The sequence below is a fragment of the Bacillus sp. K2I17 genome, from assembly GCF_002209985.1.
GTDB classification, from domain to species: domain Bacteria; phylum Bacillota; class Bacilli; order Bacillales; family Bacillaceae_G; genus Bacillus_A; species Bacillus_A wiedmannii.
Genome location: NZ_NJGF01000003.1, coordinates 230,687 through 277,602 on the forward strand (window position 1 = coordinate 230,687; position 46,916 = coordinate 277,602).

General features: G+C 35.6%; 44 protein-coding genes and 3 pseudogenes (1 of these 47 cut by a window edge). 11 read left to right on the forward strand and 36 right to left on the reverse strand.

What is annotated here, in order from left to right:
- The 7 genes and pseudogenes from CER22_RS34260 to CER22_RS06410 all read right to left on the reverse strand — a co-directional run.
- On the reverse strand, positions 1 to 773 hold the 5' portion of the coding sequence (locus tag CER22_RS34260) for a methyl-accepting chemotaxis protein (protein ID WP_412678003.1). It extends 181 nt beyond the left edge of the window; only the first 773 of its 954 coding nucleotides appear in the window; the start codon lies at positions 771 to 773; its stop codon lies off the left edge, out of view.
- Positions 768 to 1,547, reverse strand: a pseudogene (locus CER22_RS34265) (MCP four helix bundle domain-containing protein); the annotation flags it as partial. The pseudogene CER22_RS34265 and the gene CER22_RS34260, both read right to left, overlap by 6 nt.
- Positions 1,548 to 1,680: 133 nt before the next feature.
- Positions 1,681 to 2,949, reverse strand: a complete 1,269-nt coding sequence (locus CER22_RS06390; RefSeq protein WP_137011507.1) for a M48 family metallopeptidase — start codon at positions 2,947 to 2,949, stop codon at positions 1,681 to 1,683.
- A gap of 134 nt (positions 2,950 to 3,083) precedes the next feature.
- A complete protein-coding gene (locus tag CER22_RS06395) occupies positions 3,084 to 3,272 on the reverse strand; it encodes a hypothetical protein (protein WP_088062422.1) in 189 nt (62 codons plus the stop codon).
- 11 nt (positions 3,273 to 3,283) lie between these two features.
- Complete coding sequence (locus tag CER22_RS06400; protein WP_088062420.1) at positions 3,284 to 3,583, reverse strand: hypothetical protein; 300 nt, start codon at positions 3,581 to 3,583, stop codon at positions 3,284 to 3,286.
- 31 nt (positions 3,584 to 3,614) lie between these two features.
- A pseudogene (locus CER22_RS06405) lies at positions 3,615 to 3,971 on the reverse strand (hypothetical protein).
- Position 3,972: 1 nt separating this feature from the next.
- Positions 3,973 to 4,827, reverse strand: coding sequence for a CPBP family intramembrane glutamic endopeptidase (locus CER22_RS06410; RefSeq protein WP_088062419.1), 855 nt, complete (start codon positions 4,825 to 4,827; stop codon positions 3,973 to 3,975).
- 134 nt (positions 4,828 to 4,961) lie between these two features.
- Here CER22_RS06410 and CER22_RS06415 point away from each other — a divergent pair, with 134 nt between their 5' ends.
- Together CER22_RS06415 and CER22_RS06420 are read left to right on the forward strand one after the other, a co-directional pair.
- Entirely contained in the window at positions 4,962 to 5,666 is a 705-nt protein-coding gene (locus CER22_RS06415; RefSeq protein ID WP_088062417.1) for a response regulator transcription factor, read from the forward strand.
- A 9-nt stretch (positions 5,667 to 5,675) separates the two neighbouring features.
- On the forward strand, positions 5,676 to 7,418 hold the full coding sequence (locus tag CER22_RS06420) for a sensor histidine kinase (RefSeq protein ID WP_088062415.1): 1,743 nt from the start codon (positions 5,676 to 5,678) through the stop codon (positions 7,416 to 7,418).
- Positions 7,419 to 7,807: 389 nt separating this feature from the next.
- Here CER22_RS06420 and CER22_RS32965 read toward each other — a convergent pair whose 3' ends face one another.
- Both CER22_RS32965 and CER22_RS06430 read right to left on the reverse strand, forming a co-directional pair.
- A complete protein-coding gene (locus tag CER22_RS32965) occupies positions 7,808 to 7,960 on the reverse strand; it encodes a hypothetical protein (protein ID WP_046956985.1) in 153 nt (50 codons plus the stop codon).
- A gap of 284 nt (positions 7,961 to 8,244) precedes the next feature.
- The gene (locus tag CER22_RS06430; RefSeq protein ID WP_088608390.1) at positions 8,245 to 9,147 is read right to left on the reverse strand and encodes an AraC family transcriptional regulator; all 903 of its coding nucleotides are present in this window, start codon (positions 9,145 to 9,147) and stop codon (positions 8,245 to 8,247) included.
- Positions 9,148 to 9,284: 137 nt separating this feature from the next.
- On the opposite strand from CER22_RS06430, the pseudogene CER22_RS06435 reads away from it, so the two are divergent.
- Both CER22_RS06435 and CER22_RS06440 read left to right on the forward strand, forming a co-directional pair.
- A pseudogene (locus CER22_RS06435) lies at positions 9,285 to 9,775 on the forward strand (RNA polymerase sigma factor).
- A gap of 5 nt (positions 9,776 to 9,780) precedes the next feature.
- Positions 9,781 to 10,905, forward strand: a complete 1,125-nt coding sequence (locus CER22_RS06440; RefSeq protein WP_088062413.1) for an anti-sigma factor — start codon at positions 9,781 to 9,783, stop codon at positions 10,903 to 10,905.
- 39 nt (positions 10,906 to 10,944) lie between these two features.
- Here CER22_RS06440 and CER22_RS06445 read toward each other — a convergent pair whose 3' ends face one another.
- The gene (locus CER22_RS06445; RefSeq protein ID WP_088062411.1) at positions 10,945 to 11,922 is read right to left on the reverse strand and encodes an HD domain-containing protein; all 978 of its coding nucleotides are present in this window, start codon (positions 11,920 to 11,922) and stop codon (positions 10,945 to 10,947) included.
- A gap of 226 nt (positions 11,923 to 12,148) precedes the next feature.
- On the reverse strand, positions 12,149 to 13,255 hold the full coding sequence (locus CER22_RS06450) for a metallophosphoesterase (RefSeq protein WP_088608391.1): 1,107 nt from the start codon (positions 13,253 to 13,255) through the stop codon (positions 12,149 to 12,151).
- Positions 13,256 to 13,640: 385 nt separating this feature from the next.
- On the opposite strand from CER22_RS06450, the gene CER22_RS06455 reads away from it, so the two are divergent.
- Positions 13,641 to 14,186: a TetR/AcrR family transcriptional regulator gene (locus CER22_RS06455; RefSeq protein WP_088062407.1), complete on the forward strand. Its 546-nt coding sequence runs from the start codon at positions 13,641 to 13,643 to the stop codon at positions 14,184 to 14,186.
- Positions 14,187 to 14,258: 72 nt separating this feature from the next.
- Here the strand turns inward: CER22_RS06455 and CER22_RS06460 are convergent, their stop codons facing one another.
- The 6 genes from CER22_RS06460 to CER22_RS06485 form a co-directional block, all read right to left on the reverse strand.
- On the reverse strand, positions 14,259 to 15,284 hold the full coding sequence (locus tag CER22_RS06460) for an S-layer homology domain-containing protein (RefSeq protein ID WP_088608392.1): 1,026 nt from the start codon (positions 15,282 to 15,284) through the stop codon (positions 14,259 to 14,261).
- A gap of 89 nt (positions 15,285 to 15,373) precedes the next feature.
- Positions 15,374 to 15,625: a hypothetical protein gene (locus CER22_RS06465; RefSeq protein WP_000435468.1), complete on the reverse strand. Its 252-nt coding sequence runs from the start codon at positions 15,623 to 15,625 to the stop codon at positions 15,374 to 15,376.
- Between the two features lie 113 nt (positions 15,626 to 15,738).
- A complete protein-coding gene (locus CER22_RS06470; protein WP_088608393.1) occupies positions 15,739 to 17,271 on the reverse strand; it encodes a fatty acid--CoA ligase family protein in 1,533 nt (510 codons plus the stop codon).
- Between the two features lie 161 nt (positions 17,272 to 17,432).
- Positions 17,433 to 17,861: a hypothetical protein gene (locus tag CER22_RS06475; protein ID WP_088062401.1), complete on the reverse strand. Its 429-nt coding sequence runs from the start codon at positions 17,859 to 17,861 to the stop codon at positions 17,433 to 17,435.
- A 173-nt stretch (positions 17,862 to 18,034) separates the two neighbouring features.
- On the reverse strand, positions 18,035 to 19,024 hold the full coding sequence (locus CER22_RS06480) for a lipoate--protein ligase (RefSeq protein WP_088608394.1): 990 nt from the start codon (positions 19,022 to 19,024) through the stop codon (positions 18,035 to 18,037).
- 9 nt (positions 19,025 to 19,033) lie between these two features.
- Entirely contained in the window at positions 19,034 to 19,768 is a 735-nt protein-coding gene (locus tag CER22_RS06485) for an MBL fold metallo-hydrolase (RefSeq protein WP_088608395.1), read from the reverse strand.
- 180 nt (positions 19,769 to 19,948) lie between these two features.
- On the opposite strand from CER22_RS06485, the gene yhfH reads away from it, so the two are divergent.
- A complete protein-coding gene (gene yhfH / locus CER22_RS06490) occupies positions 19,949 to 20,077 on the forward strand; it encodes a protein YhfH (RefSeq protein ID WP_000567010.1) in 129 nt (42 codons plus the stop codon).
- Between the two features lie 39 nt (positions 20,078 to 20,116).
- Here the strand turns inward: yhfH and CER22_RS06495 are convergent, their stop codons facing one another.
- Positions 20,117 to 21,133, reverse strand: a complete 1,017-nt coding sequence (locus tag CER22_RS06495; RefSeq protein ID WP_088062396.1) for a LacI family DNA-binding transcriptional regulator — start codon at positions 21,131 to 21,133, stop codon at positions 20,117 to 20,119.
- Between the two features lie 196 nt (positions 21,134 to 21,329).
- Between CER22_RS06495 and CER22_RS06500 the strand changes: the two genes are divergently transcribed.
- Complete coding sequence (locus CER22_RS06500; RefSeq protein WP_088608396.1) at positions 21,330 to 22,271, forward strand: helix-turn-helix transcriptional regulator; 942 nt, start codon at positions 21,330 to 21,332, stop codon at positions 22,269 to 22,271.
- Positions 22,272 to 22,363: 92 nt separating this feature from the next.
- Positions 22,364 to 22,867, forward strand: coding sequence for a DinB family protein (locus tag CER22_RS06505; protein WP_088062392.1), 504 nt, complete (start codon positions 22,364 to 22,366; stop codon positions 22,865 to 22,867).
- A 65-nt stretch (positions 22,868 to 22,932) separates the two neighbouring features.
- On the opposite strand, the gene CER22_RS06510 is transcribed toward CER22_RS06505, so the two are convergent.
- The 7 genes from CER22_RS06510 to CER22_RS06540 all read right to left on the reverse strand — a co-directional run bounded on the left by CER22_RS06510 (position 22,933) and on the right by CER22_RS06540 (position 30,281).
- Entirely contained in the window at positions 22,933 to 23,610 is a 678-nt protein-coding gene (locus CER22_RS06510) for a Yip1 family protein (protein WP_088062390.1), read from the reverse strand.
- Between the two features lie 24 nt (positions 23,611 to 23,634).
- Positions 23,635 to 23,937 carry a DUF2087 domain-containing protein gene (locus CER22_RS06515; protein WP_131933741.1) on the reverse strand — a complete coding sequence of 101 codons (303 nt, stop codon included), beginning with the start codon at positions 23,935 to 23,937 and terminating at the stop codon, positions 23,635 to 23,637.
- Positions 23,938 to 23,972: 35 nt separating this feature from the next.
- Entirely contained in the window at positions 23,973 to 24,185 is a 213-nt protein-coding gene (locus CER22_RS06520; RefSeq protein WP_141542787.1) for a hypothetical protein, read from the reverse strand.
- Between the two features lie 146 nt (positions 24,186 to 24,331).
- Positions 24,332 to 26,977: a YhgE/Pip domain-containing protein gene (locus CER22_RS06525; protein WP_088608397.1), complete on the reverse strand. Its 2,646-nt coding sequence runs from the start codon at positions 26,975 to 26,977 to the stop codon at positions 24,332 to 24,334.
- Between the two features lie 214 nt (positions 26,978 to 27,191).
- Positions 27,192 to 27,764: a TetR/AcrR family transcriptional regulator gene (locus CER22_RS06530; protein WP_000963378.1), complete on the reverse strand. Its 573-nt coding sequence runs from the start codon at positions 27,762 to 27,764 to the stop codon at positions 27,192 to 27,194.
- A gap of 214 nt (positions 27,765 to 27,978) precedes the next feature.
- On the reverse strand, positions 27,979 to 29,877 hold the full coding sequence (locus CER22_RS06535) for a M56 family metallopeptidase (protein ID WP_142293431.1): 1,899 nt from the start codon (positions 29,875 to 29,877) through the stop codon (positions 27,979 to 27,981).
- A gap of 2 nt (positions 29,878 to 29,879) precedes the next feature.
- Entirely contained in the window at positions 29,880 to 30,281 is a 402-nt protein-coding gene (locus tag CER22_RS06540) for a BlaI/MecI/CopY family transcriptional regulator (RefSeq protein ID WP_000184503.1), read from the reverse strand.
- A gap of 228 nt (positions 30,282 to 30,509) precedes the next feature.
- Between CER22_RS06540 and CER22_RS06545 the strand changes: the two genes are divergently transcribed.
- Positions 30,510 to 31,364 (forward strand): hypothetical protein, encoded by an 855-nt coding sequence (locus CER22_RS06545; protein ID WP_088062383.1) that lies wholly within the window; start codon positions 30,510 to 30,512, stop codon positions 31,362 to 31,364.
- A 113-nt stretch (positions 31,365 to 31,477) separates the two neighbouring features.
- Here CER22_RS06545 and CER22_RS06550 read toward each other — a convergent pair whose 3' ends face one another.
- Both CER22_RS06550 and CER22_RS06555 read right to left on the reverse strand, forming a co-directional pair.
- Positions 31,478 to 31,777: a hypothetical protein gene (locus tag CER22_RS06550; RefSeq protein ID WP_088062381.1), complete on the reverse strand. Its 300-nt coding sequence runs from the start codon at positions 31,775 to 31,777 to the stop codon at positions 31,478 to 31,480.
- A gap of 137 nt (positions 31,778 to 31,914) precedes the next feature.
- Positions 31,915 to 34,281: a DUF6359 domain-containing protein gene (locus tag CER22_RS06555; protein ID WP_088062380.1), complete on the reverse strand. Its 2,367-nt coding sequence runs from the start codon at positions 34,279 to 34,281 to the stop codon at positions 31,915 to 31,917.
- 241 nt (positions 34,282 to 34,522) lie between these two features.
- Here CER22_RS06555 and CER22_RS06560 point away from each other — a divergent pair, with 241 nt between their 5' ends.
- Positions 34,523 to 35,875: a DUF4026 domain-containing protein gene (locus CER22_RS06560; RefSeq protein WP_060489232.1), complete on the forward strand. Its 1,353-nt coding sequence runs from the start codon at positions 34,523 to 34,525 to the stop codon at positions 35,873 to 35,875.
- 43 nt (positions 35,876 to 35,918) lie between these two features.
- Here CER22_RS06560 and hemY read toward each other — a convergent pair whose 3' ends face one another.
- The 4 genes from hemY to CER22_RS06580 form a co-directional block, all read right to left on the reverse strand.
- Positions 35,919 to 37,340 carry a protoporphyrinogen oxidase gene (hemY, locus tag CER22_RS06565; protein WP_088062378.1) on the reverse strand — a complete coding sequence of 474 codons (1,422 nt, stop codon included), beginning with the start codon at positions 37,338 to 37,340 and terminating at the stop codon, positions 35,919 to 35,921.
- A gap of 19 nt (positions 37,341 to 37,359) precedes the next feature.
- Positions 37,360 to 38,295 carry a ferrochelatase gene (gene hemH, locus CER22_RS06570; protein WP_088608398.1) on the reverse strand — a complete coding sequence of 312 codons (936 nt, stop codon included), beginning with the start codon at positions 38,293 to 38,295 and terminating at the stop codon, positions 37,360 to 37,362.
- Positions 38,296 to 38,309: 14 nt separating this feature from the next.
- On the reverse strand, positions 38,310 to 39,356 hold the full coding sequence (hemE, locus tag CER22_RS06575) for a uroporphyrinogen decarboxylase (protein ID WP_088608399.1): 1,047 nt from the start codon (positions 39,354 to 39,356) through the stop codon (positions 38,310 to 38,312).
- Positions 39,357 to 39,545: 189 nt separating this feature from the next.
- Positions 39,546 to 41,663 (reverse strand): transglycosylase domain-containing protein, encoded by a 2,118-nt coding sequence (locus CER22_RS06580; protein ID WP_088608400.1) that lies wholly within the window; start codon positions 41,661 to 41,663, stop codon positions 39,546 to 39,548.
- Between the two features lie 127 nt (positions 41,664 to 41,790).
- Between CER22_RS06580 and hmoB the strand changes: the two genes are divergently transcribed.
- On the forward strand, positions 41,791 to 42,294 hold the full coding sequence (hmoB, locus tag CER22_RS06585) for a heme-degrading monooxygenase HmoB (RefSeq protein ID WP_000644084.1): 504 nt from the start codon (positions 41,791 to 41,793) through the stop codon (positions 42,292 to 42,294).
- Positions 42,295 to 42,403: 109 nt separating this feature from the next.
- Here hmoB and CER22_RS06590 read toward each other — a convergent pair whose 3' ends face one another.
- From CER22_RS06590 to CER22_RS06610, 5 genes are all read right to left on the reverse strand, one after another.
- Entirely contained in the window at positions 42,404 to 43,822 is a 1,419-nt protein-coding gene (locus tag CER22_RS06590) for a PH domain-containing protein (protein ID WP_088062369.1), read from the reverse strand.
- Positions 43,815 to 44,291 carry a PH domain-containing protein gene (locus CER22_RS06595; RefSeq protein WP_001182715.1) on the reverse strand — a complete coding sequence of 159 codons (477 nt, stop codon included), beginning with the start codon at positions 44,289 to 44,291 and terminating at the stop codon, positions 43,815 to 43,817. Before CER22_RS06595 ends, CER22_RS06590 begins: the two co-directional genes overlap by 8 nt.
- A 219-nt stretch (positions 44,292 to 44,510) precedes the next feature.
- On the reverse strand, positions 44,511 to 44,807 hold the full coding sequence (locus CER22_RS06600; RefSeq protein ID WP_088062367.1) for a protoporphyrinogen oxidase: 297 nt from the start codon (positions 44,805 to 44,807) through the stop codon (positions 44,511 to 44,513).
- A gap of 249 nt (positions 44,808 to 45,056) precedes the next feature.
- The gene (locus CER22_RS06605; RefSeq protein WP_088062365.1) at positions 45,057 to 45,905 is read right to left on the reverse strand and encodes a hypothetical protein; all 849 of its coding nucleotides are present in this window, start codon (positions 45,903 to 45,905) and stop codon (positions 45,057 to 45,059) included.
- 764 nt (positions 45,906 to 46,669) lie between these two features.
- Positions 46,670 to 46,916 (reverse strand): LPXTG cell wall anchor domain-containing protein (locus CER22_RS06610; protein WP_142293432.1); only part of this gene is annotated, 247 nt, incomplete at its 5' end.

Here is a 46,916-nt window from a genome sequence, read left to right on the forward strand (position 1 = left end):
GAAATCTCTTCACTACTCGCTGCAATTTCATCTGTAGACATAGATACCGTTTGAATTTGCTCAGATACTTGCTGTACTTTTTCTGTAATTTTTCCAAATACTTTTTCTGTATGCATTACTACTTGTGTACCTGCCTGTACCTCATTATCTACTTTCCCCATCATATGTACCGTATGGTTCGTTGTTCCCATAACTTGAGTAATAAGCTTCTCAATTTGTTTTGCAGAATCACTAGATTGTTCTGCTAATTTTCTTACTTCATCTGCCACAATTGCAAACCCTCTACCACTTTCCCCAGCACGGGCAGCCTCAATTGCGGCGTTTAATGCTAATAAGTTAATTTGAGAGGTAATACCTTGCATAACATCAATGATTTTAACAATTTCTTCTGATTGTTCTTTCATAGTCTCTACTTGTTTCACACCGTTATGTACTGAATTTTGGATTGTATCCATCTGTTGAATCATTTGTTTCATTAATTTGTTACCACTCTCTGCATCTAATGCTGATTGAGCAGACAATTCATTTACAGAGGATGATGTATTCACTATACTCTGCATTCCTTGTGTCAACTCTTCCATCGCACCCGCAGTTTGCTCCATTGCCTGCATTTGGCCCTCTGCGCCATTTGCAACTTCTTCAATATCTATAGTGATTTTCTTCGCTGCACCACTAGATACTTCCGATGCAGATACTACTCCGTCTGCATGTTGGAATAAAAGCTGAATATTATTCTCTACTTCTTGCATATTTGTTCTTAGCCCTGCAATCATTTCGTTAAAATCACTTACTAATACACCTAATTCATCCTTAGCATTATACTCACCATGTACAGTTAAATCTCCTTCTTTTGCTCTTTCCATCATACGACTAACCGTTTGTAAAGGTGCAACTATAAGCTTGCTAATAATATAACTTACTATACATATAATGACTGTAGTAACTATTACAAGAATGATAAAAGTAATAACGGACCGATCTATCATTTTTTGAGAATCTTTAAATACTTGGTCAGCTAAATTTGAAACATACGCTTCTAGATCTACAGCATAACTAGCTAACTCTACTCCCTTCGGTTTTAATTCCTTATGAAATTCGTTTACTATTTGAGATTCATTTGTTACCTTCGCTTTATCAAACAACTTCTTATATGTCTCCATATAACTTGGCAAAGATTCCTTCATCTTCTGAAACAGCTCATCCTCTTGCTTACTTAAATTGAAGCCATCATCATATTCTTTTAATAAAGAATCATATTTTTCAAGATCCTTTTCAATATTACCAATAATCCCCTCTTTATTTGTCCCCTCATTTGGTGACGCTGTAATTAATTCTAGTAAGTTATACTCTAGTGAATTTTGTGTACGAAGCATTCCTTCTAATAAAACTACAGAATGTTGATAATCATCTACTACAACCTCTGTATCATGCTTAATCTTATTAATAGAATTAATTGCTACGCAGCTCATAATTACCATGCTCAATACTGCTAATGAAATAAGCGATAATAATTTATATTTCACTTTTAAATTTTTTAAAAAATACATTTTTTCACCTTTATTCCTTTATATATAGATTTTTAGAATTTTATAGCTTATTATTCACAAAATCGCAATAAAAAGCAATGATAAATATTCCCAATATAAAACTTATATCTCTAAAAAAGAAGTAGCATAATCGCTACTTCTTTTTGCTTTGTTTCTCATATTGTTCAAACGTATGAATTCTTTCGAAAATTGGTGGATGTGTGTATAAGAAAAACTTCACTAACGCAGGCGGATTCACTTGGCTTAAACTCGTCTTTGATAAATATTGAAACGTTTTTACACCAGATTTCCCGTCTTTCGTCATATCTAAAGCGTATTGATCTGCTGCTCGTTCTTCTATACGAGAAACATAGTTTGTTGCTGGCTGTGATGCAAAAGAGAGTACAGAAGAAATTAAGAAAAATAAAGGTAAAATTGAAAAACATGCTACTTTTGAAATTTGCAGCGTATCTCCCCATTTTCGAATACACATATTTATAATACGACTAATGAGATACATCCCTATAAACGATAGCAACACATAACTCGCAACGCCCCAATATATATGTTTCATAACATAATGCCCTATTTCATGGGCCATTATAAATAAAATCTCTTTATCTTTTAATTGCTTAAGTGTTGTATCCCACATTACAATACGAGCGTTAGGGCCAATTCCTGTTACATATGCATTTAATGCATTCGTTTTTTCCGACATATTTACTTCATATACATGTTTAGCTGGAATATCAGCTTTTTCTGCTATCGCTAAAATTTTCGTTTCTAATTCTTTATTTTTCAGCGTCGAGAAGTCATTATAAAGCGGATCAATAACGACCGGCTGTATAAATGTTAAAAAGATTGTAAATGGAACAGAGAGTGCCCATCCCGCTAGCCACCATCTCTTCGGGAATTTACGGATAAGCCATAACAGAACAGTAACTACGATTAACATAGTCGCATAACTTTCCCAAAAACCGATAACATGATCTTTTATCCAGCTTTGTGTACTTTGCGTTGAAATGCCGTAATCAACGGATACTTTTCGGCTAATCCATTGCATCGGCAGGGCTAGAACTGTTGTGAGTAGTGATAAATAAAAGAAATAAATCGCAACTTGCAGGACACTTATTTTCGTCGTTTCCTTCGACCATTTCTCAAACTTTCTTGAAACACCGAGCACAAGTACAAATAATAAAATAATCCATTCCAGAGGCGTCGCTAAAAAATACAGTAAATTTTTCACGCGCGAATAATCTTGGCTTAGCGTAAGCTCTCTCGCATTCATAAACGTTTCTGGATCTGCACTCGTTCCTTTATACATGTCCGGAATCAGTTCATGATTCCATCCAAATAAATACCAATATATAAGCAACGCAAACCCAACGTACAAAAAAAGCGACCACCCAATAACCTTCCTCACGCTATTCCCTCCTCTATGCTGCCTGTCTATTATTATTGTAAGTTCGTACATGCTAAATTAGAACAAGCTTATTATGCGAATTGCTCGCGAGCCTTTTATTCACATAAAAAAACTCTTCTACAAATAGAAGAGTTTTACCTACCTTTAGACACTTTCTTCGGTTCATACTCTGGGATAAGAAATATACTTACAACCCAACATATGAAACCAGCCCCTTTTATATAGCGTATATATTCATAGTCTTGAAAAAATAACGTCGTTACAATAAGCGTAAAAAAACCTACTAAAATTAGTACGTATCCTATTTGCTTCTTACATAACATAACGCGCCCCCTTAAGGAAGTATATCCATTAATAAACTAAAATCTTGTAAAGAAAAAGAACTATATTTCATAATACCTTGCACAGCTAATAGTAAAATGAGACCGGTCACACACATATAATTAATGCTTTCTTCACTCTTTTTTTCAGCAACTATTCCACCGCTTATACATAATATTCCTAGCAAATGGAGTGCTAAATACATAAAGAAATAAGCTTCCTCCCAGCGAAGAATAACATTGACTGTCGTGATCAGCACTATACTAAGCAAAATCAAATAAAAAAACTTATTTGATGATATTGTTTCATTCATATAATTTTATACATCCCTTTCAAATTTAGAATTAATGATGTTTCAAAGCTATAAAGTAAATGATAGTTTTCATACTATAAAACAAAAGGAAAGCCCCCATTACTTTCTCGAATACTTTATAAACCCACATATACTTCTCTTCATTTTTTCTGAAGATACACTTCATCATCGCTTCTACAATAAGACCAAATAGTATTAAAACCCCTAACACAATAAGAAGAGAAATAATATTTTCTTTTAAAAGAGTACTAGAAAATAAGTAATACTCTAGAAACACGATCGTATCTACTACAGGTTGCACCTAATGACACACGCTTTTATCACAAATATCTGTAAGAAACGTAGATTCTATCATGTCTTTCAATATTTTTTCAACCGTTTTCTTCATCTTACTTATCCCCCACTACGTTTGAAAAACTCTTTTCCTGCTCTACATATATAGCTGGCATTTCTTTATTCCAATATTTGCGGTTAACAAATAAAAAGATGAGTACTAAGTTTAATCCCGTTATAAAAATAAGAAGCCCTGGAAAGAACGTCGTATAATTTGAGAAATCTGCAAAACTCATTATCTCTTCTTTATTTATTAGAAAAGAAGCACCGATTACAAATGCATTGTTTAACATGTGAATAGCAATTGGCATGAGTAAGCTATTTGTACGAATATATACGATTGATAGTACAACGCTAAATACTACTGCGCCTAGGAAATCAACATGTAACAACGCAAACAACATCGCTACTACAATGATTGCTATACTCGTTCCCCATTTTGCTGCGAAACGTTGCAGTAAAAATCCGCGAAAAACAAATTCACCGATAATTGGTGCGATGAACACGACCATAATAATTTGATATACATATCCCCCTGTGCTATCAATAACCGGTTCACGTAATGCGTTCATAATAAATTCCGGTGTAATCCATGCAAAACTATACATGTACAAAATAAGATATCCATAACTAAACACGGCTAACATAAGTGCAATGTATAAAACTTGCACCAGGTTAAATGTTTCATTTTTATTAATAAATAATGAAAAGGAAACACGGTGTTTTCTATACTCAAAAAAAATCCATGTAATCGGAAAGATATAGAATATAAGAATATTTATAAAAGTAGAATTTTGCATATGAAATGTATTTTCTATCAATTCATTACTGACTCTTGCAACTAAAGTTAATAGTGCAAATACAATTAAAAAATACCTAACTCGCATCGTTTGAAACGGATTCACACTCATCTCCTCCCCTATGTTACTTTTATCATATCATTTGATTCTTAATTTTTTGAGAAAGAAAACCTTAAAATTTCCTTAAAAATTCCATAAGTTACCGAAAGATGATATGATATTCGAGGAAATTAGGAGGGATTTTTATGTATGAAGCAAATATTTTGCTCGTTGATGATGAAACAGCAATTTTACAATTACTAACTACCATTCTTGAAAAAGAAGGTTTTTCTCATATTACAACTGCAACATCGGCTGAAATAGCTTTATCTCTCACGCAGCAAAATGAATACGATTTAATTATTTTAGATGTCATGCTTCCTGGACAATCTGGTTTTGATATTTGTCCAATCATTCGCCAGAAAACAGATTGCCCGATCTTCTTCCTCACAGCTAAAACATCTGATTTAGATAAAATATCTGGATTTTCACACGGTGCAGATGATTATATTACGAAGCCATTTAATCCACTTGAAGTAGTAGCTCGTATGAAAGCACAACTCCGAAGACATATGAAACAAGCAGTACCACACGAACAAAAAGCACAATCCAGTTCCTTTGGTAGATTTGAAATTGATCGATATTCCGCAGAGCTTACAGTAAATGGACATGTTGTCGAATGTTCCGCCCAGCTATTTCAGCTATTACTCTTCTTTTGCGAGAATCCGAATTACGTATTTTCGAAAGAAGAAATATACGAGAAAGTTTGGGGAGCACCTGCCTATAATGGCGATGATAATACCGTTATGGTCCACATTCGAAAACTACGTGAAAAAATTGAACAAGACCCAAGTAAACCAGAATATATAAAAACCGTTCGCGGACTTGGCTATAAGTTCCTTACAAAGTAGGGTGACGATATGAACTTTAATAAACGACTTATTATTCAGTTTATCATGCAACACGTATTTGTTTTAGTTACATTACTGATTGCTGTAGTAGCGGCTTTCACGTATTTAATTTTTCTTGTTACGAGTACTTCATACGAACCGAATATTCCAGATGCTGATAATTTTATGATTTCAAGATATATCTCTTCAGAAGATGGCGATATTTCGTTAAAAGCTGAAGTAAAAGACTTAATTAAAGAAAAAAATGATTGGATTCAAGTTGTAGAGGAAAATGGAAAAGTTCTCTATCACTTTAATACGCCGAGTGACGTACCGACATCTTATACGAAAACATTTTTATTCTCGTATATACAGAATCATATAGAAAGCCCTTATACATTTACATATTGGGAAATTGAACTAGAAGAAAAGAACGTACTTGTTATATACGGCGGTATGTTAAAAAGCAATGTATTACTGAAAACAATCCAGAAAGAGCACCCGTCTGTATCTACGGATTCGTTCACATTAACAGAAGAAGAAAAACAGTTACTTTCTAAAGAAAAAGCAGCACTTCAAATCTTTAATAGTGATGGCGAAGAAGTATTCTCCTATCCAGATGGAAAGAAAAAAACGTTTTCTGTCATACAAGCTGCTCTTAGCGAAAAGGAACCGTGGAATCATAAAGAAAACACGTCTAGCTTTTACGACACAAATAGCAATCATCTTCTTGTTGTAACTGCCAAAAATGAGTACTACTATCCAGATGATGAAATAGACGATGTATTTACTAAAAAGTTTCTAATCGGATGCGGATTAATCCTTCTTATCGTATTTGTTTATTTAGTCATTCTTTCTATTTGGTACGGTAATAAATTTGGAAAACCGTTACTCCATGCGATGCGCTGGCTTAAAAACATCGCTGGTGGAAAGTACGAAGAACCTGTTAGTAAAAAAGGGAAACCTGTCAGGTTCCGGCAATCTGGTAAAGAAAAATGGTCATTCCGCTTATTTAGTGATGTGACAAATTCACTAGAGCACCTTTCTATTACACTCAAAAAAAATGATGCGATGAGGCAAGTACTGCAGCAAACACGTGAAGAATGGATTACCGGTCTAACGCACGATTTAAAAACGCCACTTAGCTCTATTTATGGCTACGCATTATTACTAGAATCAAAGCAGTACAACTGGACTGATCGTGACATTCAACAATTCGGCAGCGTTATGAAAGAGAAATCGCAATATATGACGACATTAATTGATGACTTAAGCTTAACGTATCAATTAAAAAATAACAGTCTTCCTGCGCAGCACGTAAACATTGAAATGAATCAATTCGTTCAAAAAGTATTATTACAATTTATTAATAACCCAACACTTCAAAATCAAAATATTGAATTCGTACCAAGCTCAAACAAAATTCAATATTTCATTGAAGAAAAATGGTTCCAGCGTATTATCGAAAACTTACTCGTAAACGCTGTAAAACATAATAATGAAACGACAAACGTCATCGTAAAACTTTCGCAAAACGCTACTTCATTTACACTATCTATTTCAGATAATGGAAAAGGAATGGATGATAAAACGAAAGAGCTTCTATTTGAGCGATATTACAGAGGAACAAATACAGAAGAAAGCAACATCGGAACTGGACTTGGCCTCGCTATTACAAAACAGCTCGTTCATGCTCATAACGGAACAATTTCTATTGACAGCGAACTCGGAAAAGGTACGACAATTATACTTGTGTTTCCATTTCATTCGTAGGAAAGGCGCTATCTGGCGTCTTTTCTTTTTTCTTTTCTAGGAGAATTCAACGGTAAATGAAATTATGTTACTCGCCTTTTATTCTTGCTTATTGCGATAGTTCAGCGGTACACGAAATTATATCAGCGATTTTTTGAATATATCGGCGTAACTCAAAATATATCAGCGATTTTCAAGATATATCGATTTGTCGACAAAAACCAACAATACCAGTCTACTCCTACTATACAAAGTAAAAATAAAACTATTAACAAATACATTTCTAAACTGTTATACTATAAATAGAAGTATAAACTAACTAAGTTTTGCATAAAATGAAGTAGACGAGGTGCTTCCAACACCCCGTCACTGCAACTAATTACCGCAAGGTGGAAGGTTGCAACTAAAGCTTATTTGCGCTTAGAAGACTTCCCACGCTTCGCAGGCAGACGGGTGGTCTTCTTTTTGCGCCTTTTTGTCGTTAATTTCTTAAATCCCATAACTATACCTTCTCTAGCTATAGTTTTTGTGATTTCCAACAAAATTTGCAAAAGAAATTCCATACGATTACACCTCCTTTCTCCACAAAATGAAGAAAGGGCATAACCTTCCACCCGCAATATTTAATTGCTACTTTATTTTATCATTTTTAAATGTATTACAGATGAGGCAATACAAATTTAACAATCCACTCGTAAAAATAACCTTTCACAACTCACTATGAAAGGTCATCTCCATATTTTAGCTATTTCCCTACAAACACAAACACATTCTAATTTTTGAACCCCTTTCCTTTTCCCTCTTTATAAAAAAGCGAACCATCTCCCAATGATTCGCTCTTATCCTATTATTTCTTCTTCACTGGTATCCAAAGTTCAATTTGAGCGAACTCACTTTTATCTGCATGGGAACGCTCATCGTATAGTTCAAATTCATTAACGCCACAATGTTCGTATCCTGAATGCGGGAACCATTCTGAGAATACTGTATTCCACGTTTGGTGAATAGACGATACCATTTCTTCATGAGGAACTTTCGGCGTTGTAAATACAGCATATGTCGCTGCTGGGAAAGTACGCTTCGCAACTTCATTTGGCACATTTTCAAACCCTGTAACTTCCATTCCAATTATATAAGTGAAGTCCCCTGTTTCTAAATTAAAATCAGTACATAATCCAAGCTCTACCCATTGGCTCGTATCTTTACGATTCGGAATCGTCGTTCCAAGGTCTTTTTGTAAATATTCTTGCCAAAATGCTGGGATGTCTTGATGGTTTTTCCCTTCTTTACTTGTCGTCTTCAGTTCATAACCCGCCATTAAAAATTCTGGTTTATTTACAATACGATATTCCATTTGTATGCCTCCTAAATACGGATTTAATTTTCTTTGTTTTACATTTACGCTGTAATACATCGGCGTTTCAATTTCTTGTTTTCGATATTCACTCGGTGTCATTTGAAATATTTTTTTAAAGGCTCTCGTGAACGTTTCGTGAGATTGAAAGCCATGCTCAAATGCGATATCAATAACTTTTTCATCCGTATGAGAAAGTTGATAAGCTGCCCGGGCTAACCTCCTCTTTCGAACATACTCCATTACTGTATCACCTACTAACGCCTGAAATACACGATGAAAATGCGACTCAGAAAAACCTGCAATGCGTGCTAAATTACGCAGCGTCTGTTTTTCCATTACATCTTCCTCAATATAATCAATTGACCTTTGAATTTGTGTTTCATAGCTTTCCATCTCTGTTCACCCGCCTTATATGTATTATGATAAAAGAGAATCCTATCCAATTCTTGACGTTTTTTACTATATTTTTAAAAACAAATGTAACTTTTTTATATGTATTTCGTTGTTATGTATGAAGGGAGGGAAATGTAGTGAAACGCAAACAATCATTAGAAGACATTTACTCCAAGCATATGCAAGATTCACTTTATTTCGCTATCTTCTCTCCCTAACCGGAGATTCCCACTATGCGGAAGATCTCATGCAAGAAACCTTTTACCGAATGCTCGTCTATATTGACTATTATAAAGGAGAAGAAATTAGACCGTGGTTATTTACAATTGCCTACAACGCCTTTATTGATTGGTATCGAAAAGAAAAAAGATATAAAACAACGACAGTTGAAGAATTCCATTTACCGAACATACCAAGTACAGAGCACTCTTATTTCGTAAAACATGAAATTGCTAGTTGGTTAGACAGTTTATCTTCTCTTCCCCTTGAAAGACGAAATGTGCTACTACTACGAGATTACTACGGATTCTCGTATAAGGAAATAGCAGAAATGACCGGTCTCTCACTAGCGAAAGTAAAAATCGAATTATACAGGGGACGAAAAGAAACGAAAAGCATAAAGGAGTGATCAGGATGGGTTGTACAGAGTTTAAAAAACTATGGGGGAAGTACGAAAACGGAACGCTCACGCATGATGAACAAGTGCAATTAGAAAGTCATATTGAAACATGTGAAAAGTGTGAAGCTTACTTAGATGAGTTACTTTCGAAGAGTGAACCGATAAAGAAAAGACTACCACCACAAAATTTTAAAATCCCGTTTTGGAAAATAAAATGGAAACAGCGTTGGCAAACCGTTAGTTTTGTCCTCGCTGTTTGTATAGCAATCTATTTTGTTGGTCATTTTGCATCTTCCTTTTACTTCTATTCGAATAATATGAAAAACTTTTCTGAAGTAAATGAGATTCCAGCACTCGCACTAGAAGCGACAATGCCAAATAGTCGTTCCACTGGAGGAAGTACGAAGGTTAAACCCTTTTTCCGTACAGAAAATGAAATGAATTTAGTTAAAACTGTCGGCAAAGAAGAATTTCCAATTGGTACAGTAACAATGAGTAGTTTCTTATCATCTGTAACTGCCACAAATCAATCTTGGGCAAACAGAGCCTATTCAAAAAAAGTTTCCTTTGTTCATCCCAAAATCAAGGAAGAAGCTTCTTTGAAAGAATCATCTAAAAAAGTTTGGGATACACTTGGAAAGATACATGAGGGGACTGTTGCAGAAGTAGCGATATCCTTCGATAAAGTTTACACTTTACAAGAAGTAGAATCCATTCTATATAGCGCATTTGAAGCACAAGAAATGCCGCCAATTCCTGTATGGTACGCTTTAGACACAGGACAAGAAAGAATAAATGAAGAAAATTTTCTCTTGCATAGCGGAGAAATTATCGGATTTCGAGAACATATAAATCTTCCTGAAGATGAAACAAAAAAACTACACACAAAAGAAGATGAAGTAATCGAAATGATGCGTATTCTTTCGATAAATAAAGAAACTGTAAGTAAAACGACTTGGATTCCTGAAAAAGTGCTGAATTTAGATAAGCGCTATCAGTATGTAAAAGATAACGGCGTCAAAGTATACGGCATGGTCATTACTGGCCCGTCGAAAGAGTTATTAAAATTACAAAACTCGCCGCACGTTCGTTATGCGACTCTTGGAGATATTGAGATTTGGAATTGGTTTGATTATTAATGAGAAAAAGGAGAGCATCTAGGAGTGATGCTCTCCTTTTTAATCCGAAATCACTTTCACATACATCCCTCTCACCGCTTTTTCATAAGCAATTTCGCTCATCTGTCTTATTTTTTCCGACACAGCAGACGATGGAACAACTTCACCTTCACGAAATAATGGAGGATCAATGAGACGGACTTTATTTTTCTGATACAAATCATAATCGTTTCTATCTTCTTTTACGTTTACATTCGGATGAACTTTGCTTAATAAAGCATGTACTTCTGGATCATTACATTGCTGCAATTTCGAAATAAGCTCATCATCTTCAAGAAGAAAGTCATCTGCATGAATAATCCTTTTATGAAGAGCTAACTTTAGCGTTTTCGCTAACATGTCGTTTCCGTAAATATTCATTGGCTTCATAAAGAAATCAATTACTTCTTTGTAATACGTTTCTGTAAACCATTCTGCCATTTCGACACTTTGAAGAACCATTTTCCCATCTACAGCAATGACATCCTCTAAAAAACTGTGAACTTCTTCTAAAGAAACATACCCATATGTATACATATCTCGTAACGTATAATCCACTCGGTCTGCACATAATTCTGGTGCTGACCTTTCGAGTAACGTCCATTTCGAATCATCTAATAAAATATCTTCATAGTTATAACCATACTTCGAAAGAATCGCTGGAATTTCTGAGTTTTTCACGACAGAACTAAATATCTCTTCATGATAACTTTTATTTCTATTATCAAAAACATAATCAATTACATGAGAAAAGGCAGTATGTGATACGTCATGCAGTAAACCTGCAATTTGTTCTTCAACTGAACCACCGAGTTTTTTCACTAATAACATAACACCAACTGAATGATCAAAGCGTGTTACATTCCAGTTCTCATTTAGTAAGTAGCTTGCGCCATTTTGATGAATACCTTTTAGTCTTTGCACAGGATTGCTTACAATTAATTCTTCTACTACTCGATCCACTTTAAACTCACCGTAAATAACATCTGATATAACCACTTATAATCCCCCTTTATTTCAGCAGCGTCTTCTAATCGTACCTTTTTTATAAAATCGATATCAATATAAATTATAAATCTAAATATATTGATACATAATTACAAATGTTATATATTATACATGTCTGTTATTTCTTTTAATTCATTTATTTTTATTGAGCGCTCCTTATGTGGAGCCCTTTTTTTATTGAAAAAATAGAGAGCAATTCGCTCTCTATTTTATACACCTATTCAAACGTAACTTCCACCTGCACAATCTCAGATCTACTTCCAAGTCGAAGCGGTGGTCCCCAGAATCCGAAACCAGAAGAAACAATCGCGTGGAATGCACCTTTTTGTACGTATCCCCAGTCTAATTCGTACATTCTTCTCGTTACAATATGATTCGGCGCCATTTGTCCGCGGTGCGTGTGGCCGGATAGTAGTAAATCGACGCCAGCCTCCGCTGCTTGTTTCAACTCGAATGGTTGGTGATCCATTGCAATAACAGGCATGGATTTATCTACCGTACTCGTTAGATTTTCAAAGCTTTGGCGATCTCGCTCTGTTTTATCTCTTCTTCCGACGAGGTAAAATTGATCTTCAATTGTAATCACTTCATCTAACAGAATACGAATATCAATCTTATCCATCTCTTGTAAAAATTCAGGAACCGCTCGTCCGTAATATTCGTGGTTTCCTAACACACCATATACGCCTAATGGAGCTTTCATTTGCTTCATAATTGGTCCCATATTTTTTTGAATGAACACACCTGGATGATCATCAATAATATCACCTGGCAGTAAAATAATATCAGGCTCCATCTCATTTACATGGCGGACAAGTCTTTTTAAATGCGAAACACCAGATAATTTACCGAAATGCATATCAGAAGCCATCGCGATGCGTAAGCTTTTACGTCCCTCTACTTTTTTTGGTATGTGCACCTCGTACTTTCTAACTACTGGGCTATATGCGTTGAATACTCCATATGCAAAAATAAAGATAAATGCAAGTAACACGGCCGTTCCTGTCCAAATAATTGCCGCTTCTTTCTCCACTGAAAACTGTAAAAGAAAGACCGTAATATTTGCTAACGGCAACAGCATAAGCGCATATTGTATGACCGCAAACCAAATTGAGCCTATCGTTCGTAGAAATGGCAAGAACTTAAACACTTGCACGAGAATGTACGCATATGAAATAAATCCGACTACGAAAGCGTAATATCCCCAAGATTCCCAGCCAAACACCGCATGAAGCCAAACCCAACCGTTCCAGCCGATGTAAAACATGAGTAGTGTGTATACAATTAACATAGTAAATATATTGAAATAACGAAGATTTTTCACAGTCAGCCTCCTTCTTGATTTCTTCTATTATATCTTGTTATGCACGTTTAACGTAAATATTAAGCACAGCAATCTTCACAATAAAAACCTCTAACCGCTAGATGCAAATCTAACAATTAGAGGTGCAATTCAAAACAAAATTACTTTTACAGATTTTCTTTATAGAAACTTGTAATCCTCTTGCATAAAAACGGACATTTCTCTTCGTAACTGATATATATAAAACCACCCTTACTTTATTATAAATTTACACTTGTGAGAGTTAATACTCACGTGTATATTTATAATAAAACGAGCAACCACTTGTTTCAATGACCATATTTACGCATTTGGGTGATAATACACACATAACGAAATATATGTATCAATAACGGAGGAACATCATATGGAGAAAATCGATAGAAGAATTATAAAATCACAAAACGCCATTCAATCCGCATTTATTGAAATGTTAATTGAAGATGGCTTTGACGAAATTACAGTAAAAAACATTACAGAAAAAGCGAACATCGGAAGAAAAACTTTTTACTTACACTATCTAGATAAGTACAATTTATTAGATAAAATTGTCGACGACCATTTAAATCAATTAAGAGAAATATGCGATATAAAACAAACAAAAGGCTATATAGAAGGAACTGTCATATGGTTTGAATACTTCAAAGAACATAAACCATTTTTCGCATCGTTATTTAGAAGCAACAGCACATTATCATTTCAGAAAAAAATCCTAACGTTCATCATGGGTGAACTAGAAAAAAAATTAAACACAAATACGTCAGTAAATAAAAACATTGATACACACATCGTTTTAAAATTTTTAGGAACAGCTGTCATGGGCATTTTGGAATCTTACGTGTTGGATGAAATTGATAATGATGTTGAGTACGTTGCGACGCAAGTTGGGGAATTGATGAGGAGGAATATATAACAATGCAAAAAGGAAAATTTGGAGTTCAAATTTTCCTTTTTTATTTATGCTAAATCTAGTATACGTTTTAATTTATTTCTTCAACTTATCTGCCTTCGCAATAAATTGCGCTGCTTCCGCACGGCTTACCGCTTTATCTGGAGCCCAGCCATTATCTGTTCCAACTGAAATGTTTTCTTGGATTAAAATATTGGCATACTTCGCACCCCAATGATTGTTTAAGTCAGCAAATTCTTTTGGTAGTTTCATATTTTCATTTCTTTCTAATTTATATGCATTTACTAGCATAGAAGCTATTGATGCACGGTTAATTAACCCGCTCGGATTAAAGTTACCCTTCTCATCACCTTTTACAATACCTGCTTTTTCAACAGCAGCAATATATGGAGTTGCCCAGTGGTTTTGTGCATCAGGGAATGATGGCTTCGCATCTTTATTAATTTCTAAACCTAAAATAGTTGCTAATATTTTTGCAGCTGAACTACGATCGATATTTTCAGCCGGAGCAAATGTACCGTCTGGCTTACCGTGCACTGCTTCTTTATCTACTAAATATTGAACTGACTCTTGTGCCCAAGTCGGGACATCTGAGAATTTAGGTTTCTGTTCAATTGCACTTGCATCGATTTCAAACTGCAGTTGATATTTATGATCATATTTAATTGCTGCAATTAATATATGCATTTGCATATTATATTTTTTCGAGAACTCACCCATTTCAAATTGAACAACTTTCGTACCGTTATTCGCTTTATCTTCGGAGATTACTTTTACATCATGGAATGTCCCTATTTTATTTGGATCTTCTACTCTAAGATACTGAAAATAGCTACTATCTTGAACTGTTAATGTAACAATTTTTTTATCACCTTGAATGGTTACTTTTGGACTTTTTAAATATGTAGACGCAACTGATGTATCATTCGTTTGATCTTTATAAGTCTTTAAAATAACGTCATACGTGCCATCCGCTAGTTTGCTATTTGCTTTCATTTCTACTGCCGCTTCTGCTTTCGCAATCGGTGCCATAATACCACTGAATGGAACTGCTAAAGTTGCTGCTATAACGAACGCATTAACATATTTTTTCTTAATCATTATCAATACGACATCTCCTTTTATATGAATATACCCAACATAACTATCATATTGATAATGATTATCAATGTCAAATAAAATTAATAATACTATTTCCTACATAAGTACGCCTTCCGCTCGTTTTTAAAAAGTAAATAATGCGCCGTGTGAACTTTTCTTTCCAAATAATCAATAGAATACGAGCTTGATGGATCGACTAAATCACCTATCGCACCTGAAAGATGATCGATTACTTGCTGCAGTATTTCTAAGTTTTTCTTCTCACTTTCAGCGTTCATTTCATCCATAATGTCACAAATAAGGTATTGAACTCTCCTTAAACGTAATTCCTTTTGCTCCACATATATCTCCTCCTTATTAGTCATATTACGGTTTAAATATATGGGGCTATAGCTTAACCAATTCTAAAAAATACAAAGGCAGCCACCTTCATAAAGATGGTTGCCCCCCATTTTTAAACTTGCATCGCTTTCTCTTTTAACGCTCTTCTTAACAATTTACCTGTCGTATTCTTTGGTAATTCTGTTAAAAACTCGATACTCTTTGGTACTTTATATTTTGCTAAATGTAATGTGCAATAATGCATAAGTTCCTCTTCTGTTACGTTAGCTTGTTTCAAAACGACGTATGCTCGTACTGCTTCTCCTAAGTTTTCATCAGGAACGCCAATTACGACAACTTCTGCTACAGATTCGTGTGTATACAATACTTCCTCTACTTCACGAGGGTATACGTTATAACCGCCAACTAAGACGATATCTTTTTTACGATCAACGATATAGAAGTAACCTTCTTCATCCACTTTCGCTAAGTCACCTGTATACAGCCAACCATCTTTCAATGTCGCTGCTGTATCTTCTGGCGCGTTATAGTATCCTTTCATAACGTTAGGCCCGCGAACAATTAATTCACCGACTGCGCCAACAGGTACTTCTTCCCCAAGTTCGTTCACAATTTTATTTTCTACATGCCAAATATTTGTACCGATCGACCCAGGTTTACGCGGACGATCTAGTGGGTTAAAACAAGTAACCGGTGATGCTTCTGATAAACCGTACCCTTCTGAAACGATTACGTCAAAACGTTTTTCAAAGTTTTGCAGAAGAGCAACAGGCATTGATGCACCACCTGAAATACAAAGGCGAAGCGTCTTCACATCTTCTGCGCTTGCTTCTTCAAATAAATATAAATAATTGTACATTGTCGGTACACCAGCAAAAATCGTTGGCTCGTACGTGCGACAAATACGGAATACTTCTTTCGGACTAAATTTCGGTAACATTAAAATAGTTGCTCCGTTCACAATCGGTGCATTTACCGCCACTGTTAAGCAAAATACATGGAACATTGGCAAAGCCGCAACGACGCGATCATCAGCAGTATATTGTAAATACGACGCCACATCGCTCGCATTACTATATAAGTTTTTATGTGTTAACATCGCACCTTTCGGTTTTCCAGTTGTACCTGAAGTGTATAGAATAACCGCTACATCTTCTTCATCTAATTCTGGGCCTTCAAAAGTTAAATCTCCAGCCCCTATCATTCTCGTAAACGTTTTCATTTTTTCGGTTTCTGTATAGTTAAAATCTGATGAGGTTTCGCATATGATGATGTTTTCAAGTGAAGGAAGTCTTGTTGTAAGAGATTGTATAACAGGTAGAAGGACGTCGAGTACGATGATTGTTTTTACATCTCCATTTTGTAAAATATAATGCATTTCGTCTGCTGTATAAATTGGATTAACTGGAATAACAGTTGCTCCAGCTTTCATTGTTCCGTATAAACCGACCAAAAAATGTGGTGAATTTCCAACAACTAATGCGACATTGTTCCCTTTTCCAATGCCCATTTCTGCTAAATTGCTAGAAAACCTTGTGACCATTTTGTTTAATTGGTCATATGAGACCGACTGATCCATAAATATATAAGCCGGTTTATCCCCCTTCTTTTTCGCCGTTTCAGCCAAAGATTGAACGAGATTCACACAAACCCCACCTTTATAAAATTTAGAATATTTAAAAATTCTAAATTAATTATATTAAAAGAAAATTAAAGTAGCAAGTGATATTCCATTAACTGCATATACAAGGATCACCTCCTGTTGATTCACTTTAGAAAAATAAGGGAATTCTATTCGCCTACACATTATGAAACTAAGGCTAAAATCATTTCAGGATAATATGCACTCATCTTTTCACTAAGTTTTTCTAGTTCCTTTTTATTCAAGCTCGTATGCTCCCCATACAAGTTGATTGCATCCGCTCCGTGTTCATGAAAAAACAATGTTACATATAATGTCGGTAACCCGGTATTGGCCTCATCTATTGACAAGACAAGATCTGGCGTTTTATTCATCGTACTAAAAGCTTCATTTCTTTTCCATTTCTTATTTTGAAACATAGTTTGTATATCAGCTATCTTTCGTTTATTATCCGTATTCGTAAAGTATATAACATTATCCTTCCCTGGCTTTCCAATCGTTAAAAGTGTGCGACTTGAGGAAGTTTCATCGTTACAAGCTGTCATTCCGATGACGAAGCTGAGCAGTAATGCAACGTACATTAGCCTTCTCATTTCAATCCGCCTCCTTTTGAATATATATATTCCTTTATGAGAGGCAAATGTCCTGTGATTTTATGATGAGTGAAATTATATCGGCGATTTTTAAAATATATCGACTTACCGATAAAACGTGACAATCTACGCAAAAATAAAGAGGCTGCCCGTTACGGCAGCCTCCCTTATTTTTAGAAGAATAAATGTAAGAAATCTTCTGTTGTAATATTACCGAAGTAGCGTTTAATATCTACGCCTTCTAAAGCTGCAGTGAATGCATCTTTATCAAATTGTACGCCTGTTAGACGCTCTTCAATGTCATGGACATCTAGTGAACCGAAGAAGTCACCGTAAATTTTACATTCTGTTACTGTTCCTTTTTTCACTTCAAGACGAACGTCAACTTGTCCAACTGGGAAGCGGTGTGAATGTTGTAAGTTGAACTTCGGAGATTTTCCGTAGTTCCAGTCCCAATTTTGGTAACGTTCTTCAGAAAGTTTATGGATCTCTTTCCAATCATTTTCTGTTAATTCGTACGTCGGAATTTCTGTTTCCCCTTCGAAAATTGTTTCTAGAAGAAGTTGTCTAAACTCTTCTGTCGTCATTTTTTCGTTTAAGAACTCTGTAATGTTCGCAACACGGCTACGGATTGATTTGATTCCTTTTGATTGGATCTTATCCATTTTTACTTTTAACGCTGATACGACGTGATCGATTTCAGAGTCAAATAGTAACGTACCGTGACTGAACATACGACCTTTCGTTGAGAACTGCGCGTTACCTGAAATTTTTCTGCCTTCAGCTAAAATGTCGTTACGACCACTTAGTTCTGCATTTACGCCTAATTTACCAAGCGCTTTCGTTACAGGTTCTGTAAATTTTTTGAAGTTGCTGAAACTGTCTCCATCATCTTTCGTAATAAAGCTGAAGTTTAAGTTTCCTAAATCATGATATACTGCACCTCCACCTGATAGACGACGAACGACATGAATTCCTTGTTCTTTTACGTAATCTGCATTAATTTCTTCTACTGTGTTTTGGTTTTTACCAATGATAATGGAAGGTTCGTTAATGTAGAACAGTAAATATGTTTCGTTAATATCTAAATTCTTCACACAATATTCTTCAATTGCTAAGTTTATTCTAGGATCTGTAATCCCTTTATTATCAATAAATAACATCGTATCACCTCATGAGTTCCAAATGTAACCACTATGCGCTAGCGTAATATGGCCACTGAAAATTTGTTTTGCTTCTGTTACTAAATCAGATGTGTTTCCTGTATGCGGTAAGTGCGTTAATAAAAGTTCTTTTACATTCGCATCTTTCGCAATACTTGCCACTTCTGTACTATTCATATGCCCTGCTTTTGCAGCCTCTTGATGTGCATACATATTACACTCACAAATGAAAAGATTAGCATCTTTTGTGAATGGAATGAATTCAGGAATATAACTTGAATCAGCGCTATATACTACAGCGTCACTACCAGCTGTAATACGCATCGCAAAGCATGTAACAGGATGAACAGTTTTTAAGAATGAAATCGAGAACGGTCCAATTTGAAGTGTTTCTTCTGGATTGTACGCGATTCCTTTCGTATGTGGTTCATGCGTTAAAGAATGGAATCCATTCTCGTCAAACGTATGACCGTATATTGGTAATTCCGGTAGTTGTCCCTTTGTCGCACTTGTAATTAATCTCGCATATTGCAATACCCCAATGTCTGCAACATGATCGTGATGATAGTGTGACAGTACAACTGCATCTATATCAGATGGTGTTATATATTTTTGAAGCTGTGCTAGTACACCACTACCACAGTCTACAAGTAAACGAAAACCATCGTGTTCAAACAAATACCCCGACGTTGCTTCTCCCGCTTCTGGAAAGCCGCCCCAAAAGCCGACAACAGTCATTTTCATATGTATCCATCCTTTCTAAAACCGAGTAGGAATGCATGTTTCACTTACATTCTACATTGTTAACTATAATCCATTTCCTAAACTTTTTCATTATTTTTCACTTTTGTTATAAAACAGTTATTGACTTTTGTTTTTTGTACTAATACAATGATAGTAAGAAATGGAAATGGAGGGATTAACATGATCGATCAACCAATGGAGTTTTTCAGAAATTTACCGACGAAAACTTGTGCACATTGCGGGAAAGAAATTGATGAGCAGCACGAAGCATACCATAACAAATGTGACGATTGCGTTCACGAAGAATAGTAGTTTGTGAACATAAAAAAACCTAGCAGACATAGTCTACTAGGCTAATAACATCGTATCCTTCTTCATCGTCGAACCTTTCACCAAGAGCTCCAGTTCAAACTCATACAATTCTTTTTTTCGATAATTTTTCGTATGGATTTTATCCATCATCAGGTCGACAACTTTTCGGGCCATCTCATCGATTGGCTGTTCAATTGTCGTAATACCTGGCTCTGTAATCTGTGATAAAATTTGATTATCAAAACCGATAACAGCGAGATCATCTGGAATGCTCCAGTCATGGCGTTTCGCCTCTGAAATAATTCCAGCTGCAACCTCGTCGCCTCCTGCCAAAATCGCGGTAGGATTTTTTTTGTCCTTTAATACTTCATGGAATATTCTCTTTCCATCATCCCAAGAGAAAGCGTTTTCAAGAAAATCGATCGCTTCTACTTGGCGGCTCTTCTCAGTTATTGCACGTAAAAAGCCCATTTTTCGCTGCTGGCTAACCACTTTGGTTTCGTTACCACGGCAAAAAATAAGATTACGATATCCTTGTTCTAACACATGCTTAGCAGCTATGTATGCTCCTTGCGCATGATCAAACTTCACTGTTGGAACATTTGCTTCCTCAATATATTCATTACATAACACGATTGGACCGTGCTGTAAGTATGGCTCTACATCTTCCCAAGGATTTTCTAGTGAACATAGAATAATCCCATCTACTTGTTTCGTAGATAATAATTGTAAATACTCCATCTCTTTTTCCGGTAAATATCTTGTTTGACAAATAATCAGTTTATATTTATGTTCAGAAGCAGCAATCTCGATTGCTTCAATAAATCTACTGAAGAAAGGATTTGTAATCCTTGGAACTAGCACCGCAATTGTTTCCGTCTTTTGTTTACGAAGCCTTCTCGCCGCAGAATTAGGAACGAAACCTAAATGCTTCATTGCTAATTGAACCCTTTTTTTCTTCTCATCTGAAACATATGGATGATTATTAATCACCCTAGAAACCGTTGTCCTTGATAACCCCGCTAATTTCGCCACGTCCTCTATAGTCGACACGAAATCCTCCCCCTTTGCATGAAAACGTTTTCTTAAACTGATTATATAGTATATTATTGGAAACTGCAATATGGGTTGTTATGATTTTACTATATTAATATTATACATAGGAAAAAGTCTGTTAATGGGAGGAGAGTTTATACTACTTTTAGAAGTTTATAGTAGGCATATTCATAAAAGATAAAGGGGAATTTTCATGAATCGGACAGATCGTTTGTTAGCTATATTAATTGAATTACAAAGAAGACAAACTGTTACAGCACAAAGCTTAGCCGAAAAATTCGAAACAAGTATAAGAACTATTTATCGAGATATGGATGCACTTAATGAATCGGGTGTTCCTATTTTTTCAATGCCTGGCCAAGGTTATTCATTAATGGATGGTTATTTCTTACCACCTATTCAGCTTACACCTGAAGAGGCTGTTACTCTTTTACTAGGCGGTGATTATATCGAGAAAACTTTCACTTCTTCTTTTTCTGTACATGCAAAATCGGCAAAAGAGAAACTTGAGGTTGTCCTCCCTACTGATCAAAAAAAGAAAGCCCAGGAATTACGGGGAACTTTTCGTTTCCTTTCTCCTATATTTTCACACAAACAATCTGAACAAGAAAAACTTGAAAAACAACTTATCCTGTTGCAAGAATCTATCCAAAAAGAACAGGCTATCTCTTTTTCTTATCGTAAACCAAGAGAAACTACAAAAATAAAACGGACCGTTCATCCTTACGGCTTAGTCAATATTTCTGGAATTTGGTACGTCGTTGCCCATTGTTTACTTCGAAAACAAATACGTAATTTCCGCTTAAATCGAATGGAGGAATTACAGCGAGAACAAGAATTCTTTACAAAACCCGAAGACTTTTCTTTGCAAGAATATCAGCCTGAAAGCAACCGTACTGTGATGATTCATTTATTATTCCCAGCCCATATTGCACATAAAATTATTGAATCACGATACTTCTTTATAGATTCATACGAGCATAGAGAAAATGGTTTTCACGTCTTTTTGAAATCAAGAAACATAGACGAAGTATTTCAATGGGTATTAAGCTGGGGAAGCCAAGTGCAAGTACTTGAACCAAACGTTCTATCTGAGAAAATCCGTGATGAAGCAAAGAAAATGTTAAAACTTTAATTGTTGCATTTCACTACTGACATAATGTTGTCAGCATTAGTTCTTTATAGTAGGTAGTAACAAATACATTTTCATAAAAAGGAGTTAGTGATATGAAGAAATTTGAAGAGTTAGCAACGTACTACATAGAGGAATTAGAAAAGTACTCTATAGAACAATTTAGGATGAAGCCTTCTAATGAGGAATGGTCTCTCGGTCAAATGTATAATCATTTAATTGCCTCTACATATATGCAGTTAGATGCCATCGCGAAATGTAAAACTGAAACACCATCAGCAATAAACAAGAAAACGGATATAGGTGAAAAAGTATATAAACTTGGTGCTTTCCCAAATATACAAATCAAAGTACCAAATCATCCTGGATATACACCTGAAAATCCCTCTAATAAAGAAGAAATACAAAAACGTATTCTAGAATTAATTACAGTTGTTAAAGACATTGAGCCAACACTTTCTTCTATTCCAAGTGATTGTAAAGTAAAGCACCCTGGGCTTGGTTACTTACATGCAGCAGAATGGTTCCAGCTTATTTCTATGCATTTTGCACATCATCTGCGCCAGAAAGACAGACTGGAGACAAAAGTTTTAGTATAAAAAATGCTAAAAGGTGGTTTGATCTATATCCAAACCACCTTTATATTTCTACTTCCCATATATCTTTACGGTTTAGATATTTCCTGCATAAATCCAGCCATACTCGCTAATAAACTAGTGAAAACGAAAAGGACAATAATAAGAGGAATAAGTTTCTCCTTATGTAAATTTGTTATCGTTTTCAAACCGATGCCTAATAAAATGTAATACCAAATATTAAATATATCTATTCTTTGAGCGATTGTATGCAAAACCATGTTATCCGTTGCTATTGCCCCTAGACTCGTATAAGATATCTCATATCCATTTAGAGACAATGCAATGAATCCGTTTAAAATCATCCCTAATCGTAATACAAACGAAGCATAAATAATGATAGGAAATGTTTCTTTATAGGTAATATCAACCCCGAAAAAAATCATAATGTTTTTATAGAATATAGGCGCAAAAAATAAGGCTATGATTCCACTGATTACGGAAACCCCAAATGTAGTAAAGAAAGTTATATATTTCGGTACCGTAAATCCCGTTTTATCATGAAACATACTAAGCGCAGGATTGTTTAAAGTATTCCATGACATGAAAGCACTTGAAATTATAATTAGTACTATTAAAAGTACAAGTGGTAAAAGTATATTTCTTTGATTCTTCATCCTTTTAAATTGCACTGTTGGCGAAGTGAATATCCCTAAAATTGATGGTTTTCCCGAAATCTCTTCACTTATAAGACTACTAACTTGCAAGAAAATCCTCCTTCCTCATTACCTTTATAACTCCTCCCACTTCGTCCAAACTTCTCTCCCGTTTATATGGTACATATTATCCTCTCGATCCATAAATCCGTGCACAATAAACTCACGTCTAATCGTACAGAAATCATCGTGATATTGTTTTATAAATGTATTAATTTCTTTTTCCGTATATTGATTTTCAGCGTTTAACTTGCTAATTAAATGCTCCAACAATACTAGTTTTTTCTTCTTTTGACCTGGAATCGATTTTAGGCGGTCCTCTTTATCGAAAAAGTTACGAATCGTCGTATCACGAAATTTCATTTCACTTTCAGTCATTTTGTTGTCCTCCATCGGTTTTTATGCCATAAAATTTATCGTTTGTCTTTACTATCCTTCTTCATTCTTTTACTTATAACATCCATAAGGTAATACCCGCTAATTAGCACATAGTAAACTAAAAGTATTCCTAGTGCATCTTTCATATTTATATATTTTTCTTTATGAAACAAGATAGGTGAAAGGGCGTAAACAAGAAAGATGATTAGCGGATTTAAGATAAAATAATAAGTAAGATTTCCTTTCATCATATCAACTCCTCTATTCTAGTTTTCTCTGTAAATTGTTGTAAATCCTTTTCTTTCGTCTCTATAGCTTTTAAAAAGGTTTATATATAAACTACAGAAAAGATACCCTACATTAAAATAAAAAAGCACCGAAAAGGTGCTTTTTTCTATGCTTCAATCGATTGGTTTTCCGCAATATTTCTAAATTGTCGTTTGTGCATCCAAGTTAAGGATGCGATTGTTCCAAGTGATAATACCACGATGAAAATCATGAGTACTCCTATGTTTTGCCACATGAAGTTAAAGTCTCCACTTGATACGACTGCTTTCAATCCTGATACAGAGTATGTCATCGGTAACCAAGCATTGAATGGCTGTAAAAACTTCGGAATCAATTCTAGTGGGAATGTCCCAGCACTTGTTGTAAGCTGAATGATTAATGTGATGATGGCGATGAAACGCCCTGCATCACCGAATGCTGTTACTAAACATTGAATTAATGCGATAAACGCTAAACTTGTAACGATGCTAAAGATTATGAAATACGGAATACTTTGTACTTCTACACCTAATCCGAATAGTAATATAATATCTGCTACTACCGCTTGAATAATACCGACTGATAGTAACACGCCGAACTTACTAATAAACCAACTAAATCCTGATTTAGGAACACCAACTGTATCACGTAATGGATATACGATAGATAAGAGTAATGCTCCAACAAATAAACCGAGTGATAAGAAATACGGTGTAAATCCAGTTCCGTAGTTAGGAACTTCCGCCATTTTCTCCGTCTTCACTTTTACAGGACTTGCAAACATATCGTACGTTTTATCGGTTCCTTTTACTTCACCAGTTTTCTCTGCTCCTTCGCCAAGTTTCTCAGCAAGTTCACCTGAACCATCGTTTACTTTTACGAGACCATCTGTTACTTTTCCTGATCCGTCTGCTAGTTTATTTACGCCGTCGATTAGCTGGGTTGAGCCTGTTGACATTTTATTTAGACCACCATTTAGAGTACCTAAGCCAGTTGTTACTTGATTAGATCCATCTGCTAATTGATTTACTCCACCTGCCATTTGATTTGCTCCTACAGATAGTGTTCCTAAGCCGCCTGTCACTTGGCTTGAGCCATCTGCTAATTGATTTACTCCACCTGCCATTTGGTTTGCTCCTGCAGATAATGTTCCTAAGCCTTCTGTTACCTTTCCAGATCCATCAAACAATTGATTTACCCCATCAATTAATGGTCCTGACCCGTTTTTTAATCTATCTGCACCTACTTTAGCATTACCTAATCCTTCACCTAATCCATGAAACTTACTTACAAATTCGTTTTGTGCATTCGTTAATTTTTTAATACCACTCGTTAAATTCCCTACATCTTCCGGATTCGGCATTTTGCTTTGCATCCCACTTGTCTTTTCACTGATTGCACCTTTTAATTGTCTTACTTCTTCATTTAATTTATTTGTTCCACCTGCTACTCCGGCAGCTTTTTGCTGAACTGTCGTTGTACTTTTTACGGCATTTGTTATGAATGGTTGTAACTGCTCTTGATATTCTTTCGGTAAACTTTCAATTTGCTTTTGTAAATTCGCTACATCTTGCGCTGCATTTTTTGCATCTCCTGCTATTGATTGCGTAAATTCATTTAACTGATTTACATTCGCCCCAGCACCATCTATTTTCTCATTTACTGTATTCAATATAGCAGGAACTTTCAACTGCATTTCCCCTAATCCTGCAACAGAGTTTTGTACTTTATTATTTAACTCCTGCAAACCCTTTTGAATCTCTTGAGAACCTTTCTCTAATTGACTTTGACCTCCCGCAAGTTTTTCCATACCATTTGATAGTTCAGTTGTTCCTGTTTTTAATTCACCTGTTTTACTTACCAATATGCTCAAACCGTTCGTTACTTTCTCAGATCCATCACGCAATTCACCAATTCCTTTTTGCATTTCACCCGTTTTGCTATTTAACATATTTAAACCGTTCGTTACTTTTCCGGAGCCATCCACTAATTTTCCGATACCTATTTGCATCTCACCTGTTTTGCCATTTAACGTATTTAAACCTGCTGTTACTTTTCCTGACCCATCTACTAATTTATTAGATCCATCTGCTAATTTCTGAGCTCCATCCTTCATCTCCCCAGACTTCCCTTGAAGTGTATGAAGGCCATCTGTCACTTTACTTGAACCATCATGCAGCTCACTTGATCCGTCGTGTAGTTTACTTGCTCCTTCCGCCCCATCTGCTAATCCTTTTGAGACGTCTTGAATGGAATCAAACATTTTCTCTGCATATGTTTTCGTTAACGTACTTGATACTTCACCTTTAATTTTTTCAATGGCTGTTCCGCCAATTTGTGAAGATAAGAAGTTTAAGCTTTCGTTTGGAATGTATTCTAAGTTTAATGGTTTTGGATCATCTTTTAATAACGTTGTAGCGTTACTTGAGAAGTCATTTGGAATGCGTACTAGCATGTAATACTTTCTACCTTCCATTCCTTTTTTCGCTTCTTTTTCACTTACAAATTCCCATTTGAAACTTGTATTATCTTTTAAGTTATCAACGAGCCCTTTTCCAACCTCAATTGGTTTCCCATCAAATACTGCACCTTTATCTAAATTGACTACCGCCACTGGCAAATCATCTAACTGTTTATACGGATCCCAAAAGGCCCATAAAAACATACCTGCATATAAAATTGGCACGAATAAAACCGCGATAATTGGAATTAATATTTTTTTACTTTTTATAATTTCAGTAAACTCTTTACGAAGTAACTGATTCCATTTCATCATTTCTCCCCCTTTTCTAAATGACTAAATTGTCCATTTGGTCATTTTCTCCCAAATAAAAAGGCTATACCTATTCATACATATGCCTTATCCCCGAATTTATACTATGCAACTGTTTCTTAATACGAAGTGAATATTTCTATTATCCCTCCTAAAATAAATATATGACCAAATTGTTCAAATGGTCACTTTTTATAATAATAAAAGGATTATCTTAGTTTGACAATCCTTTTAATAAATAAAGTTCAAATAATTCTGCGATTTTTTCTTTTTCTAGCGGTTCATGATTTTTTTCCCAATCAAAAATAAGCGATACGTATAAGCGAAGCATAATAAATGCTGTAATTTCTGGATCACATTTGCTAATCTCACCTTTTTCAATCGCAATCTTTAAATACGATTGAATGACAGAAACGATTTCCACATCTACTTGTTGCATCACTTCTTGTACTTCTTTCGTTCCCATATCACGCTCTTCTTGAATTAACTTAATCATGAGCTGATGTTCTTTTCTGAATTCTAATATGCTATATAATGCTCTATGTACATTTTCAAAAAATGAAACATCTGAACGAATTGCATTTTCTGCAACTTGCTTCATTTCTGTAATTAAATTAGAAATAATCTCACCAAATAGCTCTTCTTTATTTTTGAAAAAAGTATAAATCGTTCCTTTTCCTACATTCGCTAACTTCGCTACTTGATCCATCGTTGTTGCTTTATAACCGAACGCTGAAAAAGACTTTGTTGCAGCTTCAATAATAGAACGTTTTCGATCTATCGCCACATCGTCACCTCCAAAAATGACCAATTGGATAATATAGTCAATCAGTACATCTTTGATATTACCACACGCTTACATTGTATACAAGTTCTCTTTTTTATTATTTCCAGTATAAAAAAATTCCAGTCAAGTTATACCATACTGTCCATAGTTTATCAGAAGAAAAGAGAAAAGGAAAAGGTGTTCTAGAGATATACGTCTCAAGAACACCTTTTTATTATTTCAACATAGAAAGCATAACCTTCTCTAACTCTTCTTTATTTACATTTTTATCAAATACTGCTTCTCCTGGATCCTCTAAACTATGATTAATAATGACAATTTGATACGCACTATCTTTCCCTTTCGCAGGAACAATCATCTTCATACCTTGTAAATTACTATCCGAGTTATGAGTCGCATAGAATATTTGATTACCTTCTAATTCGTACTGTTCAATGTTTTCTTCTACAACAAATAAAGCATGAAACGGATCTTTACTCTCTCCGAATACTTGTGATTGATAAGTTGTATAGTTTCCTTTTCCGTTTGTATACTCTAATTCAATAATTAACTCAGGTCTTCTCTTAATAAAATAACCTACATTTTCATCCTTCAGATTGTATCCTTCAATTGTGTACGTTGGCTTCTTAATTTGAAAATCAACATGTTGCTGCGCTTCCTTTACCGTGTAATTTATAGATTCGTGCACTTTGTCATCAAATGGTTTTGATTGATCATAAAGTGCATATAATTTGTCACGATCGTCTTTTGTTAAACGCTCTTCTTCAAAATATGATGTATCGGATTCATAATTTCCTGTAGTACCCTTTTTCTGTATATTAAGAATGTCTTTATACAATTTTATGTACTGTTCGAACTCATCTTTCGTTAAAGCCTTTTCAGCTAAATATAAATAATCTGTCTTTTTTTCATATACCCTGTTTGAATAGCTGAATTCTTTCCTCGCATTTTCTTCTGTACCAAGCAGCATATCTACAGCATTTTGGAAAGCATCCTTTGACTGCTCTACTTTATCCTCTTGTTTTTCTTTCCCTTCCGCTGCACGTGCGTTGAATAAAGAAAGAGATGCAATAGCAACTATAACAATAATCCCAAGTAAAGAAAGACGATACGATTTCTTTTGGAACTTTTTAATCATAACGATTCTCCTTTTTAATGTTCGTTTATTTCTACTTAAATTTGCTAGGCTTGGTACTTGATAGGAATAATGTTCTAGGAGGGTAATAATTGTATGACCGTATGCAATTTGCTCCTCTTTATCTATAAACGTAAGCGCATATGCATCACAAGCTAATTCTTGATCTTCTCGCATACAAAAATAGGCGTACCAAAGAATCGGATTGAACCAATTTAATAGGATTAAACTGTACATAATCCAATTTACAGCTACGTCGTTTCTCTTAATATGAGCTAACTCATGGTAAAAGACATATTGTAATTGTTGCTCATTTAATACTTTCATATGTTTTTTTGATAGTAATACTTTCGGACGGAAGAAACTAAAAACCGTTGGACTTGCAATCTTTCCTGCAAGACGTAATGAAACTGCCTTCTTCATTTTCATAGACTGCTTGCAGCGATTAAACACTGTAGTGACCTGTTCGTCCGTAATATCCGGTTGTTTCTTTATGTAAGAATATAAGCGTCTATTTGTAATAAACGTTATGACTGCTAATATGATCACCCCAGCTAACCAAACATATAGAGCAACTTTGTATAAAGACAATGCAGTCTGTTGTTCCGAACTCACGTTTACTTCAGGTTCACTATTTTTTGTCACAGTTTCAGCATTTTGTTCTAATTCCACTGTATGTTGCATCTCGTCATTCACTGTATTCTCAGGTGAAGGTGTATTTTTCTGAATAACTTCCGACACACTAGAACTATAAGAAAGTAATGAATAAATACTATAAGAACTATCTGGTGACCATGGTAAAAGGAGTCTTATCATTAGTACGATCCACAGCATATATTGCCATCGGGGCGTTAACTTATTTCTAAATAGCACTTTTATACATAGAATAAATCCAACTAATATGCTAGCCATAAGTGACGTTTCTATAAGCCAATCAAAAAAATGAGGAAGGTATACATTTATAAGCATGTCTATCATTGTTATCTATCCTTCCTCTTGTTCTCCTCTGTCTTCTCATCTAAAATGCGTTTCAGTTCATTAATATCTTCTGAAGACAATTTTTCCTCTTTTAAAAAATTAACAAGTAATGGCTTAAACGCTGCGCCGCAAAAACGCTTTAGCAAAGATTTCGTTTCAACTTGCAAATAATTATCTTGTGATACTAACGGATAATAAGCATACATGCGCCCTTTATCTTGATGGTAAGAAACGGCTTCCTTTTGTACTAACCGATTAATTAATGTACGGATTGTTTTCGGTTTCCAGTCCATTGCATCTTCTAGTTCTTCTATAATTTCATTCGCTGTTTGTGGAGAGTTTGACCAAAGTACTTTCATAATTTCTAATTCCGCTTCAGATATTTTAGGTAATTGATTTGTCATAGATATTTCACTCCTCAGTATTACATTTGTAATCTACAATTAAGATTACAAATGTAATACTTAATTGTCAACCATATTTTAGAAAATATAATTTTAGTTAAACCTTACTTAACGACATCAAATTTCCCTTTTTTCAAATAATCAAATAAAAAAACAAGAAAATGTTTACATTTAATAGTAATATAGAAAATAGACAAGTTTATCAAAATAGTGGAGGCTTTTTCAGTCATGATGCGTGCGCTTCGTTTAAATATAAAGCAAGCTTTTTGTAGTCGTATTTCTCTAATTATTATGTTTAGTGGATTCGTTCTTATTTGTATTTATCACTATTACTATGTAATTCGTTATTTAGGAGACGCAGCGAGTGGACCTATTTCAACAGATATAAAATGGATCGGATTTCGCGACAATGAAATGGATGTTTATTTATTATTAATGCCAGTTATTGCGAGTTTCCCCTTTAGTACAAGTTACAATTCGGATAAGTCAGATGGTTTTAAACCGTTTGTGAGTAAGGGGATTTCTTTATTTCCTTATTCAGTAATGAAATATATCGTTACGTTTTTTTGCGGAGGATTTCTTTATACATTTCCATTCATCTTATCGTTATTATTTTGCAAATTAACCATTCCAGACGGAACACCTACGATTGGTTCAGGCATCATAAATGCTGATGGAATGTTCGCAAACCTATATTTCGATGCGCCTCTCACTTACATTACTGTATATATCGGAATTAATTTTTTATTTGCAGGTTTAATGGCCCTTTTAGGACTTGCTGCATCTGTATGGTCACAAAAGGACTATATGGCAATTCTCTTTCCATTCGCAGTTGCCTCCATTCCTTACGTCCTGCTAAATACAATATTTCCTTCAATCGGCGGAGCACCTATTCATTTATATGATCCGAAACAACCATTGCAAGGCATGTCACCGTACATTTTAACGATGCAATGTGCTTTATTCCTTCTCGTTAGCTTATTTATGTATATACAAGGAGTAAAGCGGGATAGAAAAAAATATAGAAGAAGACTCCAAAAAAGAGATCGGTGTAGAAAAGCGCTTCAAGCAATTTCAGACTAAGTGATTGTACGAATAAGAGCGTAATTCCCTAAGTTAGCTTAGAGAATTACGCTCTTATTATCATTTACATTTATCAATCTTATATTTTCAATACTCATATAATCATCTCCCCTTTACGGCGTACCTGCCAATCCCCATAAAATAACGATCGCCGCAAAATAAATCGCTTTAATACCTACAACTGAACATAATAAAATAATTGCATATGTACTTAATTCTCTTCTTGCACCTATTAGAGTAAAAATGACTGCCAAACTAAACGTTACATAGGACAATGCTGTATGTATTAAGTTATATGTAATATCCAAATTTTGAGTAAGTCCTGTTACCTCAGCTACAAATTGAAACATGACGATCGTACTAAAAAAAATTGCAAGCTGATTCATTAGCTTTCCATTTATTTGCGCTGGCATCGTTGCCCTCCTCATAAAGACTAAATATTCAATTAATTTTATCACCAGATTACAAAAAAAGGAATCACCTCTTTATACCATTCTATGACGCTACAAAAACAAAAAAGAACGCTTAGTTACCTAAGCGTTCCCCTAATTTAAGAAGCTTTCTTCAAATCAATTTGAGCAAGTACTGGGTCGTGGTCACTTACACGTCCATGTTCTTTCATAATGTTTGAGTTTAAGTGTACTGGGTCTACAATTGTGTGTGGTGCGATGTTGTTTGTTACTAAAATATGATCTAACACTTGTGCATTTCCTTCATGAATGTACGTGTAGCGGTTCTCTTTCGGCACTGTGTTTAACATATTTTTTAAGTTTGTTCCTTCTAGTGCTTTTAGTGGTTTAGCGAACTCAAAATCGTTCATATCCCCTAACACAACAACTGGTGCATTCGTGTTCTTTTTCTGAATTCCTTGTACAAAGTGATTTACTTCTTGCGCTAACTGAATTCGTTTTTCTTCACTCTTTAATACGAGCGGCTGCACTTTTCCAAATGGCGTTGCATCTCCTATTTTTGAGTTTAAGTGATTTGCAACGACAACAACGTTTTGTCCTTGGAACGTAAATTCTGCTGCAAGCGGTTTACGTGTACTTTCAAATAATGAATTTTCGTCTCCAATACGAACGACATTTTTATCAAGTAACTTCGGTACTGCTGCTAATTTCACGCGTGATGGGTTGTAGAAGAAACCGACGCGAATATTCGCTCCTGGTGCTCCTCCGTCTAGATTATTATTCGGAGCAATTTCTACATACTCATACTTCGGTCCGCGAATTTCTAGAACTGCATCAATGATACGTTTTGCGCTTAACGAAGCATCTGTTGTACCGTCATTAATCGTTCCGTTATTATCTTGCATTTCCTCTACACCGATAATATCTGGCATTTTTAAATTGTATTTAATAGAATACGCTAACGCTTTTACTTTTTCATCTGTTGTTTCTTTTTTATTCGCCGAAAAGTTTTCAATGTTATATGTAGCAACTGTTAACTTATCAAGACGAGGCTGAATATTCGCCCCTACTTGCTTAAATCCACCGTCCACTACAGATGGTAATTCCGTTATTGGCGCAATGCGGAACGAACCGTAATCATATCCTACTACCCCTGTTATATCTCCAGTGAAAGTATCTCCTACTTTTGCTACATAATCGCGAGGTACTTTTACAGAAAGACGCTCTGGGTTTAATTGATTTTCATCTAATAAAGGTGTGCCATATTTCGTTACGACTTTATTTCCGCCATTTTCTACTGTTACATATAAATTTCCGTTTTTCTGAGGTGCAATAATTTTTGGCGTTGGCATCGTAACGCGCATACCTTCTATACTTTCATAAAAATCGATTGCATCTTCATTTGGATCAAATAAACCGAATGCATCATTATCGATAATTTGATCAGGGATTTTCACACCGTTTTCTCCAAGTACAATCGGTGCTGGTAATGGTTGATCGTTTGCGATGACAGCAACACGGCTCGCTTTAATTTCCGTCGTAGTTAAGTCTGTGTCAAACCTTTCTGCATATCCAGGTCCAACATATTCTTCTACTACTCCATCAACTTGAATAAGATCTCCTACTGCTGCATTCGCATCCTTTTTGTACACATACATACCTTCTGAAGTAGCTGGATCATTATCCGGCTGATTATCTTCTATATAAAAACCATTTTTATCAAGCGCTGTTACAACGCCTTCCACATTGTAGACTTTCTTCCCGTTGTAAGGAGAAATATGTGATTTTCCTTGAATATCATGAATACGAACCTGTTCATTGTTTACGATAGTAAATGAAAATGTTGAAATCGCTGAAGCAGTAAGCCCTTCTTTCTCTGCAATTGCTTTAATCACACTATTTTCATTCACTACAATTTGTCCGTTATAACGAACACTCTTGTTTGTAGGGTTAGAGCCATCTAACGTATAGTAGATTGTTGCTCCTTCTGTATTCGTTGTTAATGTTACCGCTGTGCCCTTCGCAACTTCTCCGCTACCAGGCGAAGCTACTACATCGCTAACACGGTTTTGTCCTTCCCCTTGAAACTTATGAGCCGTTACCGATTTTAAACCTGGGCTACTAAAATATAATTCAAGCGTCCCTGTTAAACTAACTTTCTTCCCGATATTTTCAGGATGATCTTTCACGTTTACTGCCGCTCTCACATCACCTTTCGGCAACTGAACAGGCATGATTTTGTCTGGATTCGTTTCATTTGGCGAATCGGCAATTGCTACGTTTGTATCATCAAACTTAGCCGGATCTTTCGTGTATTTAGAAGGACTTTGCGTATATCCAACGATATACCCTTCCACTATCCCCTTCGTTTTCCCTTGCTGTTTAAATACTTGAATTGCTTTTTCTACTGACATAGAAGTCGTTTCTTCTGCTTGTACTAAAGTTCCAGTAAATGAAAGCAATAGTATGAATGATAAAAAGACACTTAACAATTTCTTCACAGCCATTTTCCTCTCCCTATTTCATATTTTCTCAGCATTTCTATCATATCAAATGATTCGTTATATAGAATGATATTTCGACAAGTTTTACAAAAAATTTATTTAATTTACAGGCTTTCAAACTATAATACAAAATAATAATTTTACACCTTCTACGAATGCGCTCTATAATGTTAGAGAGAGAAAACAGAAAATATCGAAAGTTCATTGGCATGTAAAATGGATTCATTTGAATAGGAGTGATTGGATGGAAGTACAAACAGAAACATACCGCGCAGCTATGAATGGAACATTAGAACGTCATTTTTCAGATATGATTGCCGTTATACCTACTAGAATTACAATTGAGCAGTTAAAACAGCGGCTAGAAACTATCTCTACTAAAGTTGATGAGTTAAAAATTGTTTTTAGTGATGAGACAAGCCTTATTGTTGAGTTACATATGGATGAAACAATCATACCGTATGAGCTGCATATTGATGAGGCAAATAACCCAGAAGAATATAAAATGTACAATAGACAAGATTCTACAATCGTAGATCGTCATTTTGAAGATGCTGCTTATGGAACTGAAATTTTCACTCGTACGCTATTTGTAGGCGATGTATTGGACTGCTTTTTCCAGCAGTTACAGTTTTTATGGCACCTCGCTCCAGATTTGTTATTTGTGATCGATTCAAGTGCCGCAATGAAAGTGATATCTAGAAGCTATATTGAATATCACGTTGAAAATGAATTATTACCTGACATTCCTGACTTGTATGTTATTCATTCTGTTTATGAAGACGATAAAGAAGGTGAGCCTACGCAATATTGGTTTCATACACATGGCCTTTTAAGAGCAGGCGTAACAGAAATAGAATTAATTATTCCAAATCGCATTTCGTCCTATTACGGCATTGGTGATCTCTTTCAAACATTTGCTAATAATGCCGTTGAGAATGGACAAGTCCCTATGAATGAGCCTATCGTGATCGCGCATAGTCAGCAAGGTTCTATCCATACAGTAGCTGTTCCGTGGGAAAAGGGATTATCTTATATTGGGCATAAAACGAGTATGGATCAATTATCTTCAATCGAGGATGAAGAAGTGAAACTACAACCAATAGATGCACAAAACGTATTCTTAGGCGGGATGGATGACCGAGATGAATACCATCAATCTCCGTCCGTTCTTTTATTCAAATTTAATACTTCAGAAGAATATATTGAAAGTTTTTTCAAAGAACACGAGGAAGCTACAGGGCTCATGTTCTATAAAACAAATAGTGAAACCGATCGTATGGCTTACAATGCGAAGAATACTTTCGGGTATTTCAGCAATATTTTTCACATTGAACAATCAAATGAAGATTTTCGTTTCCTCGCTAAGTTTGGTGTTTCCTACGAAGAAGGAAAAAGTGAACATATGTGGTTTGAAATGCAAAACATTACGGAAGATTTCATTCAAGGAATACTCATTAATGAACCATATTTTATAAAAGATATGAGTGAGGGAAATAGTTATCAGTTAGAGTTTGAAAACTTAACAGAATGGGTTATTTATGCGGGAGATTCCGTTATAAAGCCAAATAACTTATATATGTTTATTGGTGAATAAGTAACAAAACGCCTTCAATGTGATTGAAGGCGTTTCTTATATTTTATTGTGCGAGTAATTCCGTCTCCATTACTTTCTCCAAATGAGATAGTACACGCTTTGCGGCTTTCTCACCTTGATCAATACAGTCCGGAAGACCAGAACCAGCGTAAGAACTACCTGCCAAGTATATACCTGGCAACTCTTTTTCCATAAATGTTGTGAGTTTCTTCATTCGCTCGTTATGGCCTACTGTATATTGGGGCATCGCTTCTTTCCAGCGACTTACGACTGTAAACTCAGGATCCTCTGTAATATCCATCGTCTTTCGTAAGTCTTCTAGTACGAGCTGAACGAGTTCCTCTTCTGTTTGTTCTACAACTGCTTCATCACCAGCACGACCGACGTAACAACGAAGAAGCGTTTTTCCTTCTGGCGTTGTATGTGGCCATTTTTTATGTGTCCACGTACATGCTGTAATTGTGTAGTCGCTATTTCGAGATACGACAAACCCTGTGCCGTCAATATCGCGCTGAATGGCTGATTGCGGGAAAGCCATTGCCACATTTGCAACTGATGTAGACGGAATGTTGCGGAAGAAACGAAACTGCTTGTACTGCGCGAACATAGATGGCAATACTTTATGTGAGCTTGCCACTACGACCGCGTCCGCTTCTATTTCTTTTCCGTTACTAAGAGTAATCGTGTAAGCATCACCAAGTTTTGTAACTTTTTCAATGCGAGTTCCCTTTATTATCGTACCTTCATGTATCTTTGCTTCGAGAGATTCTACTATAGATTCTAAACCTGTTTTCACTGTTTGGAAGATTCCCTTTTTCGGTTCAGATTTCTCTTTTTTCGGAGCAAGCGTACGCATACCGAGTGAAATACTGCGATGTTTCTGCTCAATTTGATACATTTGCGGGAATGTTGACATTAAGCTCATTTCATCGATATCCCCTGCATAAATACCCGATAGTAATGGTTCTATTAAATTTTCAACCACTTCGTTGCCGAGGCGATGTCTGAAAAACTGCCCGAGTGATTGGTCAGATACTGGCTTTGACCTGGGCATTAACAGATCAAAACCAGCTCTTAGTTTACCAATTGGGGAGAACAGCCTGGAAAATAGAAACGGCGTAATTTGCGTTGGAATTCCCATCATCGATCCGCTCGGCATTTTATGTAACCGATTGTTTACGAGGATAAATGATTGACCGGCCTTATTATTTACAAGTTCATCACCAAGACCTAATTCTCGCGCCAGTCTAGAGGCACTTTCTTTTCGTGCTAAGAAAGAATCCGGTCCGCGTTCAATTGTAAATCCATCTTTTCGAACGGTTTGAATTTTCCCGCCAAGTTTACCCGATGCTTCTATAAGTAATGTATCGATCGGCAAGTTCTTGTCATGAATATCTTTTTGTAAGTTATACATTGTTGTTAATCCTGTGATGCCACCGCCGATGATTACAACTTTTTTCCTCAAGCATGCTCCCCCTTTCTTTTTACAATACAGATTCTTTTTTCTTTAATACAACATCTGTTAAGCAATCAATAAATGCGTCCGATGCATTTGGCATTTCTGGACGATAATATTTCGCGCCAATTTCATCTGTCACAACTTTACACTCAAAGTCGTTGTCATATAAAACTTCTAAATGTTCCGCAACAAATCCAACTGGTGCGTATACGAATGAAGTATAACCGTACTTTTCATTTAGTTCTCTCGTTAAATCTTGTACATCTGGACCAATCCAAGGATCTGGTGTGTTTCCTGCACTTTGCCAACCTACTGCATAGTTTGCTACTTCAGCACCTCTTGCGATATAGTCAGCTGTTTCATTTAATTGGTCTGGATATGGATCGCCAAGTGCGATAATTTTTTCTGGTAAGCTATGTGCAGATACGATTAATACTGCTTTTTCACGCTCTGCTTCTGACATACCGTTATATATACCTTTCACTGCATCAACCCAGTACTGGATGAATTTCGGTTCTTTATACCAGCTATCAATGCCGTGAATTGTTAAGTTTCCAAGTTTCTCTGCTTCTTCTTGTGCTCGTCCTACATACGATTTCACGCTAAATGTAGAATAGTGCGGCGCAAGAACAAGTGCGATTGCATCTTGTATACCGTCGTTATGCATATCTTTCACTGCATCTTCAATGAACGGTTCGATATGTTTTAAGCCAAGATACATATGGTACTCTACTTCATCTTGTACTTCATTTAAACGCTGTTCTAACTTTTTAGCTTGCTCTAATGTAATAGTAGCTAAAGGAGAAATACCACCAATTGCACGGTAACGCTCTGTTAAATCTTCTAGCATTTCAGGACTTGGCTTTCTTCCTCTACGAATATGTGTATAGTAACGTTCAATATCTTCTTCTTTATATGGCGTTCCGTATGCCATTACAAGCAAACCAATTTTCTTTTTCATACAGCAATGCTCCTTTACTTCGCTAACTGCCCTTTAGAGTATTCATGAATAAATGTAGTTAAACGTTTTAATGTATCTGGATTTACTTCTGGGAATACACCGTGTCCTAAGTTAAAGATATAACCTGGCTGCTTCATCCCTTGATCTAAAATACCTTTTACATGTTCTTCAATAACAGACCATGGCGCAAGTAAGAATGACGGGTCCATATTACCTTGTACCGCCTTATGAACACCACGCGTGCGTGCCTCTTCGATCGGTAAGCGCCAATCTAAGCCTACTACATCAAGTGGTAAGTCGTGCCATTCATTTACTAAGTGTGCAGCTCCTACGCCGTGCATAATCATTGGAACACCCATCGGGCGAACTTCTGCAAAAATACGCTCCATTGCTGGTTTAATAAATACGCGGTAATCTGCTACATTTACTGTTCCAACCCAAGAATCGAAAATTTGAACCGCTTTTGCTCCTGCGTTAATTTGCGCTTTTAAATATGTAATAACCATATCTGCTAGCTTATCCATTAAAGCGAACCAAGCTTTCGGCTCTGCATACATGAACGCTTTCGTATTATGGTAATTGCGAGATGGACCGCCTTCAATCATATAGCTCGCTAATGTAAATGGAGCTCCTGAAAAACCGATTAACGGTACGTCTAACATTTCTGTCGTTAATAAACGAATCGTATCTAATATGTACGGTACGTCATCTTCTGGATTGATTTCCCCTAGTTTTTCTACGTCTTGTAAAGAACGGATTGGATTATCAATAACTGGGCCAATACCTGATTTAATTTCTACATCCACACCAATTGCAGGTAGTGGTGACATAATATCTTTATACAGAATTGCTGCGTCTACGTTATATTGATCAACTGGTAACTTTGTAACGTAAGCACATAACTCTGGATTGTGTGTAATTTCAAATAAAGAATACTTTTCTTTTATCTTTCTATATTCCGGCTGCGAACGACCTGCTTGACGCATATACCATGCTGGTACATAATCAGTACGTTCCCCCCTACATGCTTTTAAAAATGTCTCATTTATAGTTCTTACCAAGACCCTTGCTCCCTTCCTTGCCAATGCTTTTGCTCTAAATACGTTCTATTCCGATATTTATCTTTTTTTACTATACAGCTTGTAAAAACAAAATGCATAACATTATGTACGTTGTTCATGAAATTGACACAAACATTCGTAAAACCGCTTACTATTTTCACAACATTCTTATTATAGCACAGAGAAAAACTATGGTTTAGCTACTTTTGACTTTTCTCCTTCACGTTTCGTTTGTGTGTTATATGGTACAACGTAAAAACTCGGTTTTGAAAAGATGTTAACGAACTTTTCCTCATATTCTCCGGCACCATTTACAGTGCCTACATGCGTATGAACTCCGTTTTCCACTCTATAAATACGATACATAATTCTTTCATCTGGAAGTGGTGTCCAGCTTAATTTTGCTTTAAATAAACCGAAAGGGCTGAACGCTAATTTCATTTTCACATCTTCAATCTTGCGCAAACGAATCGGAGCACCGATTGTTTCCACACCTTCTGGTTTCATAAACTGCTCTTTCTGTTCTACATTTGCCTTCGTTAAAATTTTCTTAAACAATTTCGTTGCTGACGCACTTTCTCCTTGCAACTGATGCTCTTTATCCGTACGGTCATAACCAATCCAAACAGCACCTACTAAATTTGGTGTATAGCCGACGAACCACATATCTCTAGCTCCATTATCGTCATTTGGCAAGGAAGTTGTACCTGTTTTCCCAGCTAACGCCCCGCTATATACACCGGCTTTCGCTGTCCCTTCCTTTACAACTCCTTCTAACATTTTCGTCATATACCACGCCGTTTGTTTCGAGAATATTTTCGTTTCTACTTTTGGCGATTCTCCAATAACTGCACCGTGTCTATTTAACACTTTATCAATAACGTGCGGCTCAATAATAGCACCATTTGCTAAAAACGCACGATACATTTTTACAAGATCAAATGGTGAAACACCATTTTTCAATCCGCCAAGCGCTGTACTTAACCCTGCGTCTGCAATATGAACATTTCCTTTCTCTAAATATTGCTTTCCTTCTTCTACCCCTAACTCATTTAATAAAGAAACTGCCGGCACATTTGCTGACTCTAAAATCGCATCGTACATCGTCATTTCTTTCGAATACGCATAGTTATAATTTCGGGGTTCATAGCCTTCAAATGAATTTCTTTCATTCGTCAATAAAGAATACGGATTATACTTTTTCGTTTCGAGTGCTGGTGCATAGACGATAAGTGGTTTTAGCACAGAACCGGGCTGTCTTTTTGCGAAAATACGATTAAAGCCCCTCGGGACGTACTTTCTTCCGCCAATCGCCGCCTTAATTCCGCCCGTACGATTATCCATTAATAAAAATGCACCTTGCGTCCCCTCTTCTTTCCCAGGGAAATTCCGTGCATCTTGGAACTGGTTATACGCTACCTTTTGAATCTTTTCATCCATCGGTACGACAAACGTATATCCTCCGCGCAGTACTTCTTGATGAGACAATCCGTATAAACGAGCTGCTTCATCTATAACCATATCAATATACGGCATATATGCGAGTTCATTCTCGTCTAAGTTTTTATATAAAGCAATTGTCTTTCCTTGATAACGTACACTATCTTCAGCGGTCAAATAGCCTTGTTTATGCATAAGTGACAATACGAGATCGCGGCGCTCCTTACTCTTCTCTGGAGAGAAATAAGGTGAATATCCGTTTGGCGACTTCAGAAGACCTGCAAGCATTGCGCCCTCTTCTACTGTTAAATCTTCTACATTTTTATTAAAATACAACTTTGCTGCTGCTTGAATACCGTAAGCCCCATGCCCAAAATAAATATGATTCATATACATTTCAAGAATTTGTTGCTTCGTATATTTTTGCTCTAATTGAAGGGAAATTGCGACTTCCTTCAATTTACGCGTAACTGTTTTTTCACGAGTTAAAAAAACGTTTTTAGCGAGTTGCTGCGTAATCGTACTACCGCCTTCGACCTTCTCTCCAGCTAATGTATCTTTATAAAGAGCACGGAATATAGACGGATAATCAATTCCTTGATGCTCATAAAAACGAGAATCTTCCACCGCAATAAACGCCTGCTGGACATGCTTTGGAATTTGCTCGACTGGTACGAGATCTCTATTTTCTACATATAATTTCGTAATCTCTTTCCCTTTCTGGTCAACGATACGTGATGAAGAGTGGAAAACGAGCTGCTTTTCATCCATCATATAGCCACCAGCTAACACAATAAGTTTATAAAGTACAAGCGCTAATACTAGCGTTGCGAATCCACCTAATAAAGTCCACTTTACTTTCTTCATACATCGGCCTTCTTTCCAAATGATGGTACATTTATTATTTGAAAAAGAAGTATCTTTATGTATATAATCTTCGAAGTTTTTTAAGAGAGTTGATATAATAGAAACAAACCATTAAGGGGGCATTAAAATGAAGGCTATTATTTCATACGAAACACCTCTAGAACAAGCACATTTCACTGCAAAAAATAATGAAAAAGATATGTTTTATAAAGAAAATACAGAAGAATCAGTAGAATCAGCGCTTCAATATGACGTACTAGACGCTGTTGGAGAATTTAAAGGACAACCTGGCTATATCGTTTGTAACAACATTTCTGTAACAGACGAAGGTCGCCCAGTATTTGAAAACCGATTTAAAAACCGAGCAGGCCTTATTGAAAACGAACCCGGTTTCCAAGCAATTCGTGTTCTACGCCCATTAAGTAACGATACATATGTCATCTTAACGATGTGGGAAACGGAGCAAAACTTTAAAGACTGGACAGAATCACGTTCATTCGAAAACGCTCATAAAAAACGCCCTGCACAAGCGGAAGGACAAGCTCAGGCTCAGGCGCATCCACATGCAGAGCAGCAGAAAAGTATCTTCTCTCGTCCGTCATTTGTGACTACTTTTGATGTGTTAGTTTAAGGATTTTTGTACTGTGGTTTCTCCAAGGCTGCGGTACATGAAATTATATCAGCGATTTTTGAAATATATCGACTTATCGACAAATCACGACACAAAAAAGGAAACACCGTTACGCACCGGTGTTTCCTTTTTCTTTATACCAATTATATATGCGAAGTGCGTCTTCTTTTTGCATATGCTTCACTTTATATTTATGTCCCGCTACTGATACGGCAGCTGTACATAACTCGTCTTTCTTTTGAAAATGCGACTGATTGTATCCTACCGCTTGAACATGCCTTCTTCGCATGATCCCCGTATATTTCGCAAGACCACGGTATACCATGACTAACTGATTGTCTCGTATCATATATCCGCCACTTGTATACCGAGCGTATGCAAGTAACGTAAATGCGATAAATAGTGGTATTAGCGTGAATAACGCCATATTTTGTTTGAAATATATACTCGTACCGATGATCGGCAGTGCGAGCACAGCACCTGTAATCCAGCCCATTATTACGTAACGACGTAATGCAGCCTTCGGTAAATAAACGATTTCCTCTTCCATTTCATACGGTAACTGCAAATATGTAAGTAACTGCTGGACATCTTTCTTTTTCATAAAAGGATGTAACATAACTTCATTTCCAGCTGCTTCTATACTTTGAATGACTTCCACTTCGACAGAGCAATAACCGAACGGCTGACGAAGAATGCCTTCTTTCACCGTAATTGCTTGAATGCGGTGTAATTTTAAAACAAACTCTTTCTTATCAAATAACCCTTGCACGATGCGAACTTCATTTCCGTTTCGCTCTATTTTAAAGTTCGCATATTTTAACACATAGCCAGCTGTCGAAACGACCCACGAAACCGCCATTAAAATCGCGGCCATAACGATTAATTCATATACACCGTTATCCATCACATACGCTTCCACTTTATTTATGAGCCATTTTGGAAGAAATTGATTAAACTCTGTGTAAATAAGAAGTAATCCTGAAAACACTAATCCGAATCTACCAGACGTAATGGAAGCTGCTAAAATCTCTTTCATCGTTAACTGATAAATCGTCTTATTTTCTTCTGCCATGGGTACTTCTTCACTCGCAGCGCTTCTTTTTTTATTTAATAAAGCAATCAGTTCCTTCGCTTCATCTTCTTTAATACCAGCTAACATCACTTCCGGCTCACTACCACCGCCTGCTACTTCTATATTTAATTTCGTCAGTCCAAGCACTTGATAAATGATGTTAGAAGACGTACTAATATTTTGCACACGTTCTTTATTTAAGTAACTTTCTTTCTTCACAAAAACGCCGTGTTTAATATGTAAAATATTATTTTCAACCCAATACACTTTGAAATACCATTTTATAGCTGAGAAAATTGCCATAATAAATAATATGGCCAAAAGAACAAGATGAAAAAAATACCAAGGTTTCACTTGACCATCTGATCGAAATAAAACAAGTAAAATAAAAGGCAATAAACCCGCAATTCGAATACCTAATAAAATCGTGATCGGATGTTGCCTCTTATACATCCTCATCACTCACTTTCGCAAGTTCTCCAATTTGTCTTTTCAGCTGCTCTGCTTCTTCCTTCGTTAAGCCTGGAATACTATGAGAAGTTGCCGCTGTTGAAATATGTAATTCTGCTAAATTATACTTTCTCATAATTGGGCCTTGTTCAATCGTTACGTGCTGCACACGCATCATCGGAATAAGTACGCGTTTTACAACGAACATTCCCTTTTGAATCTCAATCTCTTCTTCATTTAATCTGTAACTATAATAACGTTGACGTAAATTTGGAAACACAAAATAATCAAGCGGGATAAATGTAATAGCGCCTGTTACTAGCAAACCAAACAACCAGCCCCACCAGTTAAAATTGATCATAAAAAAGAAATACGCAATTACGACTGCTAGTATAACTGCCGCTCCAATTAAAGCGTGGATTCGCCACACTTTCAGCATATTAGAATGAATCTCCCTTTCTAACGGCTGCATCTCATCACTCCAATTATATGAATTTATTAATTATATATTAGTTGGTATATACATATTTGTAAAATTACCCCACGTTAACGGGCAGTAAAACTCCCAAAAAATTTCAGCTGGAGCAAAGAAGTTAGGTGGGCGATCAACTGCCCGTAAACGTCCGATTGGTTCAACTAATAATCAGTGGGGATGAATCTCCCACTGATTAAAGTTTCACTTTATAGTTTTCTACATCGTATCCATTACTTCTTTAAAATTCCCTTCATTAATCGAATACACTTGAAACTGAATGTAATCTATTTCATTCGTATTCGGACGGGCATATGGCAAAATGTTAAATTTAGAAGCAGATCTTCCTAACATATCTACAATCATTAGAGAAACGTCAATATATTCGAAGTCTACACGGAATACTACCACTTCTCCCGTAAATTCATAATCTTTAATCGCATCATAAGACTTGTTCGCACTAATTAACATTACTTTTAGTAGTTGGTTCAAATTTTCCGGTTTAAAATTAATCATATACGCAGCTCCTTTTTTCAATAAAACACTATGAAAACAGTGTAATCTTATACTTTCATAGCTTTACACATCAATTATATAAAAATAAAGCTAGTTTTTTATATATTTTTTGATATAATTACATACGGGAAACGGGAAGAATTTTGTCTTCCCTTGTGTTTTTATTTGCATCTAGTACTTTTGCTAGATGCTTTTTTTTATGCTAAAAAAGGTACTCTCATATACTTTGAGGATACCTTTTTCATCGATTTAGTGCATTTCAATAATCGTACCATCTTCGAATACTTTGAATACGCCAGTAAATCCTGATCCAGCTGCGCCTTCTATTTTATATGTCGTACGCACTCTAATTTTATAATATTTCTTTCCATTTTCTACTTGTGTATCTTCTAGCGTGTAATCATATTCTTCTTTATATTCATTTTTGATATATTCTTTAGCTTTTTCAAAAGTAAATGCATTTTGATTCTTTCCTGTCTCAGTTTTTTCGTTCTTTTCTGTTGCTACCTTTTGATTCGTTACTACATTTGTTTTTTGTGCCTTCACTGCTGCTTCACTCTTTGCATTTTTTTCTTCTTCATTAATTTTAGTAACTAATCCTACTGCTTTTTTATTATATTCTTCAAGGTTCTTATTATCTTTTGTTTCTGCAACTAACTTATTTAATATCTCTTTCGCTTGTGCATAATTTTTCTTACTTATTAACTCTTCACTTTTCGCCAATTGCTCACTATACTTCTTTTTTTGTTCTAACACAGCTAGTAATGCTGTTCGTTCTTCCTTTGCCTGCTTTATAAGTGTATTATTCCCATCCTTCATGTTCTCTACTTTTTCAAATGACTTGATTGATTCTTCTACCTTTGTTTCTTCTTTTAACTTCACTGCTTCAATCATTATTTTCGTTTGTTCTACAAGCACCATTACATCTGAATCGTCTTGTTTCTCATCTAGCGCTTTTTCAAATGATGATAAGGCATTTTTATATTCTTTATTCGTTAACGCGGTCTTCCCTGCATCCATTTCTTTTTCAAAATTCCCATTACTACATCCAGCTAACATTAAACATGTAATTCCAATTACTGTTAATAACTTCCTCATTCTTTCTCCCCCTATGTGTTCCTAAAACAATAACAGCATATGTATAAAAGTCTGTGTAGTAATTAGACTGAAAGTAAATATGTACTGTACATTTCATTTACTATCATTACTTAAAACACCTAAATAGTTGGTATTTGTTTTTCTTCTTTTAAGACAGAAAGGAATTTTAATAATGTGCGTAAAGCTCTCACCAGACTCTTTACTACACACACTCTTATACACATAGAAAAACTCTTTTTAGGTTGCTATTTTTTTAACTTTACATATTCTCGGTTGATTGGATATGAACTTCAAATCGTAATATATCGAAAAGCAAAAGAAAACAAAAACGTAACATAAGTTACGTTTTGTAATTGTTTCGTAACACAAATGTAACATATGATTTTTAAACATACAATAGTTTCTTTACATTATTTTCCCCTATCTACATTTTAAGGTGTTAATACAGTGCTAAAACGAGTTTCATCTCCCACCTGCTATTGGACTATCATCCTTTGAATACTTTAGGAAAAAGCCCTCTTTCTTAAAGTACTCAAATTAATTACATAGATAACTCTTTTTTCACCCAAACATTACGAAGGCCTTTAACCTTCTATTTTCACATTAAATATATATAGCTATTTTTGATATAACCATATTAAGAAAATAGGATGAACTTTTTCTTCCTTTTTGTTTCTATTTGCATCGAGTTCTTTTGCTAAATGTTTTTTATGCCAAATAAAAAAGGTATCCTCCAATACTTTGAGGATACCTTTTCATTTTTATTATCTCTGCTGTTTTCTACCTAATACGAGCAATCCAAAACTCATCATAATAAGAAGTGCTCCCATATATGGTTCCACAGGCATTTTCTGTCCTGTCTTCGGTAATTCTTTTTCAGGCTTCTCTGGATCCGTCGTTTCTGGTTTCTCTGGATCCGTCGTTTCTGGTTTTTCTGGATCCGTTGTTTCTGGTTTTTCTGGATCCGTCGTTTCTGGTTTTTCTGGATCCGTCGTTTCTGGTTTTTCTGGA

Excerpts from the sequence above, each read along its gene's own strand:
- CER22_RS06550 (WP_088062381.1), bottom strand. The coding sequence starts at position 31,777 with ATGCCAGCGCAAATAAATGGAAAGCTAATGAATCAGCTTGCAATTTTT.
- CER22_RS06505 (WP_088062392.1), top strand. The coding sequence starts at position 22,364 with ATGAAGAAATTTGAAGAGTTAGCAACGTACTACATAGAGGAATTAGAA.
- CER22_RS06480 (WP_088608394.1), bottom strand. The coding sequence starts at position 19,024 with ATGTTATTTATTGATAATAAAGGGATTACAGATCCTAGAATAAACTTA.
- CER22_RS06400 (WP_088062420.1), bottom strand. The coding sequence starts at position 3,583 with ATGAATGAAACAATATCATCAAATAAGTTTTTTTATTTGATTTTGCTT.
- CER22_RS06430 (WP_088608390.1), bottom strand. The coding sequence starts at position 9,147 with ATGGAAAGCTATGAAACACAAATTCAAAGGTCAATTGATTATATTGAG.
- yhfH (WP_000567010.1), top strand. The coding sequence starts at position 19,949 with ATGATCGATCAACCAATGGAGTTTTTCAGAAATTTACCGACGAAAACT.
- CER22_RS06540 (WP_000184503.1), bottom strand. The coding sequence starts at position 30,281 with ATGACAAATCAATTACCTAAAATATCTGAAGCGGAATTAGAAATTATG.
- CER22_RS06580 (WP_088608400.1), bottom strand. The coding sequence starts at position 41,663 with ATGAAGAAAGTAAAGTGGACTTTATTAGGTGGATTCGCAACGCTAGTA.
- CER22_RS06560 (WP_060489232.1), top strand. The coding sequence starts at position 34,523 with ATGGAAGTACAAACAGAAACATACCGCGCAGCTATGAATGGAACATTA.
- CER22_RS32965 (WP_046956985.1), bottom strand. The coding sequence starts at position 7,960 with ATGGAATTTCTTTTGCAAATTTTGTTGGAAATCACAAAAACTATAGCT.
- CER22_RS06455 (WP_088062407.1), top strand. The coding sequence starts at position 13,641 with ATGGAGAAAATCGATAGAAGAATTATAAAATCACAAAACGCCATTCAA.
- CER22_RS06520 (WP_141542787.1), bottom strand. The coding sequence starts at position 24,185 with ATGAAAGGAAATCTTACTTATTATTTTATCTTAAATCCGCTAATCATC.
- hmoB (WP_000644084.1), top strand. The coding sequence starts at position 41,791 with ATGAAGGCTATTATTTCATACGAAACACCTCTAGAACAAGCACATTTC.
- CER22_RS06420 (WP_088062415.1), top strand. The coding sequence starts at position 5,676 with ATGAACTTTAATAAACGACTTATTATTCAGTTTATCATGCAACACGTA.
- CER22_RS06475 (WP_088062401.1), bottom strand. The coding sequence starts at position 17,861 with ATGAGAAGGCTAATGTACGTTGCATTACTGCTCAGCTTCGTCATCGGA.
- CER22_RS06415 (WP_088062417.1), top strand. The coding sequence starts at position 4,962 with ATGTATGAAGCAAATATTTTGCTCGTTGATGATGAAACAGCAATTTTA.
- CER22_RS06535 (WP_142293431.1), bottom strand. The coding sequence starts at position 29,877 with ATGATAGACATGCTTATAAATGTATACCTTCCTCATTTTTTTGATTGG.
- CER22_RS06525 (WP_088608397.1), bottom strand. The coding sequence starts at position 26,977 with ATGAAATGGAATCAGTTACTTCGTAAAGAGTTTACTGAAATTATAAAA.
- hemH (WP_088608398.1), bottom strand. The coding sequence starts at position 38,295 with ATGAAAAAGAAAATTGGTTTGCTTGTAATGGCATACGGAACGCCATAT.
- CER22_RS06555 (WP_088062380.1), bottom strand. The coding sequence starts at position 34,281 with ATGGCTGTGAAGAAATTGTTAAGTGTCTTTTTATCATTCATACTATTG.
- CER22_RS06605 (WP_088062365.1), bottom strand. The coding sequence starts at position 45,905 with ATGAGGAAGTTATTAACAGTAATTGGAATTACATGTTTAATGTTAGCT.
- CER22_RS06460 (WP_088608392.1), bottom strand. The coding sequence starts at position 15,284 with ATGATTAAGAAAAAATATGTTAATGCGTTCGTTATAGCAGCAACTTTA.
- CER22_RS06595 (WP_001182715.1), bottom strand. The coding sequence starts at position 44,291 with ATGCAGCCGTTAGAAAGGGAGATTCATTCTAATATGCTGAAAGTGTGG.
- CER22_RS06485 (WP_088608395.1), bottom strand. The coding sequence starts at position 19,768 with ATGAAAATGACTGTTGTCGGCTTTTGGGGCGGCTTTCCAGAAGCGGGA.
- CER22_RS06590 (WP_088062369.1), bottom strand. The coding sequence starts at position 43,822 with ATGTATAAGAGGCAACATCCGATCACGATTTTATTAGGTATTCGAATT.
- CER22_RS06410 (WP_088062419.1), bottom strand. The coding sequence starts at position 4,827 with ATGAGTGTGAATCCGTTTCAAACGATGCGAGTTAGGTATTTTTTAATT.
- CER22_RS06600 (WP_088062367.1), bottom strand. The coding sequence starts at position 44,807 with ATGATTAATTTTAAACCGGAAAATTTGAACCAACTACTAAAAGTAATG.
- CER22_RS06545 (WP_088062383.1), top strand. The coding sequence starts at position 30,510 with ATGATGCGTGCGCTTCGTTTAAATATAAAGCAAGCTTTTTGTAGTCGT.
- CER22_RS06395 (WP_088062422.1), bottom strand. The coding sequence starts at position 3,272 with ATGTTATGTAAGAAGCAAATAGGATACGTACTAATTTTAGTAGGTTTT.
- CER22_RS06440 (WP_088062413.1), top strand. The coding sequence starts at position 9,781 with ATGGGTTGTACAGAGTTTAAAAAACTATGGGGGAAGTACGAAAACGGA.
- CER22_RS06500 (WP_088608396.1), top strand. The coding sequence starts at position 21,330 with ATGAATCGGACAGATCGTTTGTTAGCTATATTAATTGAATTACAAAGA.
- CER22_RS06515 (WP_131933741.1), bottom strand. The coding sequence starts at position 23,937 with ATGACTGAAAGTGAAATGAAATTTCGTGATACGACGATTCGTAACTTT.